The organism is Chryseobacterium angstadtii (assembly GCF_001045465.1).
Taxonomy (GTDB): Bacteria; Bacteroidota; Bacteroidia; order Flavobacteriales; family Weeksellaceae; genus Chryseobacterium; species Chryseobacterium angstadtii.
The window spans coordinates 403701-461371 of sequence record NZ_LFND01000006.1; the positions used below are offsets into that span (position 1 = coordinate 403701).

The window sequence follows — 57671 nt, forward strand, 5'->3', positions numbered from 1 at the left end:
GTAGCAAGTTCCAACTGGTATAATCCGAGAGCGGAATACAAGTACTATATGGTGCCTGGCATTTTGGTACTGTTGCTTACACTGATTGGAGGTTTTATTACCGCGTTGAATATTGTTAAAGAGAAAGAAATAGGCACTATTGAGCAAATTAATGTAACCCCTATTCAAAAATGGCAGTTTATTTTGGGTAAGCTCATCCCTTTTTGGATTGTGGGCATGATTGTGTTCACTATTGGGCTGACAGTCATGTATCTCGTTTACGGCATTTTTCCTGCAGGCAGCCTGTTGGTTCTTTACGTATTTGCAGCAGTTTATCTTGTGGCGCTACTAGGCTTGGGCCTGCTTATTTCCACCTTTGCGGATACCCAATTACAGGCTATGTTCATCGCTTTTTTCTTTATGATGATATTTATGCTGATGAGTGGTTTCTTTACAAGCACCGATAGTATGCCGGACTGGGCAAGAACAATGTCTGAGTTTACGCCGGTAACACATTTTATAAAGGTGGTAAGGCTGATTGTATTGAAAGGAAGCGGTTTTGCCGAAGTAAAAAATGAATTGGGCTATCTCGCCATTTTTGCCCTGGCACTGAACGGATTTGCCATTTGGAATTACAGAAAAACGAGTTAGAGATCATGCAATACAACATGTATGAAACCGAAACAGGAAGACTTTACGGAAACACATTGAAAGCCAGCTTTAAAATAAAAAAAACCGCTTTGAAAGCGGTTTTATATATTAAGTAATTATAACTTACAATTCTAAGAAGCTGTAATCAATAGAAGCTACTAAAGGACCTGCTCCAACCATCTTTTTGGTTCTTACAATTTCTCCGTCTATCCAAAGATTAACCACCAGTTCCGAATCCGGGTTAGGAAGGTCTGCTTTCGCATCAAGATTAAGCTGTGCCTGGCTTGAATTCACGAAAAACTCACCACTTGACCAGGTTGTTCCTACAGGATCGAAAATATCGGTTTTAGTAGTACCTACCTGTGTTACGATAGCTCTGATAACTCCTCCGGTAGTAGTTTTCACTTCAAATTGAACAACGTGATCTGCAAATTCTTCATCATCATCCTTTTTACAAGAATTCACCACAGTAATTACAGAAAATAATAGAACGAATAAAAAAGAAAGTCTTAGTAAACTTTTTGATTTGTAAAATTGCTTCATTTCTCCAAATAGATTTTTAATGTTTCAAATATAAGTTTTTTATTAATATAAAAATAACTTTTATGAAAAATTTCCAACAAAGATTTCCAAATAATATCAAATCAATAAAAGCCTTGTTTCACGGCGAACCTGTCTTTAAGCCTAACTTCCCTCCCCATCCTTTGTAAAAGTAAAGCTTCACTGTTAGGAGACATTACAATATGATTTATTAATTATATTTGCTGTATGAATTTAGATTATATAGTAAGAGAACCGGAACATATTACACCCAACACCACTGTCCTTTTTATGCTTCATGGCTATGGCAGTAATGAACAGGATCTTTTCAGCTTCAGGGAAACGCTTCCTGCCGAGTGGCTTATCGTAAGTTTCAGAGCCCCTAGAGATACCCAGTTTGAGGGGTATTCATGGTTTGATATTGATTTTAACAGTCCTGATAACTTTATTGATGTTCCCCAGGCTAAAGAATCTCTGAACGGAGCGCTGGAAAGCATTCTGAAAATAGTTAATCATTATGGAGTTACCGAAGGAAAGGTTCATTTGTGCGGATTCAGTCAGGGTGGTATATTATGCTATGCGCTGGCTTTAAAACATCCGGATATGTTCAATTATGTAGCCTGTTTGAGCAGTTATCCCGAAGAAAAGCTTCTGGATGGTATTGTAAAAGATAAAAAGAAACTGGAAAGGCTACGTTTTTTCGTATCACACGGGTCAGACGATGCTGTTATCCCTTTGGAATGGGGAAGAAAAGCGGCAGACCTTCTGTATGATCTGAGCTGCTATTTTACATTCAGAGAATATATGAGCGGGCATGGCGTTAACCAGAAGAATTATATGGATCTGATGGATTTCTTTTCGAAATAAATAATCATTCATTTTAAACAAATTCAATCTACATCAACAATCCGTTGTAATTTATACAAACATTCCTGCATTTGGAATGTTTTTTCATTGATAATAGAGATTATTTCACTAAATTCAGTAAATGAAACATAAGCTTTTTTTACTGGTCTTGTTCTTCAGCATTTTTTTCAGTGCCCAGAATTCTTTTGAGCTTCTCAATACTAAAAAAGCAGTGATCCCTTTTAAGCTTATCAACAATCTTATCTTCATTCCCATCAATGTTAACGGAGCTGAACTTACTTTTATGCTGGACACGGGAGTGGCGGAAACCATTCTTTTCAGTCTGGATAATAAAGAAATCAAATTTCTGAATGTAGAAAAAGCAAAATTTTCAGGACTGGGGGGGAATGTAAGCATAGACGGTTTTAAATCTACCAACAATGTGGCGAAGATAGGCGATCATATTATCAATCCGTCCATGCTTCTTTTTATTGTGATAGATGAAGAATTTAATATTTCATCCCACATCGGAATTCCGGTGAATGGTGTGCTTGGCTATCATTTCTTCAAGAACCATCCGATTTCAATAGATTATTCTTCAAAAAAAATAACCATTTATGAGGACAATGAGTCTGAACAGTTTAAAAAGAAAATAAGAAAATTTGATGTATTGCCCATGAGTATTGAAAAAGATAAACCTTATATTTTTGCTGATGTGGAAATGACGAACGAAAAGAAAAGTTCAAAGCTGCTTATTGACCTCGGTAACAGTGATGCCATATGGCTCTTCCCTACCCTCATCAAAGATTTTGTCTATAACAGACCTAATATTGATGATTATCTTGGCCGTGGATTCAACGGGGATATTTATGGTAAAAGAAGCCGGATCCATAATTTTTATCTTAATGATTTTAAATTTGAAAAGCCACTTACGGCGATGCCAGACGAATATTCCATTCAGCACGTTAATCTCGTAAAAGACAGAAAAGGATCTGTAGGAGGAGAAATAATGCGGAGATTCTCTATCATTTTCGATTATACAGGAGGAAAGCTATACCTGAAAAAGAACAGAAACTTCGACGATCCTTTCCATTTTAATATGAGCGGACTGGATTTTAAGCAGGACGGACTGGAATGGCAGGAAGACCGAGTGAAAATCGAGCCTAAAAAAACATCTGAAACCGGTTCTGAAGTTACTGCCAATAATAATTTTCAGTATAAATTCTTTTTAAAACCTATTTTTTCAATTGCAGGAATAAGAAAAGACTCACCCGCATTTAAGGTAGGATTGCTGAAAGACGACCGCATCATCACCATCAACGGAAGTAAAACCTCGGATATGACCATGGAAAAAATTATGGAACTGATGAAATCTGAAGAAGGACGGAGCATTACTATGGTGATCCAGAGAAAAAACAAGGAAATGACCTTTCATTTTGTATTAGAAGACCCTATCCCGTATCAAGAATAAAGTATGAAAACTGAAGAAAGTACCATAGATAAAATAAGAACCCGCCCAAGATTCAAGATGTTTACCCATCTTACCAAAGAAGAATATGCGGAGAACTTAAAAGAATATCTTGCCAACCATAAAGATGAATTTTCCGGAAACATCAATAAAGAAGTAGCCACCATCTGGGTAGCCACTGAATATGACAGCTACTGGAAACCCAGGCTTGCTTTACGAGTGGAAATTGAAGATGACGAAACAGCTATACGGGGCGTGTTTGGTCCCAGTTCTGCCGTTTGGACCTTTTTCATGTTTCTGTACTTTTCGTTCTCTATACTGTGGATGACCTTTTTTACAATGTATTACGTAGAAAAGCAGATAAAAAGCGCCGAGTTCCCGTGGGCCCTGAGCGCTTCATTTGTTATGGTGCTATTCATTCTGCTTACCTATGCAGCTGCCAGATTCGGGCAACACAAAGGGAAAGAAGAAATGCTTAAGCTCAGAAGATTTGCTGAAGAATCTACTTTACAGTTCGAAAAGAAAATTAATTAGCAGGAACTTCTTCAGATTTTTCGTTTTGGACAGGAGGCGCCATCGCTTTAGCCATTCGAATGGAATCTGCCACTTTCTCCCTGTTGTCCTGTTCTCTGATCATTTTTTCAACATTGGGTTCCAGAAGCTTCGTCATTTCCTCCACTGAAATATTATTAGCATTAGGATCATCCAAAAGCTTTCTCCACGGTTTTCTACCACCCCATTTATAATCCCCGAATACCATCACCGGCGTTCCTTTCGCTTTCGTAGTGGCTCCACCCGGATTCAGGATCCAGGTATCTGCATAAGAATAAAGCCATTGGGCATCTTTCATCAGCAGACGCAGACAGGAATGTGAGGCAGGATATCCCGGAAGGTCATACTGATGCCATCCGATCCCTCCGATATTATGGATATTGAAATTATAAGGAAGTTTCCATTCGCTGCTTACCGTAGAAATAGACAGTTTCTTTTTCCAGTTGGCAAAAGTAAGTCCTCGCGTGGTTTGGGCTGCTTTTTTTCCCATACTCGTAGGTCCCCATTTTACAAGGCTTCCATTGGAATATACTCCATAAGCCTGTATAGGATAAGAAAAGATAACGAATTTTTTCACTCCGCTGAGGACATCCAGCTGCATGGGAAAAGGCGAATAAGACATCAGTGTAGTATCTATTTTCGCGGGAACCACCAATGTATCAGAATTCCATTTGTTTTTAGAATCTAGCCTGTTTAAAGCAAGAATGGCATAACGTTCCTTCTCGCTGTATTTTTTACTGAATTCCGCGTATACGGAATCTCTCAGTTTTTTATCTTTCGGAAGAACAAAGGCATTATAAAAACCATTTTCCTGCATGGCAGGCGGAACAGATTCTTTTTTCACTACAGAATCCTTCTTAATGGAATCTTTTTCTACTTCCGGCGTTTCCGATGAGGAAACTGTATCTTTAAAAGTGTCGCTTATTTTTTCAATCTCCTTCTTACATGAAACCAGCATTGCGGCACAGAAACAGGCGTATAAAAATATTTTTTTCACAGGTATGTTTTTCATAGATAAAATCGGTCATTTAGTTTGGTTACCCATTGCAAATATCAGACCTAAATTTGAATCATAAAAGACCTTGTAAAAAATACCGTAAAAAAACGGTAATTAAGATTATTGGTTTACAACAACTTATTGGTTTTAGCGAAAGCCAGAGCTTCTGCAATATTATTGACTCCAATTTTATCGAAGAGTTTTTTACGGTGAAATTTCACGGTATCCGCTGAAATAAAAATTTTATCTGAGATTTCATTGATCGTCAGCCCGCTGGCATACAGACTCAGGATTTCGTATTCTCTTTGGGAAAGCTTGATCTTTTCCTCTTTTTCCCATCGGTTGGCTTCCACATCATATTTCCAGAACGCTTCCGAACCTTCTCTGCTCACTACAACATTCCCGGAAGATGTGTTATTGGAAAGCGAAACAATGCACAGTGCTTTCCAGATCTGGCCTTCTTCGGTGAGGAACATAGGGGTAAGCTTATGATTAACAAGAACCTTATTCTTCTTACTGTTAATAAGAGAAAAATCATAAGAAATGCTGTACAGCTTCCGTTCGTGTACGGGAATATTCTCGTAGAACTCGAATCCGGCTTCATTAATCTTAATTAAAAGCTCTACGTCTTCAGGTTTTACATTCTGAAAATAGAAAGCATAGCCCAGTTCTTTTACTTCTTCCGAAGATTTTCCGCACAGAAACAATGGATTTTCCGACACATAATCGAAAGCCCTGGTCTGATAATCTATTACATATAAACTCTGATAAGTGAGTCTGGAAAAGGCTTTTACCGCCTCAAGATATTCTGAAGCCTGGCTGCGGTCTATATCCGCATCACTGCGAACCTGATTTTTATCGTTAAAAAATTTATTTATTTCTTCCATATATATTCCTTAGTATCTCAAAAAACTACCCTAAAGTGTAGTATTGATCATCCTTAAACAAATCTACACAAAAGTGTAGTGGTTATCAAAGCAACGTGGTATAATTTTGCGAAAAATAACCTTTATTCTGTACGTAGAAACAATTTAATGGCCCGAAAAATGAAAAATATTTCTTTTTACACCGTGTTTATTTTATTTACAGCCTGGGTTATTTATATTTCTTCTTTCCCAATCACGAAAAACAGAACCTCCTATTGTGATCAATGGGAAATTCCTGCGGATAAAAATGTGAAAATTACCAACCCATTAAAAGAAAGTCCTGAAGTCACTCTATCTGTTTCTTCACCGGAAAATAATTTAAATATGCCAACAATAACCATGAAATAAATAAAGTAGCTGCCTGTAAAAGATTCGGTCCACGTTAAAGTAGATTTCAACCATGAAGTTTTTATCGTAAATAACCCAAACTCATTGCATGAGATGCAATTCAGACTGAAAATATTAAATAACAACGGCCGAATTAAAGCAGCCTTTAAAGATCAGCTAAAAATCAGAATTAATTTCTGAAGTAAAAAAAACCACAAACTGATTGAAACATCATATCAGCTGATCTCAAAATATTACTGTCTTCCTGACAGTAATTTTTGTTTTTAAGAAGTAAGGGTTTCCCGCAGATTAATCAGATAGAGCAAATTTTCTTTGTCCTCTGTTTGAAATTTTATACCGAAATCCGGCCGGACTTCTACTTGCGGGCAATCATGATTACATGTGTGGCCACGCTTTCGTCATTGTTGATATATGCTTTACTGAACGTGTCGGTAAGTCTGAAAGATCCATGCCTGATCATTTCTGCCAGTTCTGTCGCCGCATAATAATAAAAATAAACACGGTCTCCACTGCTTCCGGTTAAAAAACCGGATTGTTCATAATCTCCTTCCTCAAAGCTACAATAAAGGATTCCGCCCGGTGCCAGTAATCGATACGCATCGCCGATCAGTTTTTCTACCTCTCCCTGGTCAAGGTAAGGTATGCAGAAACCACAAATAATACCGTTATAGGTTCCAGCAGTAGCAATCATGCTGATATTCCTTACATCCATCACCCGGAAACGGGCCCGGGTATTGAGCTTTTCTGCTAATGCGATCATGTTGGGGGCCATGTCTACCGCCTCGATCTGCCAGCTGGGATTCCTGTTGAGCAGATAACGGGTTATATTGCCGGGACCGCAACCCAATTCCAGGATACGGGCATCTTCTTTAGCAATTGCAGCTGCAAAAGCATCATACGTATCATCGTATAGATCCAGGTCCATAAACTTGCCCGCATAAAGCCCGGCAACGGAATTCCAGGTATTAAATGTTTCGGTGTATTTATCCATGGTATTGAACAGCTAGTTATCAGTATAAATATACGATATAAAAAACAGCTCCGAAAATGGTTACCGGAAGCAAAATGATTTTGTGCTCCTTACCTGATGCTCTTTAGAAGTGATGACATTAAGATCATCATTATAGAGACTTAGTTGTTGTTGAGTCCACAGCTTTTGTACCTAACCCTCCATCCTTAATTTTAGATCAATCGAAAATCCTCATCATAAGTACAAAAAAAATCCCTCCAAATAATTGAAGGGATTTTAAAAATATCTTGCGATCCGGACGGGACTCGAACCCGCGACCTCCGCCGTGACAGGGCGGCATTCTAACCAGCTGAACTACCGGATCAATTTTTTTAAAGTAAATTGACAAAACTTCTGCGATCCGGACGGGACTCGAACCCGCGACCTCCGCCGTGACAGGGCGGCATTCTAACCAGCTGAACTACCGGATCAATTTTTTTAAAAAGAAATTGACAAAACTTCTGCGATCCGGACGGGACTCGAACCCGCGACCTCCGCCGTGACAGGGCGGCATTCTAACCAGCTGAACTACCGGATCTAATTTTTTTTAAAAGTAAATTGAAAAACTTTTGCGATCCGGACGGGACTCGAACCCGCGACCTCCGCCGTGACAGGGCGGCATTCTAACCAGCTGAACTACCGGATCATTTTCTGTTGTTGTAAAGAACGTTGTTTCTTTTTTGTGATTGCAAAACTACAACTTTTTTTATTACCTGCAAATTATTTACAAAGAAAAAGCCTTCCAAAAGCGGAAGGCATTCATTATCAAAGTTATTTTTTACAAGTGTGCGCTTAATTTTTCAGCGATTACCTCTTTTGGAGCCACACCTACTAATTTATCAACCACTTCACCGTTCTTAAAAATCAGAACTGTAGGAATGTTTCTGATGCCATACTGCATAGAAATCTCCTGGTTGTTGTCTACATCCACTTTTCCTACCACTGCTTTTCCTTCAAAATCTGAGGCTACTTCTTCGATGATTGGTCCTAAAGTTCTGCATGGTCCGCACCATACTGCCCAAAAGTCTACCAATACCGGCTTATCTGATTTTAAAACCGTGTCCTGAAATGAGCTGTCCGTAATTTCTAAAGCCATTTTGTTTCTTTTATTTAAATTAATATTATATTCCTATTTCAATCCTTAATTGGATAATCAAAATTACGATTTTTAAGCAATAAGACTATCTATGCTCAACATTTGTTTTTTCTATAGCGAAATCTTTAGAAATTTCAATCAAAGCCTCTGCCAGTGCATCTATCTCTTCTTTTGTGGTCATATGACTGAATGAGATACGCAATGGGGTACAATGATCCATTTCATCCTCAGAAAGAACCATCATCATCACCATTGAAGGCTTAGAAGCTCCCGAAGAACATGCGCTGCCCTGGGAAATAGCAATTCCTTTCATATCCAGCTGAAGACCGATCAGCGGGTTTTTATAAGGCAATAAAGCACTTAAAACCGTGTAAAGACTGTTTTCCTTCTCTGCACTCCTTCCGTTGAATTTAATGCCCGGAATAGCAGCGAAAAGTCTTTCTATAGCATAGTCTTTCACTTCCTGCATGTGGCGGGTATATTCCTCCATATGATTTAGAGAAAGTTCCAGTGCCTTTCCAAGACCTACGATACCGCTTACGTTCTCAGTTCCTGCTCTAAGGCTTCTTTCCTGAGGTCCGCCTGTAATAATCCCTTTCATTCCGGTTGCCTTTCTGATAAAAGCAAAACCTACTCCTTTCGGACCATGGAATTTATGGGCACTGCACGAAGCAAAATCTACTTTGATATCGGAAAGATCCAGATCCATGTGAGCCATAGTCTGTACCGTATCTGAGTGGAAAAGAGCATTGTTTTCTTTACACAGTTCAGCTATTTTTTTGATATCGATAATATTTCCGATCTCGTTGTTGGCATGCATTAAGCTTACCAGTGTTTTTTTATCTGAAGCTTTTAATAATTCTTCCAGTTTATTAAGATCAATATCTCCTTTTTCGTTCGGGCGGATGTAATTTACCTCTACTCCTTTTCTGCTTTTCATATCCAGAATACTTTCCGAAACACATTTATGTTCCAGTGGAGAACTGATGATTCTTTCTATCCCCAGGTGTTCTACACTGGATTTAATGATCATATTGTTCGATTCTGTTCCGCACGAAGTGAAAATAATCTCCGCAGGGGTTACATGAAGATAGTCTGCCACCTGCCTTCTTACATTTTCAATCTGGATCTTTGCTTCCTGACCAAAACTGTGGGTAGAAGAAGGGTTTCCGAAATTCATTTTCAGGGTGCTCACCATTGCATCTATGACTTCTTCTGAAAGAGGGGTCGTTGCAGCGTTATCTAAATATATTTTGTTCATTTTTAATTTGAATATTTTAATTCTACGGATGTAAACTGATAGTCTGAAGGAACGGTAAAGATAAACCAGGGATTTGAAAGTACCTGTATCTCCATACCTCCGGAGGGTTCAGCCGGAATTTCCACATACAGTATATTATTTTTCACAGATACACTTTTAATCGCTGTCACTCTATGACTTCCCGATCTGAAATTCCCCATATTGTACAAAACTACTTTTTTGTTTTTCGGAAACTTCGGGTAGTTCACAGAAGGTTCTTTCTTGAGGTCGATAAGACCGAAACTCCCTTTGATGGAGTTACGGAATTGCTGTTCGTTTTTGATGATCACAAATCCTGCAGTATCCGGGCCTCCCTGTGTTTCAGAAACAAGAAGTTCTCCACTTTTCTGCATATCTGATGATGTCTGAGACGGCGTCCCGGCACAGCTCATTAACACGGCGGTACCTATAATAAGCAGTCTTTTCATTTTTACATTTTTACCACCCAAAATTAGTGAAAAAATTGGTAATGACCTTCATTTGCCCATTTAAGCATCTGGCGGTCTCCGGAAGTATCTCCGAAAGCAATTATTTTATCGTATTTAGAGTCATGGATCTCGGCTTTTATCCTTACCAGTTTTTCTTTTCCATTGCAGTTTTTCCCAATGAAATTTCCTGTAAAAATACCGTTTTTAAACTCTGCCCGTGTAGATATCAGCTGCATTTTCAATTCTTCGGCGAAGGGCTTTACCCAGATATCCAGCGAGGCCGTCACCAATAAACTCTGTGTATTATCTCTATCGATATTTTTTATAAAGTCGAGGGCGTTTTCTCTTACGATCTTAGGATAATGATGCTCGAAAAACTGCTTAGACTTCATTTCAATTTTTTCCTGGCTCTGCCCTTTCAGAATAGATCCGATAAAGCTTTTCTTCACCTTTTCTGTTTCGGCAAGCTTGAGTTTCAGCAGGATAAAAAGAGGGACATGTCTTAAAAATTGTATCCGGAATTTTGTAGAATCGTAGAATTTAAGATACATGAACATGGTATCTTTATACGTTAAGGTCCCGTCAAAATCAAAACAATACAATTTTTTCATAAATCTATGACTTAGGGTAGTTTTACAAGTTATTTATTAAAGCATTTGATAATCCAGCAATCAAAAATAAGCAAATTATTAAGAATAAAGTAACCGGTAAGTTTTGAAAGACAAATTCTGCAGCAGTTAATGTCTTAACATCAAACGTACATTCCTTTCGTTTTATTTTTTCTATTAATTTTCTCACCTCCTTCAATTCAAAATCGTTTAAGGCATAGTTTCTGATTTTTTTGCCGTTTTTCAGAATAATGAATGTTTCAAAAATAGTATAAACCGTTGTCTGTTTTTCAAATCCTTTCGAATACTTTACAGGTCTTGGGATCTGTTTAAATCCCACAATATCCTCAAGCAAAATCTTTCTTGAAAAAGGTAAAAACTGGTAGGAAACCATCAGATAATCCGGGGTTATCTTAATGATCTGAGTCTTTAGAAAATAAAACAATGAGCCTGACGCAAACAGCAAAAAGATAGAATTAATAATATAAACCGCCATTTTCGAATCTGCATCCGGATTTTGTTCCAGCGTGCTGTAAGTAAAACCCATCATTAAGCTGAATAAAATAAATCCTATAAAGAAAATGAAAAGATTAATAGAAAAAGGACTGGATTTATAAATGATTTTATCCTTCAAAATAACACTAAAGCTTTAATTTTTTAAATATAAACTCAGGTATATTTTTTATAATCATCATAATAATGCCCCAAACCGGTAAAACGTAGGCCACGTTCTTTTGTTTTTTAAAGGCCTTATAAATGCAGGCTGCTGCCTGTTTTGGGGTTGCAGTCAGTTTGGGATTCAAAGGCAGTCCTTCCGTCATTTTCGTCGCCATAAAGCCCGGTTTTACGGTAAGAACATGCACTTTTTTATCAAACAGATAATTTCTGAGTCCGCTGAGATAGGCTGTAAAAGCTGCTTTGGCACTTCCATAGATAAAATTACTCTGTCTTCCGCGTTCACCTGCTACCGATGAGAGGCCGATAATGGTTCCGGATCTTCTGCTTTCAAATTTCTGTGCAAAATAGTTCATCACGGGAATCAATTTTGAATAATTGACTGCAATGATTTTTTCCGTATTCCTGTTGTCATAAAGACCTTCTTCTGTCCCTTCACCTAAATATCCTACAGCACAAAACAGTACATTTGAGCTTACATGATCAAATGTGTTATAATCAATCTCTTTCATCAGATCGATTTCAATAACTTCAGACTGCTGCAGAAATTTTACATCAAGGTGCCTTGCAAATCTTTCCGTAGTTTCTTTACTGGAGGTAAAAAGATATATTTTTTCAAACTTTTCTCCTTCCTGGAGAGCCTTTTCCACAAAAGCCTGTGCCACTTCAGACGTACTTCCCAGAATTATCATTATGAATTGTTGTTTATGATTCTTTTGTGCTGTAATGACACAAATTTTGAACTTTGAATATTTTTAAGGTAATTGGTGAGTGAAGACTTACTCATACTGTCTTTGGTAAGATAAATTCTCCCTCCGAACTGCTGAACAATATCATCCAGTTTTTCAACCAGTTTTTTCAATTTGGAATTCACTTTAAAATCGAGTGCCAGCGTATATCCTTCGAATGGAAATGAATTATAAGCTTCGGGATTATTTTTTCCGAAAAGCTTTAAAACAGCCAGAAAAGATCCGTTTCCGCTTGCTGCAATCGTTTCAAGGATCTGTTTCATTCCTTCCTTGCCTGCTTCTTTGGGGATGACCATCTGATACTGGATGAATCCTGATTTTCCGTAAATTTTATTCCAGTCGGTGATTGCATCCAACGGATAGAAAAAGGTTTCATAATCAATAAAAGTTTTCACTTCTTTCTTGGCCTGCTTTTTAAAATACAGAAGATTGAAGATCTTTACCGTCAAGGCATTCAGGACAAATCCCGGAAAATAAAACGGAACAGTCGGCTGGAATTTTTTCTTCAGTCTTAATGGCTGTTTGGCCAGATTCTGAGGCAATTCGTGCTGAAAAGCATGTTCTCCTCTCATTAAAATACTTCTTCCCAGGTTTTTCCCTTTCTGAAGGCAATCGATCCACGCTACGGTATACGTCCAGCTTTCACTTTCTTCAAAAAGTCTGAAAATTTCATCCAGATTCTCTGCTTTGATACTTTCCTGACGGATGTAGGCAGATTCTATATTTTTAAGTTTAAATTTTACCGTAAGGATGATCCCCGTAAGCCCCATTCCACCGATGGTTGCCCAGAATTTATCAGAATTCTCTTCTCTGGAGCATGTAATGATGTCTCCATTTTCTGTCATTAATTTAAATTCCGTTACATATTCTGAAAAGCAGCCTTCCGCATGATGGTTTTTTCCATGAACGTCCGAGGCAATAGCTCCGCCCACCGAAATAAATTTTGTCCCGGGAGTCACATACAGGAAATAGCCCTGCGGAACAGAGATTTCAAGTACATCGGAAAGAAGTACCCCGGATTCACATTCTATAATCCCGTTCAGACGGTCGAAACTGATGAATTTGTTTAATTTTTTGGTGGAAAATATGGTTTCACCCAGAGAGGCATCTCCATAGCATCTTCCGTTTCCTCTGGCGATCACTTCATTATGGCTGAGTACAAATTCTTTTATTCTTTTGAAGCTGTCCTCAGATCTCATTTCTTTTTCTACCACCGGGAAATTACCCCAGTTTGTAACTTTTTGTGTGAAATTCGGCTTCATTTTTTAAAATAAATCTGGATTAAAAATGCGGCTACCCAAAGGATTAAAGTCACCTGAATATATCGGTCTCTGTACACAATTTTTGTGGGAGATTCTGTTCTGTTGTATACCAGTGTCTGCTGAAGGTATCTTAAAAAAGCAAATACAACGAATATAACGGTATAAAAAACCCTCTGATGAAATCTTCCCTGAACCTCAGGCGAAAGTGTAAACATCAGATAGCAGACAATAGCGAGCGTTACTGAAATGGAAAGTGTAATATCTGCAAACTGTACATTATAGCCGTCCAGGGCTCTCCTCGTCTTTCCTGAAACCTGCGCATTGATCAATTCTCCTCTCCTTTTCCCTATTGCCAGTACAAGCGCCAGTACAAAGGTGAGCAGAATGGCCCATTGAGAGATTCCTATTCCTGTAATATAACCTCCTGCCAATACCCTGAGTACGAAACCGCAGGCAATAATGAAGATATCAATAATCGGAACGTGTTTAAGCTTAAAGGTATACGCCAGATTCATCACAATATAAAAAGCGATAATCGTAATGAATTTCCATAGGGATTCGTGGAAATAAAGCTGCGCCAGGACCACAAGAGCTGCATCTGCAACAATAAGTCCTATAAGAATTCCTATTGCTTTCGATTTTGAAACAGCACCGCTTGCCAGTGGTCTTCTTCTTTTTTCGGGGTGTTTTCTGTCTGCTTCAATATCATTATAATCATTGAGTATATACACCACACTTGCTGCAAGGGAAAAAATGATAAAGGCGAAAATACTTTTGGAAAGCAGATCTAAATTTGTAATATTTCCTGAAAAGAACAGAGGGACAAAAACAAACAGGTTTTTCACCCATTGCTCCACACGGAGGAGTTTGAGATATTTCTTCATTTATGCAATTTCGGTTACAAAAATAGTGATTTCAAAATTTACACCCTAAAAATACAAAAAAAACCGCCGAGGCGGTCTTTTACGAAAATATTTATAAAATAAATTGATTACTGTCCTTGCTTGGCTTCGTTAATCATTTTTTCATTAGCAGTAATGGCAAATTCCACTCTTCTGTTTTTAGCTCTTCCTTCGTCTGTATCGTTGGTAGCTACAGGCATAGATTCACCTTCTCCTTTAGTAAACATTCTGTTCGAAGCAATTCCTTTTCCGGAAAGATATGCTTTTACGGCATCTGCTCTTCTCTGAGAAAGAGATAAGTTGTAAGAATCAGAACCTTTGCTATCAGTATGTCCGTAGATATTGATGTTGGTATCAGGATTATCAGCAAGAACTTTTGCTAATTTATCAAGGTTGGTCTGAGCAGCAGAAGTAAGGTTTGAAGAATCGAATGCAAAGTTTACGATGCTTTCATTCATGGTGATCTTAATACCGTCTCCTACTCTTTCTACTTCAGCACCAGGCAGAGTTTCTTTAATCTGCTTCGCCTGCTTGTCCATTTTGTTTCCGATAACGTTACCGGCAACACCACCGATAATACCTCCTAATACTGCACCTAAAGCTGAATTTTTACCACTTCCTACATTATTACCCAAAATACCTCCGATTACAGCTCCCGAAGCCACACCTACTGCGGTACCTCTTTGCTGGTGGTTTGAATTCTGTACAGCTTCACAGCTGGTTAATAATAGTGCTGATGATAAGAATAGTGCTCCTATATATGTTTTAGTAAGTTTCATTTTTTTGATCTTTTATGTTGATAAATTATTTCATTCCTGTTCTCTGGAAGTTGTAAACAACCTGTACTGTGCTTCCATCGAAAGGAACATTCTGTACAAGTGAAAACTGATCTGTAGACTGGTTGGTAATAGTTAAAGAGTATCCTACAGTATTTTGCTTAGCTTTAGTTCCTGCAGCGATTTTTTTAAACAAGAAAGTATTGCCATCTTTCACTTCAAATTTAATGGGCTGAGTAATGCTTGGGCAAGCTCCACCGCCATTTAAAGTATAAGCACCTGTGTAGTTATTAGGAATTAATCTCCAATGGCTACCTACAAAACATTGAGCATCTGCACCTTCGTCAAAAGGCTTGATTTTGAATCCTTTTTCATAATCAACGCTAACGATTTGCCAGTCGCCTTTTAATTTAAGGTATTCAACTCTTTGGTTTTGTGACGTTTCTGCTTTTTTCACTGAGGAACAAGACACTGCAAAAAGTGATGTTCCGATCATCCCTGCAAGTAGTAACTTTTTCATTTTGTTGTTTATTATTTTGTTATATATAAAGTTACAAAAAACCGTGCCAAATTGAAAAATAAAAATAAAAAAAGTCCGAAAATTTCGGACTTTAGATGGTTTCCCCTTATATACAGGAAGATATATTATTTTTTAACAGCCTTTTTTACGGATTTCGCAGGCTTCTTACTTACGGAAGATTTTCCGTTGTAAAAATTGGTGTACGCATACTCCGCAGCTTTCTGAAGATCTATTACCCCTCCCGCCTGAGAATATTCAGGGAATTTGTTTTCGGTATTCGGGTTACTACTCTTCACAAGTGCTTCAATGATCTGATCCGGTTTCAAATCAGGCATATAAGCCAATAATACGGCAGCAGCTCCTGCTACAACAGGTGATGCCATAGAAGTCCCCTGAAGATATTTGTATTCGTTTTTAGGAACGGTAGAATAAATTTCTTCTCCCGGTGCAAAAACGTTTACCATTTTCTTGTTATAGTTAGAGAAATCTGCTCTCAGCTCGTTATTTCTATTGGTGCTTGCTCCTACTACCAATACGTTGTTTACGAATGGTTTTTCATCGGTAACGTTTTTAAAGTTGGTAGGGAAAGCAAGGTGCTCAGCTACGTCTTCATTTTCATTACCTGCTGCTTTTACCAGAAGTACTCCTTTATCCTGTGCATATTTAAAGGCATCCCATACTACATTTTTCCCCGGAGATACAGGTTTTCCGAAACTCATGTTCAGAATCTTAGCTCCGTTGTCTACAGCATATCTGATGGCATTTGCAACGTCTTTATCTCTTTCATCCCCGTTAGGAACAGTTCTTACCGACATGATTTTAGCTACTTTTGAAGCAACTCCGTACTGTATTTCTTTACCCTGAGGAAGTCCTGCAATAATTCCGGCAACGTGTGTACCGTGTTCCGCATCAGGTCCTTCATAATCATTGTTTCCGTAGCTTTTCTCAGAATAATCATCGTAGTTGTCTCCTACGATTTCTTTTCTCGGATCATAGCTCAGGTCATACTGTTTGGATTGCGGAGCAAAATGATCGATAGCTTCTTTCATCTGTTCTTTCATCAGCTTTTCAAAATCAGCGGAAGATTTTCCTTTGAATTCCGGACTTTGAGAAACCTGTCCTAAAACCTGAAGTGCAATAGCATCTTTCTGGTCAGTAGGTGGTTTAATGCCTTCCAGCGTTTCTGCCGTAACCGGTTTTCCTCCCAAAAGTTTTACCATATTCGGGATAATGCTGTTGATCATGGTATAGGTCTGCAGGCTCTGTTTTGCTTCGATGCTTTTTTTGTTGAAAAGCTCTTTAGATTTCATATACATCGCAAACTCTTCCGGCATTTTTGCCTGATTGGCTTTGTTTTTTGCAGAATCATCCCCTTCAAAAAGAGGTTTATATTTAGCAACAACTCTAGTTACCTCCATATTGTCGATATCAATATCGCCGTTTTTTCCGCCGATAAAGTTCCATCCATGTACATCATCAATGTATCCGTTTCCATCATCATCTTTTCCGTTTCCAGGAACTTCATTAGGATTCGACCATACATTTTTAACAAGTCCCGGGTGATCTACCTGAACACCACTGTCTAAAACCCCTACAACAACTGTTTTAGGTTTAAGACCTTTGGACTCTAAATATTTATAGGCATTGGCCGTATTCACGCCATATACTTTTGTAGCCGAAAAATCTTTATGATACCATGTCATAAGATCTTTATCTTCTTTTGGGTCAACGCTCGTAGCCTTAGCTTCCTGAGCATAAGAAAAACTAAAACCTGCCAGAAAAACAGCAGCTAATAATACCTTTTTCATATGTTGATATTTACTTTTTTTAAGTTGTATGCAACCGCCATTTCATTAATTTATTTCCGCAGAACTTCTTAAACGGCGATTTCATGTTAATATGCTTGCTTAATATTTTTTATATAAGTCAGAGATTCAGGTCCTTTGTTACAGATAAGATCTAAAACCGACAAATCTTTCAAGAATCCAAGTTTATCTGAGAAGGTCTGGTAATATTCTTCCATTTCAAATTCGGAAGGGTGTTTTGCAGAAAATTTCTCTCTGAAACTGATGCATTCAGGATTTTTGATATATTCTTCATTCAAAGACTGTGCCTTTTCTGTTTTAAGGATCTGCTGAATAATTTCCAGTCCTTTCAGATTGAAATCAAGAAGAAATTTTTCATTAAGATCAAACATTTTTCTGAATTTATCTTCATAATATTCAAAATAAGGCGAACTCTGGTAAGCCGTTTTGATGGATTTCCAGTGCAGATTTTTCCAGTCTTCACGGTACGAGATCTCAATATCTTTAAATTCTCTTTTACCGTTATGATTGATCGGAATTATTAAGGAAAGCTTTCCGTTTGCCCCATAGATATTGGTTCTGTTTCTGTAGGTCTGTTTCGGAAAATTTTCAAACTGTTCAAATATAATTTCATTTTCAGGATTTAAAAACACTGAAAACCATGAAACCGGAGGCATATAAAATACCGGCAATAATACATTCGTCATATTCATTATACAAAAATGAAGTATTTTTTCAAATACTTCATTCTATTTTAAGTTTTAATTTAATTCTACTTATTCTTCCGTGTTTTTCTTTCTGAATAATTTCACGAAATATTCCCATCCGAAGAAAAGAATAAGGATCATAGCAGCAATCCACCAGTAAGAAGTTTTATTGGCTTCTCCCGTATTGGTTGCTTTGAACATTCTGTCCCAACGGAATCTCCATCCCTCAGCCTGATAAGAAGAGCTTGAATCTTTAAATGCGCCTTCAATACTCATCCAGGTGAACATAGGCTTTCCTACAATATTTTCTTCCGGAACAAAACCAAAGAATCTCGCATCCAATGAAGCATCTCTGTTGTCCCCAATCATCATATAATAATCCTGTTTGATGGTATACTGAGTTGTTTCCTTACCATTAACAAAAATTTTCCCGTTTTTATTTTCCAGGCTGTTGTGCTCATATTCAGAGATAATCCAACGGTATTCCGAAAGGGTTTCCTGATTCAGAGTTACTACATCTCCTTTTTTCGGAATTTTTAAAGGTCCGTACCAATCCTGATTCCAAGGTTTGTTAACAGGGAAAATAGATTGAGTCGTATCGATTTTTGTTTTTGCCTGGTCTTTATAATATACTGCAGCTTCTCCTCTTGGCGTAATATCTTCTTTCATATCAACAACCTGAGGAATCGCTTTAATTTCTTTAGCAATTTTATCCGTCAGTCCCTGGAAAATATAGACATAACCTGATCCCATTGGTGCAGGCTGCTCCACTACCGGTAAAAAGCCATAAATCTTATACAAGGCAGGAATATCCAACTGACTTCCTGTATTCACAACATATCTGTGCTGTACTTCCTGATCTCCTAAAACAGTCTCCGGTTTTCCGTTCACGAAAAGTCTTCCGGCTCTCATTTCGAAAGTATCTCCTGCTACAGCGACACATCTTTTAACGTAAGGATCTTTTCTGTCAATCGCCGTATGTACGGAATCCTGAGGATAGTTGAATACAACCACATCATTTTTCTGAGGCTTATTGAACTGGAAAATTCTTGTGTAAGGCAGCTTGATGCCATCAACATATGATTTTGGATCATCTTTCGGGTTTCCTTTCTGCCCGGTATCCATAATGGTTCCCTGCAGGAATGGTATAGCTACAGGACGCATCGGCAGTCTGTATCCGTAGCTCCATTTGTTTACGAAAAGGAAATCACCTACCAGAAGTGTCCTTTCCATGGAACCTGTTGGAATTCCGAACGGTTGTGTAACGAAAACGTGGATAATGGTTGCAAAAACCACTGCGAAAGTGATAGATCCTATGAAAGTATCTTTCTTTTTAGTCTCTTTTTCTTCTTCCGTAGCAAAAAGATCGTTGGCATTTTCATCTTCTACTTCTGCATCTTTGGAATAGTTCACCGTAGCCATATAAATAAACGGCAGGATCACCGTAAGAAGCTGGTTCTGGAAAAGAGTCTTTCCGAATTTTTTCATCAGATAAATATGAAAAACAGACATCATAATAGGCCCTACTATCGGAAGATAGGAAAGAATGGCCCACCATTTCGGATGCTTTGTTTCCTTTAAAATAATGAAATAATTATAGAAAGGTATAAATGCAAATAAGGGACTGTGCCCCATTTTTTTGAACAGCTTCCAAGTGGAAATCCCCATCAGTACAGACAAAATGAGAACGAATACTGTATAAGTTAAAAAATAATTCATAGTTTTTTGTGCCTATTCTAGATATATAAATGATAAATGATGAGTAATAAATGATTACAGCGTTCTGCTATTTATAATTTACTATTCATCATTCTCCTTTTTATTGGTATGCAATTTAAAGATTTTGTTACAAATTAAAGCCCCAAAACGTCTTTCATTGTGAAGTTTCCTTTTTTGTCTTTAATCCATTCTGCAGCAACCACAGCTCCAAGGGCGAACCCGCTTCTATTGAAAGCTGTATGTTTGATTTCAATTTCGTCTACTTCACTTTTATAATAAACGCTGTGGGTACCGGGAACTTCATCTTCACGAACAGCAAAGATTCCCAGTTCACTGCCCTGAGTTTCTTCCAGTTTCCAGGAATTGAATTTCGGATTATTTTTGATAATGCCTTCCGCAATGGATATAGCCGTTCCACTAGGGGCATCTTTTTTATGGATATGGTGAATTTCTTCCAGCTGGCAGGAATATTCATCCACATTTTTCATAATGTCCGCTACTTTTTCGTTCAGAGCAAAAAACAAATTCACTCCCAGACTGAAATTGGAACCGTACAGAAAAGCGCTCCCTTGTTCTACAGCTATTTTTTCAACTTCTTCTTTTTTCTCCAGCCAGCCTGTTGTTCCGCAAATCACAGGAACTTTGTTTTCAAGACAGGCTTTGATATTATCGTAAGCTACTTCAGGCAGTGAAAATTCAATAGCTACATCCGGATTATTAAGGTTTTCTGCTGTTGGAGTCTCTTTTAAACGGGCCACAATTTCATGCCCTCTTTTCTGAGCAATTTCATCGATGATCTTCCCCATTTTTCCGTATCCAACCAGTGCTATTCTCATGTAATATCTTTATTTTATTTTGATCAGTCAACCTTTCGGCCGGATCATCTTTATTAAAAATTCTGTTTTAAAATCTATAACTTAAACTCAACCCTGTTTTAGGTGTGGTAATCCCATACTGATCCTGGATTACGGCAGGTGTGAAACTAAGATCCGGGTCATGGCGGCTTTCGTAAAGATGAGCATCTACCACGGCATCTACAATATTCAGGATGTAGATAAGCCCCGTAATCGCTATTGCATAATCTCTTTGCCTTTTGTATCGGTCTTGGGCATTTCCAAAAGCTCTCTTATCAAGCCATGGACGGCTGTCCACAAATTCATTCGGGGTCCCGTTCAGTTTTGCGATGTAATATTCCCTGTATTTTCTGTATTGGTTGTTGCTCCAGATGGTGTACCCTATACCGGCACCTACAGCTCCCCAGACAATAGGAATTTTAATGTATTTTTTGTTGTAATACTGCCCTAATCCCGGAAGCACTGCAGAATACAGCCCTGCTCTGGTAGGATTCAGTTTGACCGTTTTTTTAGTAGGCCCGTTTGCTTTTTCCAGATCTTCGATGATCTTGGCTTCTGTTTTCACAGATTTTGCCGGCTTTGCAGGTTGAGTAATCACAGCAACACTGTCCTTCGGAAGAGGTCCTATACGAACTGTATCGCCGGGCGTTACCTGCGAATAGGCGAAAGCAAAAGTGCACAGAAAAAATGTGAAAAATATTTTCTTCATTATTTAATATGGGATAAAATATATTCCAGCTCTTCTTCATTTTTGAAGTCCAGAACAATTTTACCTTTTTTACCGTTTCCGGATGTTTTGATCTCTACTTTTACGTCTAAAATATCAGCAATCGTTTTCTGGGCTCTCTTAAAATTGTTGGAAAGCTCAGCATTCATCTTTTTCGCTGCCGGTGATTTAGGATTTTTCAATGCCGTTGCAGCCTGTTCCGCCTGACGTACATTGAGTTTTTCTTTAATAATCAGATCAAACAAGATCTGCTGGTGTTCTTCACTTTCAAGGCTGATGATGGCTCTTCCGTGTCCTGCAGAAATTTCACCACTTCTGATGGCATTCTGAATATCAGGATTAAGCCTTAACAATCTGATGGAGTTGGTAATGGTACTTCTGTCCTTTCCTACTCTCTGACTCAGATTTTCCTGGGTAAGCCCAATCTCATCTAAAAGTCTCTGGTAAGTAAGAGCGATCTCAATAGCATCAAGATCTTCACGCTGGATGTTTTCAACAAGGGCCATTTCAAGCAGCTCCTGATCATTTACCAAACGGATATAGGCAGGAATTGTCGGAAGTCCGGCAATTTTACTTGCACGGTAACGTCTTTCCCCTGATATGATTTCGAATTTCTCGCCGTCTTTTCTTAAAGTAACCGGTTGGATTACACCTAAGTTTTTGATTGACAGGGCAAGTTCGTTTAATGCTTTTTCATCAAAATAAGTTCTCGGCTGGGTAGGATTCGGATAGATATCTTCGAGAGCTACCTCAACGATATTGCCCACAAACTTATCTGCTCCTTCATCGGTAGCGGAGTTGATACTCGCTTTGGATTCAGCGCTTAGAATAGCACCCAAACCTCGTCCCATAGCTCTTTTTTTGTCCTTCATAGATATAATTGATAAATGATAATGACTCAGTGAAAATCATACGATTCACTGATTGTCCATTTATTATTAAATTAATTTTTTACTAAATTTTCGTTCTTCAGCAAAACTTCTTCTGCCAGCTGAATGTACTGGATGGCTCCTTTACTCTCTGCATCATAATTCAGGATACTTTCCCCAAAACTAGGAGCTTCACTTAATCTTACGTTTCTGCTGATGATGGTTTCGAAAACCATGTCAGGGAAATGGGAATTCACTTCTTCCACTACCTGATTGGATAATCTCAATCGGCTATCGTACATGGTAAGAAGAAGACCTTCGATTCCAAGATCTTTATTATGGATCTTCTGAACATTTTTAACGGTATTCAAAAGCTTACCCAGCCCTTCTAATGCAAAATATTCACACTGGATCGGGATGATCACAGAATCTGCTGCAGTAAGTGCATTGACGGTAATAAGTCCTAAACTCGGCGCACAGTCTATAATAATATAATCGTAATCGTTTCTGACCTCAGCTAGTGCTTTTTTCAACATATACTCGCGGTTTTCTTTGTCCACTAGTTCAATTTCCGCTGCTACCAGGTCAATATGTGAAGGGATAATATCCAGGTTGGGAGTAGCTGTTCTTTTGATACAGGATCTTGTATCTGCGCTATGCTCCAGAAGATTATAGGTAGAATACTGAACGTCTTCCACACCGAGTCCTGAGGTTGCATTCGCCTGAGGATCAGCATCAATGATCAATATTTTTTTTTCCAATACCCCTAATGCTGCCGCCAAATTTACAGCTGTTGTTGTTTTTCCAACTCCTCCTTTTTGATTAGCGATACCTATGATTTTTGCCATTATTAGAACTTTAAGTTTCAAAAATACACTTTTTTCTTTGCTCTCGATGAGTGGAGAAATTCAAAATTGAGTTAAAATATTGTTAATAAGCGATTTAACAATTAAAAAAATTATCCACAAAAAAAATTCTTTGTGGATAACTATCAAGATTTGTTTTTTACATCAACTATTCAAAGTTCATCGAGATCGGAAATTTAAAATAACTTCTTACCGTTTCACCTTGCTTATTTTTAGCAGGTTTCCATACTCCCTTAATATTTTTAATAGTTCTTATGGCTTCACTATTAAACTGAGCATCTTTACCATTGGCTTTAATTCCGGAGATGGTTCCGTCTTTTTCAACAACAAAGGTGATCACAGTTCTCATAATATCCCCGGTACCTTCAAAGCCAGAGCTGTCGAAGTTGTTCATTACTTTGTTTCTGAATGAATCAATTCCTCCTGCAAATGCCGCTTCTGCTCCCAATTCGTCGCCGCTAGCAATACGATTATCATCAACTTTTGGAGCTGGCGGAGTTGGCGGAGTATTAGTTACAGGTCCTGTACCTATTACCGGAGGTGTCGGAATGTAAGTATTATTTTTCACCGGATCTCCTTTAAGGTTATCTACTAGCCCCGGAGCCGCATCTTTAGGCTTATCCTGTTTAATTGGTTCTACTGCATCAATTTTAGGCTCCGGTACCGAAGTATTAACTTGTTTTATATTAGGTGGAGCTACAGGCTGAACTGGTTTTACAATCTCTACAGGTGGTCTTTCATTGGTATCCACCTTTTTTAACTTAATCACTACCGGAGGTCCGTCTGTTGGTACATGTACCGAAGGTCCGCTTCTAAATGCCGAAATCACCAACGGAGTTATTGAAACGGCAGCTAATAAGCTTACGCCCACAAAAAGTGCTTTGGTTAATATTCTATCTGATTCATTTCTTAATGCATAGGCACCGTATTCTTTGTTGCGGTGCTCGAAAAGAACTTCGTTAAAACGAAATTCCTGATTTTGGTTTAGGTGTTTCATCACTATTAAATATTTAAACTGTTAAAATCAGTGATTATTAGTTTTACAAGCTCTTATCGATAAGCAATGTTTCAATATCAAAATATCTGCCAAAATTTTATCAAAACGTCAGTATTTCTAAAAATACAATGACAATATGCAAACTTTAACATAATTATCTTTTTTATATACTCAAAAAACAATCTGCAAGCGTTTCATTTTCCGTAAAAAAATCACTCCTATTTAAATTTTACGCACCATAAAATAAAAAACAGTGAAAAACACATTAAAAAACAGGAAAAACACTGTGGATTTAATCCAGCAACCCAAATACCTTTGTCATGTAGAAAATCGGGGACGCTGAAAACCGAAAAGAGTAAGCAAAGAACATTTTTAAAACTTATAACTATGCCAACTTTAACTCAAGAAGCCAAAACAAATTCATTGATGAGTATGCTTTTAAAGCAAGTCTATGACACTGTAACCAACGGAGGAAATCCGGAATCTTTAGGAACTGATGATTTTATCGCCTTTGATCCGGTAGGGATTACTCTTTCTGAAGATACTTTCGATTATGCCCTGAATGGTCTTTTCGGAGATGCTCCTTCACCAAAGCCTATGCTTGACGGTACAGGGAAACCTATTTTGGATGCCAACGGAAATCCTAAAATAGATATGGAAGCTTACCAAACGGCTTTATCTAACAGTAAATTCAAAAAGTATCTGCAGATGGAGCAGTTTGCCGCAATGGTGGATGCTATCCCTTCACAGCTCCCTCCTCTTACTGAAGACGGAAAAGGAAGAGCCATCACCATTATGAATGATTCTCAGAAAAGGGTATCAAAAGTATATGAGGATCTTTTGCAGTGGTCTGTAGTGGTAGATACGGATTTTGATCAGAAAGTAGAGAAAAAACTGGATTCTCTGAGAGACAAATTATTCAAAATAAAAAAGGTAAAAAATCCTGATTTTGATGAAAACGCTCCGGTAGATGATTTGAACAAACCAGAACTGATTCACACTTTCGTAGCACCTACTTATGCTAAATATGTAGAGTACCAAATGAAGTATTATGATGTAGTAGATGCCAACAATGAAGTAAGAATTGCAGCAGACAATGGAGATACAGACGCTATGGCTAAGCTATCTATTGACGGGAAAAACATGAAAAAGCGTGAAGATGCGGCATTAAAAGCGTGGCAGTCTTTAGGATACAAAGAAGCTGTGGAGAGAATTCAGAATTATTTGAGCGAAATTGAAGAAAAACACATGCTTGTCATCAAAAAGAGAATCCAGGCTGAGTTCAGAAACAGCCAGAGAACAAGAATTTTGGATTATACCAATTACTCTCCATGTATTCCTGTAGCCGCCAATGCTTTGAAGGAATCGAAAGGTTGGCCAGAAATCTCTATTTCGCAGGGAAAAGCCAATTCCGATTATTCTAAAACCATCCACAACTGGGGAGCAGCAGGAGGTTTCAGTATGGGATTATTCTCTATCGGAGCAAAAGCCGGAGGAAAAAATGAAAAAACACAGATCAATTCTGACTATACCAGTATGGATATTTCTTTCAAAATCGGTAAGGTAAGAGTAGAAAGAGGTTGGTTCAATCAGCAATTCATAGAATCTAAATACTGGAAACTTCACGAACAGTCTCCACAAACTTTAAACGGCGACATGATCAGTGACGGAAAAGGCAAAGGACTTATGCCGTCTATCATTACAGAGCTGATTATTGCTAAAGATGTTTCTTTAAACTTTAAAGACAGCAGTTCAGCCTACACAGATGTTAAAAACTCAGTATCCGCAGGTGGTGCAGTTGGAATAGGGCCTTTCATGATTGGAGGAAGCTACAGCTACGACAACCAAAATGTAAAATCCAGTTACGCATGGGAAGGCAAGAAACTGGTATCCAAAGGAATCTACATTATCGGCTACAAATGCCACATTGTACCGAAGTCCCCGAATCCGAATCCGGAAATCAAAAAATGGGCAGACGGAAAATCGTAACCTAACCTGAGTTTAATAAGGTCAGGAAGATGGAAGCTATTGAAAACTGAACATACGAGTATACCGGAGTTTTATATCCCTTTAAGACTACTTTATAAGTTTACGACATCTATTTAATGTAAATGTCCGGCAACAGTTTCCATCATCCTTCTTCCTATCTTATAACCTAATATATCCTTCTCAATAAGAGTAGCCGGCAGGAGTTTTTTCCTGTCGGTTATTCATCTAAACTAAAAACTATAGCCATGAAATATTTTGTAGCCGTCTACCAGAAACTCAAGAATATTTATATGTCTCAGAGTTCGATGGAGAATGATCTTTCTATGATCTGTCCTTCCCTCAGAGTATATGAGAATGAGGAGCTGGAACTGCTGAAACCTCAGAGCCTGCTGAATGATGAGCAGAAAAAAGCACTTTCTATTATTAAAAAGCAGAATGTAGCCTATGAACTGAACTCAGTTCCTATTTCCCCGAATTTCTGGGATCTGAACCCCAATAATTCATTGTTTGATATTTATCGTGATATTCTGGACAAAAACAATCTGAAGAATCTGGAGGAAAATCTGAACCAGGTTCTTGAAAACAAAAGCACGGTTCTCTTCGATGCCAAAAACAGCGACACCAAAGAATTCAAAGCTTATAAAAAATACAGAACACTGTACGAAGATACCATTAATAAAGTGAGTGATCATTTACTACTGTTTGACGGACTTGATACAGATGAAGAGAAAAGCAACTGGAACGACAGACTCATCAGTCTCAACAATCTGAAAGAACTTGCTTTTTCCGAATGGAAAGTAAAAGGCAGCAAAGACCTTATTGAAAAAGAGCTGGCAAGAATCAACAAATCGTCTGATGCTGATCTTTATCTTGCTATGGCACAGAATGCAAAACACATATTCGAAGCGGCAGAGAAAACAGATGTGATCAACAATGCGTCTATTCATGACATTAATTTCATTCCTTATGACTTTATGGAAAATGAGTCAGGGTGGAACAGCATGCGTATTGAAAAATCTGAACTCGAAGGCCTGCATTCCGAAGCTAAAAACAACAATGAAAATATTCCTACAGAAATTCTTTCTATAGATTATGACGAAAGCATGATACAAGCTGTAGAAGTAGAATATTCTTTTGTTCATCTAAAAAGAAACTGGTTTAATAAAAATTTCATGCTGTCTGAGCATTTTGAATGGAAAGAACCTAAGAAAATATCGGACGGGCAAACTATTTCCAATGATTTTAAACTGCCAGCCTTTCCAAAAACCATGATTCTGATTAAAAATCTGAAAGTAATTCTGGATCCATCCATTATCAATGCCAGTGTAAGCAATACGGAACAGTTGGTCTACTTCGGGCCTATGGTGATGAAGCAGCAGGTTTTTGTTAATAAAAGCAATAATCAGAAATTCCTGAAGGCCATCACGAATGTAAAAACCATCAAATCCGACCAACTCAATTATCTGGCTAAAAAAACGATGATCGCAGACGCTCAAAAGGTAGCTGTACTCAACACCAATTTTTCAGCAAAAATGGAATCTGTTGAAACACTGAAAACTGATAACAACGCAGCATTTGCAGGAAAAATAAATACAGGAAATATTCTGGGAAATATTAAAAATCTACGCCCGCTTACTCCTGTTCCTCACGGAGCAAGTCCGGTACAGCCAAGCCCCCAGCCTTCCAACCCCATTAAAGTACCCTGGGGTTCCTGGGGACCTAAATTTCCGACTATTCCGACTCCTACCCCAACGCCGATACCGGTTCCTGTTCCACAACCTCCTCTAGGCGCGATTGTACAGTTTAAAGTATCGGATAAGATCAATAACGACCCGATCTACAAATGTGCTATCTCTATTAAAGGAACCAATAACAACCGGATTTTTGAGATTGAAAGCAACGAAATAGGAATTATAAGTCAGTTAATTCCTATCGGAGAATACAGCATTGAACTGAGGATTGACGATTATGCTGTTTTAAACCAGAATTTCAGTGTTAATAATGCAACACCTATTAATCTTGAATACAAACTTCAGAGGGAAGAAGTAAAATTTAAGTCTTTTTTTCTGATCGGGATGATTTGTGAGAGAATGCCGAGGATACCGGTTGATTAGATATCAGATTTCAGACTGAGGTTGAGGATAAGGTAGGAAAATGGTGAGTTGTATGGGTTTGGGGGAGTAATGGTGGCTTCGAGAGCCTCAGCCACCAGATATGAGTCATCATACATAAGACACCAGATATGAGACGCCATACATAAGCTACCGAATATAAGCTAACAAATTATTTGTTCTACATTTTATATTTCCGGACCTACATAACTCTAAAACACTTAAACTCGAATCCCGCACCTCGTAACCCGAAACCCGAAACCATCATTTATAAAAAACAATAACCATGAAACTTTTAAAATACTATACAAAAGCACCAGAAGTAACCACACTATGTGAAATTCTTTACAAACTGGGATACGACATTAAAATTTCAGATTCATTTACTTTGGAAGTAGATGAAGCTGTAAAGGATTTCCAAAGAAAAAACTCTTTGGTTGTAGACGGAATCGTCGGGGTAAAAACCTGGTCCGTTCTCCTGGAAGGTGATGAAAAACCTCTAAGCTCAACCGACAAATTTCTCAAAGAAAGCGATTTGGTTGACTTTGCCCATGAATACAATCTGGAACTGGCCGCCGTAAAAGCTGTCAATGAAATTGAAAGCAGCGGAAAAGGTTTTTTAATTAACAATAAGCCCAAAATATTGTTTGAAGGACATGTTTTCTGGAATGAACTCAGGAAAAGAGGCATCGATCCTAATACTTATTACAATGCAGAAAGCAAAAATGTTCTTTACCCAAAATGGACAAGAGCCTTTTATCAGGGCGGGGTAAAAGAATACGACCGTTTAAATGAGGCCATCAATCTTAACAGCAACTCCAACTTTGAAGAAGCAGCTTTATCTTCTGCTTCATGGGGAAGTTTTCAGATTATGGGTTATCATGCAAAAAATCTTGATTATAACGATGTGCATCATTTTGTCTCTAAAATGGAGCTAAATGAAGGTGAGCACTTGAAAGCCTTTGGAAAATTTCTGGAGAAAAACGGCTGTCTGGTTCATCTGAGAAATAAAAACTGGGCAGGTTTTGCCAAGCTTTATAACGGAGCAGGATATCGTGAGAATAAATACGATGAAAAGCTGGCTAAGGCTTATGCAAAATATGCACAAAATTAAATATGGAGTTTTTAATTTTAGTTCCTGCAGGTAGTATATGCTGTCTGTGGGAATTTTTCTTTTGCAGAGGTTATAAACCACCCCGTCAAAAATTCTTTGAATTTTCGCCACCCCTCCAGAGGAGGGGAATCTTCCCTCGGCTCAATAATTATTATTCATCAGTATAAAAATCTTTGATTTTTTAAAAACTTATATGAACTTTTCATACATAAAGCATTCAACTTAAAAAACTTTTGTGACTTTTGTGGTTGATATTTTTTGACCACGGATTGCACAGATTTACACAGATGTTTATGTGTATTTTATACTGGAGAAAAGATTTTAATGTATTTTAAACATGATTTTTTAGTCATCGATATGAAGAAATTGAGGCTAAAACTACTTCAAAATCACGCTTTCATGGGTTATCTTTATAGTCAGATGATCATCTTTTACTATTCTTTTTTTGACAAAACAATATTCCAAAGCTACAAACTGATAATCAATGGGTTATATTTGTTATTTTTTAACATTAGTTTAACATTTTTGCTTATCTTTGCTTTTCGTCAAATAACTAAGGATGTCTTTATACCAAAAAATTGCAGAAAAACTACAATATATAAGTCCGAGTTTTTATAAGAAGAGATACTTTAAAAGTTTAAGCCATCTTACCAAAGATAATTTTTCGGCACGGAATGTAGAACCGGAACTGGTATGGATCAAAGAATACCTTCCTAAAAGTGCTGTAATACTTGATATTGGTGCCAACGTGGGAACTTTTCTCTATCAGTTGGAAGATAAACTGAATCATGAGAACATTTATGGTTTTGAACCGAACAAGAAGCTTTACCGCCGATTGAAAAGACTTTTCCCAAGAATGAGGGTATTTCCACTAGCCCTTTCTGATGAAAACACAACGGCTGAGTTCAAGGTTCCTATCATTAATGGTAAACAGATCGCTTCCCGCGGTACTTTGAAGACTTCCTATAAAGAAAAAGGCGAGGAAAAAAGCTATACGGAAAAAGTAAAGGTGATAAAACTGGACGAATGGGCTGCTATAGAACATTTTAACAGACTGGATTTTATCAAAATAGATGTAGAGGGTAATGAAATGAAAACTTTGTACGGAGCTAAGGAAATCATCAGGCAGTTTCTTCCCACACTAATGGTGGAAATGGAACAGAGACATCACGACAACCCCATCTGGAAAGATATTTCTGAAGTAAAAAGCTGGGGATACGAAGCCCAATATCTCAACCGTAACAGCTTTACACTGGAACTTCTGACGGAAGAGATCCTGACACACAACACTAATGACGAAAAAAACAAGACCAGCTATATCAACAATATTATTTTTACACCAAAAAACCATTAAAAAGACAGTATGAGTTTAGTAGCGAGACAGGGCTTCAAATATTCCATCATAGGTTATATTGGTTTTCTGCTGGGTACCATATCCGCCATTTTTATTTTTCCGTATAATTTTGAATTTTACGGCAAGCTCCGTTACATTCTGCCTGCTGCTGAGATGTTGGTTCCCTTTGTTGTACTGGGGATTTCTTATTCAAACGTAAAGTTTTTTCACAGGACGGAAAGGGACGGCAAGAAACAGAATATGCTGTCGCTGTCGCTGCTTGTGGTTTTTATTAATTTTATCATTTTTACGGGTGTATTTTTTGTACTCCCCTATTTTTTTCCCAAATTCAGACATTCTGAGGCCTGGAAATTCAAGGAAATGATTCTTCCGCTGATTCTCATTCTTTCTTTCTGCGCAATTTTTAATAAATATGCATCCAATTACAAAAGGATTGTAGTCTCCAATATTTTTGATAATCTTCTTCCTAAAATAGCCAATCTGGGAGCTTTTGGCCTTTATATTTATTTTGCATCTCAAAAACCTGCTTTCGCTTTTTTCTTTGGAATGTTTGCGCTGATGCTTTTCGGATACGTTTATTACACCAACAAGCTTGAAAAAATACAGCTGGATTTTAATACAGATTACTTTAAAAAAGACCATTTCTGGAAAGAATTCTTTAATTACAGTTTCTTCGGATTTTTGGGAACTTTTGGAAATTATCTAGCTATCAACAGCCTTATGGTGGGTGAATATATGGGAATGGAGGAAGTAGGAATCTATTCTGTTCTGTACGCACTGATCTCTCTGATTTCTATTCCGCAGTTGGGGCTTTTCAATATTTCGGCTCCGATTATTAACAAAACGCTGGCTGACGGCGATATGGAGGAACTTGACCGATTTCATAAAAAAACCTCTTTGTCTTTATATTTTTTAGGTGCCGTTCTGTTTTCATGTATTATGGTAGGATTCCCTTATCTTACGCAATTCATGCCTAAAAACGGGACGATGCTCAGGGAATACGAGCCCGTAGTCTGGATCTGGGGATCTGCTGTTTTGATTGATCTCGCAACCGGTTTTAACGGAAATATCATTTCCCTTTCAAAGTACTACAGATTCAATATTCTGATTATGCTTTTACTGGCGGGACTTACGGTTGGGCTTAATTATTATTTCATTAAAAATACGGATCTTAAACTGATTGGAATTGCTTTATCTACGGCTATTTCTCTGACCACTTACAATGTCATCAAAATTGCTTTCAACTATTTCGTATTCAAAGTTTCTCCGCTATCCATCGAGATGATTTTCGTTTCCATTATCTGTACTTTGGCCATTACGGTAGCTATTGTCCTTCCAAATTTCAACAACAACTTCATCAATCTGATTTATAAACCTGCCGTGGTTCTGATCCTGATTTATATTGGAAATTATTTCACAAAAGTTTTCCCTCTTGAGGATTATCTGAATGCAAAATTTATTAAAAGTATTTTTAAATTTAAGTAGAAATTAAATCTCTCAGAACCTCTTCCAGTTTTTCCAGAACTGTTGCTTTGCTGTAGTTTGTCCGGAAATCGAAGTTTGTATTTTTAAGTGCTTTAAACTGTTCTAAAATATTTTCTGATTCAGGAACTATGAATTCTGATTTCGAAGGATAATCTTTCGAAAAAACAGCCATTTTGCCATACCTGATGGCATCTCCCAGATTTCCGGTCATCTTCGTAGCACCATATATTTCTTCGAGGCTGAAAAATTCAGTTTTCTTCTGAACCGGACACCATAAAACATCTGCTTTTCGCATTCCGTTTTCAAAATCCTGATTTGAAACTCTATCCGAAAAATATTGTATCAATACATTTTCCGGAAGTTTCTGAGAAAGTTTTTTCAGTTCTTTGAGCTCATCACCCTGAGCTTTACCCAGAAATATGAATTCACATTTCTCTTCGGTCTTTATATTCTGAATGATTTTAAAAATATGATCATAATTCCGCCTTTTCTGAGAAACACCTCCGGGAATAACAACGGTAAGCGCTTCGTTTTTATGGCTTTCAAAATTTTCGGTGTAAAAAAGAGGAAGAAACCGATACATCCCTTTTGAAATCTGCTCATCCAGAACCAGTAAGCTTTTGGCATTCCGGTAAGCTTTTGATGCATAAAACAATCCTTCTTTCCACCAGAGTTTCAGCCGGTAGATCAGATCTCCTTTGAAAATACTTTTAATCAATGCACCTTTTGAAGCTACTGAGAAATTGATATTATGAACAATAACAGCGGTGTTGTATTTTTGAACCAGCGCATGAAAAGTATTGAAATACCGATGAACAGTCCCAATGATAATCAAATCGTATGTCTTTGATTTCAACTGTTCCAGAATCATAGAACTATCCGACAAAAAAACCGTTTCTCCATGCTCATCCACCAGATCTTTTATCTTCTTCGAAAAATAATAATCTACGCTAAAATCAGAAGAATCATTCATAATGTTCATGAAAGCCTGCGCGATCTCTGCGTGGGTGTCTATTTCTATGTAGGCGATTTTTTTCAATTGTGGGGTGTGAGTTGCGGGTTATGGGTTGCGGGTTGCGGGTTGCGGGTTGCGAAAGGTAAAAAATTGTGGGTAAATGTTCTGCTTTTTATACTATTTTATGAAGATTTTATTTCCGGCAGATCAGGAATTCTATTCGCTAATCAGCCTATTTACCATTTCGCCATTTTACTTTTTTTACATTTTCAGCCACTTTTTCTTTAGTGTTTTCCAACGTTTATCATTGATGGCTTTCTGTTCGTCTTTTGAGATTTTCAGTTCCAGTTTCTGTGTTTTGCAGGTTTCATAAGCTTTGATGATCTTAAAGAAAAAAGCAGCAGATCCGGACCTGGCAGCCTCTTTTGCCGAGGCAATGTAGGCCAAAAACCTGTTCAGTCCCAAAAAGTAAAAGTATCTGCCATAATAATCTGCGGGTCTGATGGTATAATCTGCGCCTTTCACCTTAATCAGTTTTACATGAAGCTGTGGAAGAACCACTTCTTTCCAGCCCAGATTTTCCAGCAAGATGGAGTCTATATTATCCCAGCCCAATGTTTCCCTTAAACCTCCCATCTGCACAAAACATTCTTTACGGTAAGCTTTCATTGGTCCTCTTACATGCTGTTTATTAGAATTCCCTTCATAAACCCAGTTTCCGTCTTTTTCCACATACAGCAATCCGCCTGCAAGCCCGTATTCCGGATTGTTTTTAAAAGCATTTTCTATTGTTTCCAAATAATTGTCAGGAAGAATAATATCTGCATCGAATTTACAGATGACATCAAATTCATCTATATTCCGGGTTTTCAATCCGTTCTTAAAGGCACTTACCACTTTTGAGCCGGGTTGATGGGCAGATTTCTGAAGGTTGACGGTTTCAAAACGGGAATCATGATCTGTGTAGCGCACAATTACTTCCAATGTTTTATCCGTAGAGCCGTCATTAACGACCACAACGGTAAAATCTTTGAAACTTTGCTGTTGTAAAGAGTCCAGAGTGAATGGAAGATTATCTTCTTCGTTATGGGCAGGAATAATGATTAAAAACCTCAAGCTTTGATTTTATAAATGATGAATGATAAGCGATAATTGATCAGTGATGACGTCATTCTCTATCAATTATCGCTTATATTATTTTATTTGTTATGCGGTTTCAGCATATTTTTAGGATCAAGAATTTCATCCAGTTTCTCCTGGGAAAGAACTCCTTTCTCCAGCACCAGATTGTAAACACTGTTTCCGGTTTCCAAAGCTTCTTTTGCGATCTCTGTAGATTTTTTATATCCTATGTATGGGTTCAGCGCGGTAACAATACCAATGCTGTGTTTCACCATATTCAGGCAGATTTCTTTGTTGGCCGTAATTCCCACCACACACTTATCACGAAGGGTATCCAGCGCATTGCAAAGGAAATTAATATTTTCCATAATGGCATGAGAAAGTACCGGCTCCATTACGTTGAGCTGCAACTGTCCTGCTTCTGCCGCAAAAGTCACTGTAAGATCGTTTCCGAATACTTTAAAACACACCTGATTCACCACTTCCGGAATCACAGGATTTACTTTTCCTGGCATAATGGATGATCCCGGCTGCATCGGAGGAAGATTGATTTCAAATAATCCGGCTCTTGGACCTGATGAAAGCAGTCTTAAATCATTACAGATCTTAGAAAGTTTCACCGCAAGACGCTTCGTGGCCGATGAATAAATTACGTAAGAACCTGTATCCGGAGTGGCCTCCACAAGATCCGGCGCTGAAATAACCGGAAAACCAGTGATCTGGGCAAGGTTTTTCGCACAAAGTGTAGCATAACCTACCGGAGCATTCAATCCTGTTCCGATAGCCGTTGCTCCCATATTCACTTCTACAAAAAGATTGGCATTGTTATTCAGTTTAGAAATATCTTCTTCCAAAGTAGCGGCATAGGCTTCAAATTCCTGCCCCAAAGTCATTGGAACAGCATCCTGAAGCTGAGTACGGCCCATTTTGATGACATCGTGAAATTCTTTCCCTTTTGCACGGAAAGCTTCCACAATTTTTTCAAGTCTGTCAACAAGCCCAATATTCATGTGAAGCAGTCCCATTTTGATGGCTGTAGGATAGGCATCGTTGGTAGATTGTGAAAGGTTGATATGGTCGTTGGGTGAGCAGAATTCATATTCCCCTTTATTTTTCCCCAATTTTTCTAAAACGATATTCGCAATCACTTCATTCGCGTTCATATTGATTGAAGTTCCTGCACCGCCCTGAATCATATCTACAGGAAACTGGTCGTGGTATTTTCCTCCTGCAATTTCATCACAGGCTTCGGCTATTTTGAAGTAAAGGTTTTCTTCAAGTAATCCCAATTCATAATTGGTTTTTGCCGCTGCTTTTTTTACGAAAGCAAGACCTTTGATAAAGTCCGGATACGAAGACAGAAGCTGTCCTGAGATTTTGAAGTTATTGATCGCTCTCTGCGTCTGCACCCCATAATAAGCATCTATAGGTACATTTAATTCGCCTAAAAGATCACTTTCTTTTCTGAAATTTTCCATTACAGATAATTTTAACTGTTTTTATTTTTAAATATAGCAAAAACGCATCTTAGCCGATGCGTTTTACCTGTTATTTCGCTGGATATTTTTGGTTTAAAGCCTGGAGGGTTGCCCATGTTTCGGCATCCATAATCCCATCATAATTCTGAGGGCGGAAGTGATACTGAAAAGCTTCGATGGTCTTTTTCGTAGCATCGTCCCATTTTCCACTCAAATCCAGATAATACCCGAATTTCAATAAGGTAGTCTGAACAAGAAAAACAAATGACGGATCACTGTATTTCACTGCAAAATCAGCCTGCGCAAGAGTCAGGAAATTCTGTTTTGCAGCTTCATCATACCACATTCCAAGCTGATATTCATCGTAAAGCTTTTTCCAGGGAAACATAGGTCCCGGATCCTGCTTTCTGGTAGGTGCAATATCTGAATGAGCCAAAACATTCGTTGCCGGAATCTGATATCTTGTTACAATATCTTTAGCCAGAGCAGCCACTTTCTTCACCTGATCATCACTAAACTCCGCAAATATCTTCTTTCCTGTAGCATCTGAGGTATACCCTGCATTAACGATCTCAATTCCTATGGAGGTATCGTTAAGGTTTTTATCGTTTCTCCAGGCGCTTACTCCTGCGTGGTAGGAACGTTTGTTTTCGTCTACCAGCTGATAGATCTCATTATCTCCTGTATTATTGACAAGGTAATGAGCACTCACCCCCTGCTGAGTAAGAACGGTGATAGATTTATCATCAGGAAGGGCTGTATAGTGTAATATAAGGTAACGCTGTCTGAAATTTTGTGCAATGGCAGGAAAATAGGTCTTTACTACCTTATATCCGGCCGGTTTTGCAGATACTATAGAACCGTAACTTGCCGTGTTGTCATTTTTAGCAGGATCTGCTAAATTGGTTGTAAAAAATTCTACACCGTGTTCGTTGGTAATTTTAGGTTTCGGAGTTTCGGCAACCGGAGTTTTAACTGCCGGTTTCACCTGTGATACCGGGGTTTTCGGCTTGTAGGTATTTTTTTTAATATTTTGTTGAGAAGTACATGAAAAAACAAAAGTACTTAATCCGATGATATATAATGTCTTACGCATCAGTTTATTTTTTTAATCATTTATCACCTCAAAAATACGCAAATTTTTCTTGAATTTTATTTGGTAAATAAAGAAATCTGTTCTATATTTGCACTCGCAATAACGGAACAACGATCATTAAAAAATAAGAAAAAAGGAGGGTTGCCAGAGTGGTTAATGGAGCAGTTTGCTAAACTGTCGACGTGCAAGCGTCGCAAGGGTTCGAATCCCTTACCCTCCGCTATTTTTCTTACTTATCAATATACACTTCGGGGCGTAGCGTAGTCCGGTCATCGCGCCTGGTTTGGGACCAGGAGGTCGCAGGTTCGAATCCTGCCGCCCCGACAGTTTTATTAATTTTCTCAAAATTATTTAATGGGTGCGTAGCTCAGCTGGATAGAGCATCTGCCTTCTAAGCAGACGGTCAAAGGTTCGAATCCTTTCGCGCTCACAAAACTCACAATTTTTATTGTGAGTTTTTTTGTTTTTTATACCTTTTCTTTTTTTCTACAAAATTTGTTTTTTCGAAACGCAGGTACACCATTATAGAGAGCCAGCATTAAAATTTGAAGCTTTGGGCAAAGTACTCTGTTCTTTTTTTTACGCAAAGTCTACTATAATGCTGCAAATCTAGGAGAGCAAAGATGGCGGCAGAGCCACTGACTGAGCTCATTAATATACGCCTGCTTAATCAAATCAATGAAATTGATTCCGTCTTTGCTGGTCTAAAATATACAGTTTTAAGATAATACTTTGTTTCAAATTATCCGGCAGGTATTGACATTGAAAAAATAACGGAGGTAAAAAAAGATCTTACCTCCTTAGCGTTATGTACAGGAGAATATGAACAACTTCAAGCGCTTAATGAGGCGGATCAGAATTCCTTTTTTTTCAAACTCTGGACACTGAAAGAAAGCTATGTAAAAGCTACAGGAACAGGTTTATCCGAGGGATTAAATACCCTGGAAATTTCAATGAACAAAGAAAATATAAGTATGAAAAAAATGGGAAACCTATCCAGGCTTATTTTGAAACCATGGAATTGAATCAAGAGCAACAACTTTCGATGTGCTCACTTTCTAAAAATCTTCACAAGAATATGCAGCTGTTTTTACTTAATGAGTATAGTTCATTGAAGAGGTGAAAAACCTTTTGGGAATGTCAAAAGCTACTGACAATTTATTGAACCCATAATAATGGTCCTTCCAAGTTCACAAGACCGACATTTGAATATTCCATTTATGCAATTTTATTTTTATAAAACTTAAATAATTTAATCAATAAATAAAAAAATATTAAAAATATACTATATCAACATGTAGTGTATTATTTTTTTACTATTTTTGAGCACTATCAAATTAATTTATAAAATATGAAAAAAGTATTTTTTTTGTCTTTTTTATCTTCCCTATTAATGATTTCATGCTCATTAGAAGGTTCTGAAGAAAATAACCTGATGAAAGACTCATCAGAAGGAAGTATTAACAAATCAATTATTTCTAAAAATCAAGCAATTGGTGACTTTAAAAAAGCATTAGCTGATGCGAATAACCCAACACTTATTAAAGAAGAAATTGAAAACAATTCAGGAAGCCAGGGATTTAGTTCATCAAGAAAAAAAATCTTATTAGAACCGGCGAAAACAGTTTTATTGTCTACAGGAATGACTACAGAAAAAATCAATGGTTTAGATGATGATGCGATTATTTCACAAGCCTTCATTGCTATTTCAAATCAATAAAAACAATAATATATCACCTGAAATATGAGAAAAATTCTTCCACTACTTTTAGTTCTTTTAGCTGTAATTATTAAAGCCCAGCAATACCCGCTGGTAGTTTATAATTTTAGTCCTGTTGCTGTTACTAAAATGAAAATTAAAGTCACAGATCCAACAACCTGGACACAGGACTGCCATCCGATTGTTTCCGGAGAGACCGCAGGTCCCATGCTACCGGGCACCACTGTTACTTATGATCTTTTGAATACCAGTGCAACAAAAACTCCACCCATCAATCAATGGGATGCTATGTCCCACTATATAGGTATTCCTGATGCAATATATAACGTAAATGCCGGTGCAACCTTGCCAAGTGCTTTAACCTCTATTATTAACTGGCAAAGTATTATTATAGAATTTGCAAATGGTGAAACCATTGATTTAGGAAGAGGCTGTGTTCAGCCAGGTACTCCGACATTCAATTCGGGACCTACTCCATCTGGCAGAACTGCTGCTACTAATACTTTGCTTTCACCTGCACAGCAAATCGTTACTATATTCTGATCATTGTTTATTCAAAATATAAGTGAGACTGTTTCAAAGGAGACAGTCTCTTTTTTGTTTTATAACCTCATAAAAGCTGGCCCGCATCGAGCCCCCCGAATCTCACCGGGGCGGTCAAAGATATTAATCTGCTTAATCAAATCAATGAAATTAATTCCACCTTTGCTGGTCTAAAATAGGCAGTTTTAAGATAATACTTTGTGTAAAAAAATAAGTAGCCTATTTTTCTCAACTGTTTGAAATACCCAATGACAATTCGTCACTACTTTATCTGATGGCATTATTTTCGTCTTTAACAAAAACAATTCACACAAAATAGTAACATTATTTACTAAAACAACACCTATTAATAAAGACAAGTAAAAATTCCGCAACCTGTAATTTTTAATTAATGAAAAAAATTCTTGCTATTTTTATCATTTCTGTTCTTGCTATTTTCCTTCTTAATAAGATGGTATACCAGAAAGTTCCGGAACAAGATACAAAAGAACAGCTCGCAGAAGTTGAGCGGTACAAGCATCCCCTGAAAAGTATTTCTATGGAATACCGCGACAACAGTGATCTTAAAATATTCGATTCTATACTGAAGGACAATAAAGTTTTAATACTTGGGGAAAATACCCATGTTGACGGATCAACTTTCGAAGCCAAAAGCAGACTTATCAAATACCTTCATGAAAATTTGAATTATAATGTTGTTCTTTATGAAGCAGGACAATATGATACCTGGGTGATGAACGAAGAAATGAAATATCACCAACTTAAAACTTCTGCGGATTCCATCGGAGGTCTTGGACTTTTTGAACACTGGTGGAATGCAAAAGAAAACCAACCGCTGATTCAATATTATCAGAAAACCAAAACATCTGCTAACCCTATTGAAATAGGAGGTTTTGATATTCAGTTTTCGGGGGGAGTATTATCTTTCAAACGGGGAAAGCTCCTAAAAGATTTTTTAAGCCGCAATGCGATTAATATCAACAACTTTCCTATTTTCAACAAGCGTATCAATGAACTCAATAATTTTATTTACCCTAAATACGTCAGCAGAGTCTTAAAAGGAAATCAGAAAAATGAATTCCTCCAGGAGCTTACCGGACTTGAACAAGCAGTTCTGAAACTGGAAAAAACGCCTGAAAACACAATTTATGCCCGGTATTTCAATGACATGAAGAATTATATCACCAAAAACTGGAAATACAAATCGGGCTCTGTGAAGAGTATGCAGTTCAGAGATTCCCTGATGGCGAAAAATCTTATTTATCAGATCGATTCTGTTTACAAAGACAAAAAGGTCATCGTATGGTGCGCGAACATTCATTCTTTTGCAGAAAGGTACAGCAAAGATTATCTCCCGCTGGGCTCTTATATCAGGAGTAAATATGGCCAGGCATCCTATATTATTGATTTTTCATCATACGCTCAGCAATACGAAACCGGAGGCCCCGCTGATAAACCCGGAAAATGGGCTATTGAAAATATATTTCACAAAACAAAGACGCCTTATTTTTTTCTTAACCTCAGAAATATTCCCGAAAGTTCATTTCTGAAGAAAGAATTTGTATCCACCATCAACCAGAGGGTTGACATGAAAAAGAACTGGAGCCGTTCTTTTGACGGAATATTTTACATAGACATCAATACCGTTTTAACCCCTATCAAGAAATAATGGAAAGCATCATTACTAAAGATCTGAGCTACACAACAGGTTCTAAATCTATTTTAAACAACATAAGTCTGAATGTTCCGGAAGGCAGTATATATGGCTATCTGGGAAGAAACGGAGCAGGAAAATCAACGACCATAAAGCTGCTTTTGGGACTTCTGGAAGCGAGCGATGATAAAATATTCATCCAGAACAAGAGTTTAAAACAGAACCGGACAGAAATCCTGGCATCCACGGGAAATCTTATAGAATCGCCTTGTTTTTATACCAAGCTTACGGTTTTGGAAAATTTAAAATACCTGGACATCATCTATGGAAAGGGAAGCAAAAGAATTGATGAAGTTCTGGAGCTGGTAGATCTGCATAACGAAAAGAAGAAAAAGTCCAGCGCCCTTTCAATGGGTATGAAGCAGCGTCTTGGCATTGCTATGGCCATCTTTCACGATCCAAAACTGCTGATCCTGGATGAACCTTTAAATGGTCTGGATCCACAGGGAATCTTTGAAATGAGGAAACTTTTTCAGCATCTGAATGAACTGGGGAAAAGTATTTTTCTTTCAAGTCATATCCTGAGCGAGCTGGAAAAAACAGCAACCCATATCGGGATTATTGAAGGCGGAAAAATGATTTTTCAGGGAACAAAAAATGAACTCCTCAGTCAGGTGGAAAAAGACGTGGTTCTGAAAGTAAATCATGCTGAAAAAGCTGTTTCTGTACTGCAGGAATCCTTTTCCGTTGTACAGCAAAGTCCAGATAAAATTTCAGTCAAGGCCACTGATGACAAAAAGTTCAATATGCTTTTGAAAATATTAATTGAAAGCGGAATTGAAATCTACGACATAGAATCCCAGAGCACGAATCTTGAACAGATTTTTATTAACCTAATCTCTAAAAACCATGACTAATACATTCTCTAAAGCTTTTTCTTCCGAGCAGTATAAACTCTCTAAGAATAAGGAGATATTCGGAATCTTGCTGCTTCCTGCTCTTATTATCTTCGCTATTGATCTTTATGACGTTTACAACATTCTTACCGAAGGCGTGGCTGAAGAAGGAACGGTAAATCCGTGGAAAATGGTATTAGGAAGGACGATATGCATGTTTCTTTATATGCTGTACCCTATTCTTGTTTCGCTTTTTGTTCATGCCTGCTGCGATGTGGAATACAGGAATAATAATTATAAAATTCTTTTTACTATACCGCTTTCAAAGTCGAAAATATTTATGTCAAAAGTATTATTTATGCTGATGACGGTATGGCTTTCGATGATTTTAACTTATCTGGCTTTTCTTCTGAGCGGCTATCTTTTCAGCATTGCTTTCCCTGAGCTAGGTTTTCAGAATTACGATTTCAGAGAGGTGATTTTTTATGTCTTTTTAAAGTTTACCATCACTCTTTCTGCTATTGCCATGATTCAGCTGACATTAAGTCTGATCTTTAAAAACTTCATCTATCCTATTGGTTTCAGTATGTTCATGCTGGTTTTCTCCATAATCGTGAATGAGAAAAAGTTTTCTGATTTCATAGTATACACGGGAGGTTATAAACTTTATGGAAATCTGATGTTTGAAAATATTTCTTTTGAACGGCTGGATTACTGCAATATCGCTGCAATATTTATTTTTGCAGGGGTGAGTTATTATTTGTTTGTGAGTAAAAAAGTAAGTTGAATTCAAAAACAGGTTCAGCGGGGTCTGAGACACCGCTAAACTTTCTTTTTATTTATTTTAAAATTATCTTTTTTCAGTAAACTTCTGCTTACCTTTTATTTCTTTGAAAAGCTCTCTGTAAAGGCTATCCAGTTCTTTCGGAGGAACACCTGAATCAAAAGTTGATGATTCGTATACTTTTCCATCAGCTGTAATTAATATGGTGGAAGCAAAAGCCCGGTCCCCAAACCTTCCTTCTGAAGGAGCTGCCAGTGAACTTATTTTATCCAGATTAACCATTTCGGCCTGTTTTACAATACTTTCCCAGGCTGCAGCAGACAAAACATCAACTGAAACATTGCCGTTTACAGATGTAGTTTTAGAGCCCGGAGTAAATGTAATTAACCTGTTTGTACCTCTGGTCTGTTCCGTGATTTCTACCTTCTGAATCTTAGTTTTTTTCTGTACACCGTTTGATGTAATAGCATCTGAACTTCCTTTTTGTTGTGAAGTACAATTCATATGACACAAAACAAGGGGGATTAATGCAATCAACAATTTATAATTCATTTTCATTGTTTTTTAGATTTTACCAAAAATTATTAGTAAAAATAAATATATTTGTAAAATTAATTAAATTATATACACATGAAAGGTAAAACTACTTTTAAATTACCGTTTTTACTTTTTTTAACACTCTTCTGTTTGGCATTCGGACAGAAAAACGATCCTAAAGATAAGATTGTTTTTGGAAAAGTCTATTCCCTTGAAGAGCTTAGAAAAGCAAATGGATTTGTGAGATGTGCTTCTTCAGAATATGAAGCGATGTTACAGCAAAAAGACCCAAAAAGAATGACTGAGCAGCAGTTTGAGGACTGGATTGGACCCCTAATTGCTAATGCACAGGCCAACAAGTCTCAGAATGGAGGAATCATCACCATCCCTGTTGTAGTACACGTTATCCACAGCGGACAGGCGTTAGGTACGGCACCAAATATTACAGATTCACAGGTTCAGTCTCAGATTACCGTGATGAATAATGACTACAGAAAACTGGCAGGAACTCCGGGAGCTAACAGCAGCCCTGTGGGAGCAGATACTATGATACAGTTTGCGTTGGCTAAAGTAGACCCTAAAGGAAATCCTACCAACGGGGTAGACCGTGTAAATCTTTGCCAGGCTGCATGGGCAACTTCCGCCATTGACAGCTATGTAAAGCCATTGACAATCTGGGATCCTACAAAATATATGAATATGTGGAGTGTACAATTCTCCAATGCTGATCTTCTTGGGTATGCGCAATTCCCTTCCAATTCCAATTTAGCGGGATTGAATGCCAATGGTGGTTATGCTGATACCGACGGTGTAGTGGCTAACTATGCTACTTTCGGAAGCAGTGCTTACAACGACGGAACCTTTTTATTAAATGCTCCTTATGACCGTGGAAGAACAATGACTCACGAAGTGGGACACTTTTTAGGATTAAGACATATCTGGGGAGATTCAACGTGCGGAACCGACTATGTTGCAGATACTCCTACTCACAGAACATCTAACGGAGGATGTCCTACGCACCCAAAAGCGAACAACTGTGGTACAGCAGACGAGATGTTTGAAAACTACATGGATTATACTATTGATACTTGTATGAATATCTTCACAATCAACCAAAAAGACAGAATGGATGCTGTGATGAACAATTCTCCAAGAAGAATGGAATTAAAAACATCAACTGCTGACATGCCTATTCCTTTATTTGCCAACGATGCAGAATTAAAGGGTGAAAAAAGCTGTGAACAAACAGCATGTGCTGATTCTCCAGCCCCTATAACGGCTCAGTTCTCACTTTACAACAGAGGAACAAGCGCTCTTACTTCTGCAGTGATTACTTATACTGTAAATGGCGGAGCCGTACAAACCACTAACTGGACTGGAAACTTAGCACAAGACAAATATGCTATTGTTAGTATTCCTACCGGAGCAACTACAGGTAGTGTTTCAGCACAGATCACATCTGTTAACGCAACTACCGACCAGAGAGCAAGTAATAATGCTTCATCTGTGGTGTTAGGAAATATAGTACCGGTATCAAGCACAAACTTCAAATTCGAACTACAGCTTGATTATTGGGGATCTGAAACTACATGGAACATAAAAAACAGTGCAGGTACTACTCTTTACAGCGGAGGTCCTTATACAGATGTTGTAAACCCTGGTACAAACCCTCCTCCAGCATTAATGACTCAAAACTGGGTGTTACCTATAAATGACTGTTATACTTTCACAATCAATGATGTTGCAGGTGATGGTATCTTTGAATATGACGGTTATTACAGAATTCTAAATTCAGCTGGAACTGTGGTAGCAGCAGGTAATGACTTTACTGATACACAGGAAAGAAAATTCAAAGTAGTAGGTGCCTTATCTACGAACGAGGTTTCAAAAGACAAAAACACAGCAGGTGTTTATCCAAACCCTGTAAGTGATGTTCTGAACGTTACCAATGTAGCTAACAACACGAAGTATGAAATTTACAACGCTGTTGGACAGATTGTAAAAACAGGTTCTCTTGAAGATCAGAAAATCCGAGTGGCTGAACTGGCAAAAGGGACTTATTTCATCTCATTCAAAAATGACAAAAAAGCAGAAGGCGTAAAATTTATAAAAAAATAAATTAGATTTCAGTCTGCAGTTTTTGCAACAATAATAAGCCTCCGGAAAAATTTCCGGAGGTTTTTTTTATTTTTTTCTTTATTTTTTTCAATCTCCAGCAGAATTCAAAAAACAAGAAAGCACTATTTATAAAACATTGATATTTAACATCTCCTATTTTTTCTAATAAAGAAACAGACTTCTTTTTAATCCGGGATGATTTGAATGTGACGAATTATTATTAAATAATTTTTCACAATTGTCTTTTTTATTCAAAATAATTTTCTATCTTTGCACTCGCAAAAACGAAGTAACATTCGTTAAGATGACCACCAATTCGGGGCGTAGCGTAGTCCGGTCATCGCGCCTGGTTTGGGACCAGGAGGTCGCAGGTTCGAATCCTGCCGCCCCGACAGTTTTATTAATTTTCTCAAAATTATTTAATGGGTGCGTAGCTCAGCTGGATAGAGCATCTGCCTTCTAAGCAGACGGTCAAAGGTTCGAATCCTTTCGCGCTCACAAGAAACTCACAATGAAAATTGTGAGTTTTTTTGTTTACAAAGGTTGTGACCGTGTCACTGATCAAGCTACCGTTATAAAAACATCCGCTTACTTGAATCAATGACATTGATTCCGTCTTTGCACACTTATAATTTGTAGTATTAAAATCAGACTTTGCGTCAAAGAAAGTATTCTACTTTTCCACTCTTGTAACACTCTTTTAAAGCCCTAAAACAAGATGATCTCATCTTCACGGACAAATCACCCATTCTCCCATAAATAAAGCATTTTTGACTATTCAGAATAAACTTATCACGGTATTTAAAAATAACTGACATCAATTTTGTACTGATTGTTTACTTATTAACGCTTTTCAGACTACTGAAAACGGATGTATATAGAAGAACATAAGCAGTTGATAGACTGAAAGATTTACAACTTGTACAGGATATAAAACTTTTGCATATTTATAATCTGATGAAATAAAAAATTGAGAAATGGATCATTTTAAAGAAGCTCAGAGTAATATGAGAGACAGTTACGGCAATGGATCAGTTGGCATATTTGTTTCAGGAATAATCTGGCTGCTCTCATGTGCCGTGGTGAACCTGTATACCCCTCAAAAAGCCATTTGGTTTTTAATGATCGGAGGTGTATTTATTTTTCCGCTTTCCTTACTGATAGGAAAACTGGCAGGAATTAAAGGTGAGCATCAAAAGACCAATCCTCTCGGAAAACTTGCTATGGAAGGTACAATATGGATGATTATGTGCATTCCTCTGGCGTACGGTCTGTCTTTACAAAAAGCAGAGTGGTTTTTTCAGGGAATGCTGATGATCATAGCAGGCAGATATCTGACTTTCGCCAGTATCTATGGGATATCAGTTTACTGGATGTTGGGAGCTGTACTCGGACTGTCTGCTTTTGCCCTTTTCAGTACAGGAGCAGGAACATTTTTATCTGCTTTCGCCGGTGGTTTTGTAGAAACAGTATTCGGAGTTATGATTTACCTATTCTACAGACGTGATAAGCAAAAAGAGCTGAAAGGACATCAATAGAATAGCATTAAAAGGTTATTAATAAATCTGATCAATCATTTACAGGTCATAAAAAAGCCGCTATACAGTGTACAACGGCTCAATTTATCATTATATTTTATTTCTGGCTATATGTACTACCATTCCAGAGATACGTCTTAGAAGAGCGTTTTTTCTTTTCCCTGTCTTTATCATCTTTCTCCATCTCCTCCATTTTAAAGACAAAAGTATCAGGAATTCCTCCTTTATCATTAGGAAATACAAATTCTTCGCTGTGATAATACACATCTGCATCTCCTACATTCATCAACTGTGGGAGTGTGATGAGTTTTTTATCTTTAAAGAATACATATTGGTCATAGCTGGCAATCCCACAAGCTTCCCCGGAAACCATCGCTTTAAGGGTTAGCTCTACATTTTTCAGCTTATGTCCGCTTTCAATAGTAAAGGTGGCATAGCTCAGCTCCTCACCTCTTCCTGTATCAAAATAAACCTCATCAATCAGCGTATTTCCTTCCATTACTTTTATACCGGCTATATTCTGTTTTTGAGTTCTGTTATATTCCTTACTTTTCCTGTCCACCGTTTTTGAAAGTCCGAAAAGAAAATCGTAGCCATTTTTATTGCGATAGCCTACACATAAATTTCCGCCCCAGATATAGCCTTCAGAAACAGTTTCTCCTTTTTGATAGGAAACTTTGTACCAGTTAGCTCCTCTTTCTCCCAACCGGAGAATTGCTTCTTCTTTTTTAAGAATCATTACCTGCTGATTGGTCTGCAACGAATCTGTTACCTGTGATTTTACATCCGGTTCTTTTCTCACTCTGGTCCAGTCTGTAAAAACTTTCTGGGCTTTATTTTCCTCAAAACCAAAAACCCCGTCCGGATATATCATATTTTCTTCCTGTGCCGAAAAAAGCTGCAGAAATAATACAAATAAGGCGGTTAATAAAGTTTTCATATTCGTGTTCAGTTTCATTATTTTTCCAACAGCAAGCTTACCCATTCTTCACGCTGAAGTTTCTTTTTCAGTTCAAGTCCGTTTTCTCTGCAGACTTCAAGAATATCATCTACATCAAAGAAACACAGTCCTGAAAGCAACAGCTTTCCTCCTTCATTCATTACAGAAACATATACCGGAATATCAGAGATCAGGATATTTCTGTTGATATTCGCCAGAATAATATCAAAATTTTCTTTTCCTAAATTGTCTGCCGTCCCTTGTTCAATATCTAGTTCAACTCCGTTTCTGGTGGCATTTTCTTTTGAATTTTCTACAGACCATTCATCAATATCAATTGCTTTTACTTCTCCAGATCCCTGCTGCTTTGCATAAATGGCAAGCACAGAAGTTCCACAGCCCATATCAAGAACCTTTTTACCGTTGAAGTCAATATCCATCATTTGCTGGATCATCAGATGCGTAGTAGGGTGATGCCCTGTTCCGAAAGACATTTTAGGCTGAATAATAATTTCATGCATCCCGGGTACCGATTCATGAAACTCTGCCCGGATCATGACTTTATCGTCTATATTGATCGGTGAAAAGTTTTTTTCCCATTCTTCATTCCAGTTGATATTAGGCATTTCTTCGAAAGTATATGTGATCTCCACATTTTCGTTTTCAAAAAGCGGAAGCGCCTTCAATTCTTCTTCATTAAACAGTTCTTTCTGGATATATCCTAAAATTCCATCAATTTCTTCTGTAAAGCTGTCAAAACCTATTTCGATAAGCTCTGCCATTAATATCTCGTTCCATGGCTGTAATGGAGAAATTTTGAAATTGAATTCTAAATAATTTTGCATGTGAGTCAATAATTTAATGCAAAAATAGGAATGTTATTACGGTTAAAAAAATTGAAATGCTATGAGTATGGTTTATTTTGAGAATAATGTTATTCGTTTTAATCACAGAAACGCTGACATCCAACGGGGGCGACTGTTTTATTTTGGCTAAAGCCAGGTGACCGGGATGAATTAGAAAGCGGGCTAAAGCCCGCCTCCATAAATATTTTCATTGTTTAAATTAACACAATCATACCCCGTATCCCGCACCTCGTAACAATTAATTAAACAAATAACACCTCCGTTTACGGATTGGTAGAGAAAATAGAACCATTCGCAATCAATGCCCTTCTGTTCATTTTCAAAATATCTCTTACCCATTCTGCAAAATCTTCAGGCTGAAGCACTTTATCAGGATTTCCATCCGTAAGTCCGCCCTGGATGCTCATATCAGAAGCAATCGTACTTGGTGTCAGTGTGATCACACGGATGTTCTGTTTTCTCCATTCCGCCATCATCGACTGTGACAAAGAAACCACCGCCGCTTTAGATGCCGCATAAGCCGACATATTTGGTCCTCCTTTCAAACCTGCTGTAGAAGCTACATTCACAATATCTCCTTCACCACTTGCTTTAAGGAACGGATAAACTGCTTTCGCCGCATAATAGACTCCGAAAAGATTGGTTTTAATCACCTGTTCCCAGATTTCAGAAGGCATTTCTTCAATACTTCCGAAGTCTCCAATACCCGCATTATTTACCAAAATATCTACACCTCCAAGTTGTTTGGCAAGAGATTCAATCCCTGCTTTCACTTCAGATTCATTATCAACGCTGAAAACAGCATAAGCCGAATTTACTCCAAGCGCTTTGATTTCCTCTGCTGTATTTTTAATATTTTCTTCGTTTCTACCGGTAATGGCAACATGTACCCCTTCATTAGCCAAAGCCAAAGCAACTGCTTTACCAAGCCCTCTTCCACCACCTGTTACGATGGCATTTTTTCCGTTTAGATTCATAATACTATTGTTTCTTACAGCAAATTTACGAAAGAACATCGTGATGAAGCCGGAATAACGGACATTTAATAGAATTTTAATAGTCTAATCCGGAAATTTTTCACCCGCAAAAAACGACAAAAGCTTTAATACTTTAATCTTTTTAAGGCTAAGTATTTTATGCATAAAGATCCGTGGAAATCTGTGCAATCCGTGGTCAAAAAAAATATCAACCACAAAAGTCACAAAAGCTTTGAATACTTTAGTTCTAAGTTGAATACTTTACGATTGAAAAGCTCACATAAGTTCTTAAAAAATCTTTGATTTTTAACTGAATAATATGCACAAACATCTGTGAAAACCTGTGCAATCTGTGGTCAAAAAAATATCAACCACAAAAGACACAAAAGTTTTTTAAGTTGAATGTTTTAAGTGGGAAAAGCTCACATAAGTTCTTAAAAAGTCTTTGATTTTTAACTGAATAATATGCGCAAACATCTGTGGAAATCTGTACAATCCGTGGTCAAAAAAATATCAACCACAAAAGGCACAAAAGTTTTTTAAGTTGAATGCTTTACATGAGAAAAGTTCACATAAGCCTTCTAAAAATCAAAGATTTTTATACTGATAGATAATAATGATTGAACCGCGGAAATTACTCTCCTCTAAAGGGGTGGCGAAAATTCAGAAAATTTTTGACGGGATGGTTTAAAACAAAAAAACCTACCTCTTTTTGGAGGCAGGATTTTGATTCCAGTAATAAAAACTGTTATTTATTTTTTAACTGATCCGGAATATTGGTCGTAACAAAGCCAATTCCCTGATTTTTCAACTGCTCATAAACTGCTGCATCATTCACCGTCCAGGAATTGGTGATAAGCCCCAGCGCCTTCGCTTCCGATATCCAGGTAGGATTTTTCTGAAAAACACTGTAATGATAATCCATTCCGTCCAGACCTTCTTTCTTGATCTGCTCAGGAGAAAGTTCTCCGTTCAGATACTGTACTTTAAATTGAGGTTCCAGCTTTTTGATCTCTTTACAGATATTCAGGCTGAAGGAAATATACTCGCATTGCCCTTCCAGCTTCATATCCTTGATCATTTTAAGTGTCTTTTGAGTGAGTTCTTTTTCCAATTCCGGAGTTTTGGCAGGCTTGATCTCAACAATAAGCTTTAAAGAAGAATCTTTCTTGCCCTGTTTCAGATAATCTTTCAGGGTTGGAAACTTTTCGCCATTGGATAATTTCAACGCTTCCATTTCTTTGAAAGAAGTTTCCGAGATCTCCATTTCTCCGTGGTGCTCATCATGATTGATGACAGGAACACCATCCTTCGTCATTCTCACATCGAATTCCGATCCGTATATCTTTAATTTCTGGGCATTTTCCAGGGATTTAATAGAATTTTCTGTTGTAGGCGGCTGTGCCTGGAAGTAGCCTCTGTGTGCGATAATCTGGGTTTGTGCCTTCATTAGGACTGTACTTAAAACTGCTAACCCTAAGATAAAATTTTTCATAATACAATTTAGATAATTAAATAAAAATCTTAAAAACGTTTGATAAAGGTAGTGTTTAAATGTTAAAAGCTATATTTAGCTCCAATCTGGATCTGGTAAGGATTTCCGGAAAGAGGTGCTAAACCGCTGGTATTTTTAGTATACTCAAACTGCTTCGTGGCCTGATTGAATTTGGTTACTCTGTACAGGGCCATATTTCCGTAAGACTTATTTACGCCCCATTCTTTGTTTAGAAGGTTGGCTACGTTGAAAATATCCACTGAAAGTTCAAAGGCTCCGATCTTTTCAAATTTAATTTTTTTGGCAACACGTACATCCCAAACTCCGTAGAATCCATTTTTACCGCCGTTACGTTCTGCTATCGCGTTGTTGTATTTTTCCACATAATCTTTCAGTGCCTTTCCTACTTCAGGGTCGTTAAGAAGCGGCTGCGTAATAATTTCCGGGAAAATGTAGGCCAGATCGTTAGAATCCACAAAGTCACCGTTGATATTTCCACCTGCTGTTACCGAGAAACGGGTTCCCCCGATTCCTGAATATCTTAATCCCAGTGTAAATCCTGCAATAGTAGGCGAGTTTCCGTAAAGCACTATTTTATTTCGGAACTGGTTGTCGGAATAACTCATTCTTAAATCTCTTGGATCGCCCTGAACCGGAGTGGAAAGTGTTGCAGAATTCGCTACGTTTCCGTTGTATGAGGTATTGTCTTTGATATCAGACCAGGTATAACTTGCCGTGATCTCCCCATCTTTCCAGTAGCGGTAGCTGGTATCTACCACAAATGAATACTGATTTACTTTACCATCACTTACCAGCTCAAGTACTCTTCCGAATTTTTTATTGATTCTTCCTTCTTTCCAGTCAATGCTTACACTTTTATTATCATTATTGATGATGGTAGATGCAGGTACATATACGCCTCTTCCTCCTTCATTGTCTAAAGTGAAAAACGGGTTGGCCACCATATTTCTGTCGTAGTAGAAGTAATTGTTTCTCCCCAGTGCCATATATCCTGCAATTCCGGCTCTGAACCTTTCATTAAAGAAGTGGGTATAGGAGATATTCGCTTTATAAACGATTGGAATTTTTGCGTCTTTTCCTGTATAATTGATGGTTGGAATCTGATATTGTGAAAGTGAAGGAACCGTTCCGTAATCATTTCTGTACGCCGGGAAGTTAGGAACAAGACCAATATTACCGGGATTCACATCTACTGTTGCCAGATGTCTTCCGTCAAAAACAAGATTATTGATCACCATATAGTTGTTGATATCCGAAGAGAAGATTCCTGCTCCAAATTTTAAGAAATCTTTATTTCCTTCGTTGATATTCCAGTCAAACTGAAATCTTGGCTGAATAACGAATGATTTGATCTGGTTATCCGTTCTGATTCCCATCTCGTCAAAAAGTTTCTGATTCAGTTCAGCTTTAGGATATCCTCCATAGTCGAATCTCAATCCGGCCATAAAATCAAGACCTGTTGCTATTTTAGTCTGAATCTGCCCATACAATCCTGCATTCCAGATATTGGATTTTACGGAAGGATCATCCATCAAAGGCACTTCTCTGTAGAATCTGTATGGAGTAAGATTGGCAAAATTCGTCATTCCCTGGAACTGGAATCTTCCATTCACTTCACTTCCGTAGATGGATTTTGATCTGGTGTACATGAGATCTACCCCAAAAGTATACTTAATTTTATCCGTGTTGTAGTATAAGTTATCTACAATCTGGAATACATTATTTCTGAAACCTTCCTGAGCAAAACGATGGCCTCCAATCTGGATATTGGTAGCTCCAACACTTGAAGTAACCCCTTCTACCACTGCTCTTGGAACCGGTTTTCCTAATTCATTGTTCTGATAACTGTCCTGAAAAGTGTATAAATACTGTGCTTTTAATTCATTCGTGATATTCGGCTTAACGTTTGTTCTCAAAGTCAAAAGTAAGCTGTTATCCAGGTTTTTATCATTTCCGTAAGATTCAAAGAAGTTGATCGCGGTATTATCTACCAATCCGTTTTTATTCAAATCATACGTGAAATTATTTCTTAGCGTCAATAAGTTCTTCTCATTGATCTGCCAGTCCAAACGAAGGAATCCTGCATCTGAATTTCTTACTTTATCGAAACTTCCGAATTGCGGGCTATTTCCTACTCCATATTTTGATCTTGCAATATCCAGGAACTGGTTCAGCGTCTGCGTAGTGGTATTCAATCTTTTCTCATCGTCCGTAGATTTGATATCTGCAATCTGCAAAGGTCTTGAATCCAGCTGGTGATCCCATGCAACGAAGAAATGTAATTTATTTTTAATGATAGGACCTCCCAATGAAAACCCGAACTGGGACGTAGAGAAATCGTTCTCTCTTTTGTTCCCTCTGATGTCATATGGACTGGAAAGCCAGTTGGTTCTCAGGTATTCCCATGCACTTCCTGAGAATTTATTTGTCCCTGATTTGGTAACGGCACTTACCGTTCCTCCTCCACTTCTTCCCAACGTTACATCATATTGATTGGTCGTGATCTTGAATTCGCGCACCGCTTCAATTGAAATAGAGAATGGTGCACCGCTACGGCTGGTTGTAGATCCTGCAGAAGTCGGGTTTTTAGCTGTCATCCCGTCGATGGTAAAGTTGGTGGAAGATCCCAGCTGTCCGGAAAGGTTTCCTCCTTTTCCACTTAACGGAGACAGTTCCGTAAGATTGGTAAAGTTTCTTCCGTTCACCGGCAGCATACTGATATTCTTGGCTGAAATAGCTGTAGCCGCTCCCAGGTTTCCGATTTTATTTTTCAGGTTTCCGGTAACCACTACTTCTTCTATCTGCTTCTCTCCATCACCCAAGCTCATATTGACCGTAACCTGATCTCCGAAGTTCACATTATATCCTTCTTTTTTCTCTTCGTTCACCATCACAGTGTAAGGCCCGCCAAGAGGAATTTCTTTGAAAATATATTCTCCTTTCGAATTGGTCTCCGTTTCCGTCCTGAACCCTGTAGACTCGTTCACGATCGTTACTTTCACTTTTTCCTGAGCGGTGCTGCCCAGACCGGTTACTTTTCCCACAATAGAAGCCTGCGTAGTCTGCGCATAGGCAAGTGTTCCAAATCCCAAAAACAATAATCCTAGTACAATCTTTACTTTTCTCATCTCTTCCGAAAATCTATTTATTAATTTTTTATGGCCGTCAGGAACCTGAATAATTTTTATTTTTTTAATAGAAACTGTACAATCATTCAGGTTTCTTCAAATTAGATGTGCAAAGGTATTTTGAGTTTCGGAACTGGCTGTTTAAGGGAGTTTTAACAATTTTTCAATTAAATCATAACATTGTGTTAAATTAATTTAAACACTTGTTTTAAATGAAAGATATTCAGCACTTTACCTTGTATTGCGTTTTTTTAATATTCTGATAATATTTTATTGTAGTATTTTTTAATGAAATTAGTTTAGCTATTTTTGCTCAAAAGATAGAAAGGAATGTCTGAAAATATACAGCAAAAAATAGAGCAGCTCCGAAAAGAGCTCCATCAGCATAATGAAAATTATTACCTTCTGGATGCAGCCACCATCTCTGATTATGAGTTCGATATGCTCCTTGAGCAGCTTCAGGATCTGGAAGCCAAACATCCTGAGTTTTATGATGAAAATTCACCTACGGTACGTGTAGGAGGTGGAATTACAAAAGTATTCCCTACCATTCAGCATAAGTTCAGAATGTATTCTCTGGATAATTCTTATGATTTTGATGATCTTGAGGACTGGGAGAAAAGGATTATTAAAACCATCAGCGATCCTGTAGAGTTTGTGGCAGAGCTGAAATATGACGGAGCCTCTATCTCTATTCTTTATGAAAACGGAAAACTGGCTCAGGCCGTAACCCGTGGTGATGGTTTTCAGGGTGATGAAATCACTCCGAATGTCCGCACCATTTCTGATATTCCTCTGACACTGAAGGGAGATTTCCCTGAACATTTCTTTATGAGAGGAGAAATTTATCTGACGAGAAAGAATTTCGACAAGCTTAATAAACTGCGTGAAGAGGAAGGTCTGGATCCTTTTATGAATCCCCGTAATACCGCCAGCGGAAGTTTAAAGATGCAGGACAGCGGAGAGGTAAGAAAACGAAGTCTGTCTTCTGTACTTTATCAGTTTATTGCTGAGGATGTTCCTGCTGAAAGTCATTGGGATTTGCTTCAGAAAGCACAAGGCTGGGGTTTCAAAACTTCACAGCAGGCGAAACTCTGTAAAACCTTAGATGAAGTAAAGGAATTCATCAGCTTCTGGGATACCGAGCGACACAATCTTCCTTTTGAAATAGACGGAATTGTATTAAAAGTAAATTCTCTACAACAGCAGAGACAGCTGGGCTACACAGCAAAATCTCCGCGCTGGGCCATGGCTTATAAATTTAAAGCTGAAAAGGTAGAAACTGAACTTCAGAGTGTATCTTATCAGGTGGGAAGAACAGGAGCCATCACTCCGGTTGCCAATTTAAAGCCTGTTTTACTGGCCGGAACCATCGTTAAAAGAGCTTCTCTTCACAATGAGGATATTATAAAAAAACTGGATCTGCATGAGCATGACTTTGTGTATGTAGAAAAAGGCGGTGAAATTATTCCAAAAATCGTTGGAGTGAATACCGAAAAAAGGACTGAGGAAAGCCGGGAAATAGAATACATCAAAAACTGCCCTGAATGCGGAACGGAGTTGGTGAAAATTGTAGATCAGGCGATCCATTTCTGTCCGAATGAGCTTCACTGCCCGCCTCAGGTGGTAGGAAGAATGATTCATTATGTTTCAAGAAAGGCTTTAAATATAGATAATCTGGGAAGTGAGACCATAGAACAGCTTTACAGGGAAAAGTTAATTGAAAATCCTGCTGATTTTTATGCATTAACGAAGGAACAGATTCTTCCTCTGGAAAGAATGGCGGAAAAATCTGCCCAGAATATTATTTCAGGGATTGAAAAATCTAAAGAAATTCCTTTTGAGAAGGTTCTTTACGGAATCGGAATCAAGCATGTGGGGGAAACGGTTGCCAAGAAACTGGTGAAAAACTTCGCCACAATTGATGAACTGAAAGCCGCCACTGTGGAAGAACTTTGTCAGGTGGAAGATATTGGAGCAAAAATCGCGGTAAGCATTGTAGAATTTTTCGGCAATTCTGAAAATATACTGATGATTGAGCGTCTTAAATCTTATGGAGTTCAGCTTGAAAAAGGAGAAAGTTCAAATGAGGTCTTATCTAATGTTCTGGAAGGAAAAACATTCCTTTTCACTGGAAAACTATCCTTATTCACCAGAGAATCCGCCGAAGAAATGGTGGAGAAACATGGCGGAAAAAATATTTCTGCAGTGTCTAAGAACCTCAACTTCCTTGTGGTTGGCGAGAAAGCCGGAAGTAAACTGAAAAAAGCTCAGGACATCGGAACGATTACCATTCTGGACGAACAGGAATTTCTGAATCTGATAGAGAAACAGTAATTTCTTTAACAAATTATAATTAAACCATTGAGATTAGATTTCAATGGTTTATTTTTGCCATTTATCACCAATAAAAGAATAATAAACTAAACAAGACTAATCCATGAAAAAAATCTACTTCATCGTTTGTATGATGATATGTTGTGCATTTCAGGCACAAATTGTGAATATTCCTGATCCTTATCTAAAATCAAAATTATTTACTTACGGAGCCACCAGTAATGCCGGCGGAACATTTATAACGCTTGACGCCAATGGCGATGGAGAAGTACAGGTATCGGAAGCAGCCATGGTTTATAAAATTGATATCAATAATCTTACAGATGCTGTAACAAGTTTATCCGGTCTGAATCAGTTTCCCAATCTAAACGAACTTGTCCTCACCAATCCTAATCTGCAGACCTATAATCTGGTGTTCAGCAATTATCCCAGTCTTCAGAAATTAAGATTTCTGGGAGGTGAAGTGGCCAATGTAACGGTTGAAAACTGTAATGCTTTAAATTTAGCGAGCCTCGGAGCCCATGGAAAAAACATCACCATCCAGAATACTTCGGTTCAGGAGGTTAAACTTCAAAATATAAACGCTGTTAGTATTTCTTCGGCACCCAATCTTAAAAAATTCTCTTTATTCGGGTCTACTCTGACTTCTTTAAATTTAAGTAATCTGCCTTTGCTTGAAGAAGTAAGTGTGACTGAAAACCCGTCGCTGGCAAGCATTAATTTTGCGGGAGATGTGGCATTGAAAAAATTAGAATTATTTCGTAATCAACTAAGCGGTCTTAGCGTACCAAATCCTTCTCTCGTTAATTATTTAGCGATATCCACCAATCTTATCCAGACTTTTGATCCTACTCCTTATACCGGATTGACGTATTTTGACATCCATCAAAACCAGCTTACAAGTTTGAATTTAAGTGCGAATCCTTTACTTTATGAAGTTTCAGTTTACGACAATGCATTAACAGCCTTAACGTTTAACAACAATAATAATTTACAGTATGTGTATGCCGGGAATAATCAGTTACAAAATATAGCGTTTAACCAAATTCCTAATATGAGAGGAATCCAGATTCAAAACAATCAGTTTGTCAATATTGATTTTTCACAGAATCTTCAAATGCTTTCTTTTGACTGCACAAGTAATCTAAATCTTAAAACGCTTAACATAAAGAATGGAAAAGATAGTTTTAGTGGCTCAGGGTCTGCCTGTGCATTCAGCATTACCCCACAGTTACAG

At 37.8% G+C, this 57671-nt stretch carries 51 protein-coding genes, 9 tRNA genes and 1 pseudogene (2 of these 61 cut by a window edge); 25 read left to right on the forward strand and 36 right to left on the reverse strand.

The features are described from left to right. Positions 1-630, forward strand: the 3' portion of a protein-coding gene (locus ACM46_RS18460) for an ABC transporter permease (RefSeq protein ID WP_048508156.1). Its footprint begins 495 nt before the window's first position; the window shows 630 of its 1125 coding nt (coding positions 496-1125); the start codon falls outside the window, past its left edge; it ends in the stop codon at positions 628-630. A gap of 123 nt (positions 631-753) precedes the next feature. On the opposite strand, the gene ACM46_RS18465 is transcribed toward ACM46_RS18460, so the two are convergent. Next, positions 754-1173, reverse strand: a complete 420-nt coding sequence (locus ACM46_RS18465; RefSeq protein WP_048508157.1) for a hypothetical protein — start codon at positions 1171-1173, stop codon at positions 754-756. Between the two features lie 225 nt (positions 1174-1398). Between ACM46_RS18465 and ACM46_RS18470 the strand changes: the two genes are divergently transcribed. From ACM46_RS18470 to ACM46_RS18480, 3 genes are all read left to right on the forward strand, one after another. Then, positions 1399-2037: an alpha/beta hydrolase gene (locus ACM46_RS18470; RefSeq protein WP_048508158.1), complete on the forward strand. Its 639-nt coding sequence runs from the start codon at positions 1399-1401 to the stop codon at positions 2035-2037. Positions 2038-2158: 121 nt separating this feature from the next. Beyond that, a complete protein-coding gene (locus tag ACM46_RS18475) occupies positions 2159-3487 on the forward strand; it encodes a retropepsin-like aspartic protease (protein ID WP_048508159.1) in 1329 nt (442 codons plus the stop codon). Positions 3488-3490: 3 nt separating this feature from the next. Further along, a complete protein-coding gene (locus tag ACM46_RS18480; protein WP_048508160.1) occupies positions 3491-4018 on the forward strand; it encodes a hypothetical protein in 528 nt (175 codons plus the stop codon). On the opposite strand, the gene ACM46_RS18485 is transcribed toward ACM46_RS18480, so the two are convergent. Beyond that, a complete protein-coding gene (locus ACM46_RS18485) occupies positions 4011-5033 on the reverse strand; it encodes a L,D-transpeptidase (protein ID WP_241486054.1) in 1023 nt (340 codons plus the stop codon). The genes ACM46_RS18480 and ACM46_RS18485 overlap by 8 nt on opposite strands. Positions 5034-5161: 128 nt before the next feature. After that, complete coding sequence (locus tag ACM46_RS18490; protein ID WP_048508162.1) at positions 5162-5920, reverse strand: response regulator transcription factor; 759 nt, start codon at positions 5918-5920, stop codon at positions 5162-5164. A gap of 159 nt (positions 5921-6079) precedes the next feature. Between ACM46_RS18490 and ACM46_RS18495 the strand changes: the two genes are divergently transcribed. Beyond that, positions 6080-6307: a hypothetical protein gene (locus tag ACM46_RS18495; RefSeq protein ID WP_131707622.1), complete on the forward strand. Its 228-nt coding sequence runs from the start codon at positions 6080-6082 to the stop codon at positions 6305-6307. Between the two features lie 355 nt (positions 6308-6662). Here the strand turns inward: ACM46_RS18495 and ACM46_RS18500 are convergent, their stop codons facing one another. The 23 genes from ACM46_RS18500 to ACM46_RS18610 form a co-directional block, all read right to left on the reverse strand. Further along, positions 6663-7298: a class I SAM-dependent methyltransferase gene (locus ACM46_RS18500; protein ID WP_048508164.1), complete on the reverse strand. Its 636-nt coding sequence runs from the start codon at positions 7296-7298 to the stop codon at positions 6663-6665. A gap of 269 nt (positions 7299-7567) precedes the next feature. Next, positions 7568-7641, reverse strand: a tRNA-Asp gene (locus ACM46_RS18505). 32 nt (positions 7642-7673) lie between these two features. After that, positions 7674-7747: transfer RNA gene (locus tag ACM46_RS18510), tRNA-Asp, on the reverse strand. A gap of 33 nt (positions 7748-7780) precedes the next feature. Further along, positions 7781-7854, reverse strand: a tRNA-Asp gene (locus ACM46_RS18515). Between the two features lie 34 nt (positions 7855-7888). Beyond that, positions 7889-7962 (reverse strand) — tRNA-Asp (locus ACM46_RS18520). A gap of 132 nt (positions 7963-8094) precedes the next feature. Then, entirely contained in the window at positions 8095-8412 is a 318-nt protein-coding gene (gene trxA, locus ACM46_RS18525; RefSeq protein WP_027374941.1) for a thioredoxin, read from the reverse strand. An 85-nt stretch (positions 8413-8497) separates the two neighbouring features. Then, positions 8498-9673, reverse strand: coding sequence for a cysteine desulfurase family protein (locus ACM46_RS18530; RefSeq protein WP_048508165.1), 1176 nt, complete (start codon positions 9671-9673; stop codon positions 8498-8500). Between the two features lie 2 nt (positions 9674-9675). Then, positions 9676-10140 carry a hypothetical protein gene (locus ACM46_RS18535; protein WP_048508280.1) on the reverse strand — a complete coding sequence of 155 codons (465 nt, stop codon included), beginning with the start codon at positions 10138-10140 and terminating at the stop codon, positions 9676-9678. Positions 10141-10163: 23 nt separating this feature from the next. Next, complete coding sequence (locus ACM46_RS18540; protein WP_048508166.1) at positions 10164-10751, reverse strand: HAD-IB family hydrolase; 588 nt, start codon at positions 10749-10751, stop codon at positions 10164-10166. A gap of 22 nt (positions 10752-10773) precedes the next feature. Beyond that, positions 10774-11142: a hypothetical protein gene (locus ACM46_RS23215; RefSeq protein WP_131707623.1), complete on the reverse strand. Its 369-nt coding sequence runs from the start codon at positions 11140-11142 to the stop codon at positions 10774-10776. Positions 11143-11389: 247 nt separating this feature from the next. Continuing rightward, entirely contained in the window at positions 11390-12115 is a 726-nt protein-coding gene (locus ACM46_RS18550; protein ID WP_048508168.1) for an SDR family NAD(P)-dependent oxidoreductase, read from the reverse strand. Beyond that, positions 12115-13434 (reverse strand): FAD-binding oxidoreductase, encoded by a 1320-nt coding sequence (locus tag ACM46_RS18555; RefSeq protein WP_048508169.1) that lies wholly within the window; start codon positions 13432-13434, stop codon positions 12115-12117. The genes ACM46_RS18550 and ACM46_RS18555 overlap by 1 nt, the downstream gene beginning before the upstream one ends. Then, positions 13431-14318, reverse strand: coding sequence for a decaprenyl-phosphate phosphoribosyltransferase (locus tag ACM46_RS18560; protein WP_048508170.1), 888 nt, complete (start codon positions 14316-14318; stop codon positions 13431-13433). Before ACM46_RS18560 ends, ACM46_RS18555 begins: the two co-directional genes overlap by 4 nt. 107 nt (positions 14319-14425) lie before the next feature. Next, on the reverse strand, positions 14426-15115 hold the full coding sequence (locus ACM46_RS18565) for a YiaD family glycine zipper/OmpA-like lipoprotein (RefSeq protein ID WP_048508171.1): 690 nt from the start codon (positions 15113-15115) through the stop codon (positions 14426-14428). 25 nt (positions 15116-15140) lie between these two features. After that, positions 15141-15632 carry a lipocalin family protein gene (locus ACM46_RS18570; protein ID WP_048508172.1) on the reverse strand — a complete coding sequence of 164 codons (492 nt, stop codon included), beginning with the start codon at positions 15630-15632 and terminating at the stop codon, positions 15141-15143. A 125-nt stretch (positions 15633-15757) separates the two neighbouring features. Then, a complete protein-coding gene (locus ACM46_RS18575; RefSeq protein WP_048508173.1) occupies positions 15758-17440 on the reverse strand; it encodes a S8 family serine peptidase in 1683 nt (560 codons plus the stop codon). Between the two features lie 86 nt (positions 17441-17526). Beyond that, positions 17527-18150 (reverse strand): WbqC family protein, encoded by a 624-nt coding sequence (locus ACM46_RS18580; RefSeq protein WP_173426500.1) that lies wholly within the window; start codon positions 18148-18150, stop codon positions 17527-17529. Between the two features lie 63 nt (positions 18151-18213). Then, on the reverse strand, positions 18214-19863 hold the full coding sequence (gene lepB / locus ACM46_RS18585; RefSeq protein ID WP_048508174.1) for a signal peptidase I: 1650 nt from the start codon (positions 19861-19863) through the stop codon (positions 18214-18216). Between the two features lie 134 nt (positions 19864-19997). Then, entirely contained in the window at positions 19998-20699 is a 702-nt protein-coding gene (gene dapB, locus ACM46_RS18590) for a 4-hydroxy-tetrahydrodipicolinate reductase (RefSeq protein ID WP_048508175.1), read from the reverse strand. A 67-nt stretch (positions 20700-20766) separates the two neighbouring features. Continuing rightward, complete coding sequence (locus ACM46_RS18595) at positions 20767-21426, reverse strand: DUF5683 domain-containing protein (RefSeq protein ID WP_053082725.1); 660 nt, start codon at positions 21424-21426, stop codon at positions 20767-20769. Continuing rightward, positions 21426-22316 carry a ParB/RepB/Spo0J family partition protein gene (locus tag ACM46_RS18600; RefSeq protein ID WP_048508176.1) on the reverse strand — a complete coding sequence of 297 codons (891 nt, stop codon included), beginning with the start codon at positions 22314-22316 and terminating at the stop codon, positions 21426-21428. Before ACM46_RS18600 ends, ACM46_RS18595 begins: the two co-directional genes overlap by 1 nt. Positions 22317-22387: 71 nt before the next feature. Further along, positions 22388-23161 (reverse strand): ParA family protein, encoded by a 774-nt coding sequence (locus ACM46_RS18605; protein ID WP_048508177.1) that lies wholly within the window; start codon positions 23159-23161, stop codon positions 22388-22390. A 166-nt stretch (positions 23162-23327) separates the two neighbouring features. After that, positions 23328-24176 carry an energy transducer TonB gene (locus ACM46_RS18610; RefSeq protein WP_048508178.1) on the reverse strand — a complete coding sequence of 283 codons (849 nt, stop codon included), beginning with the start codon at positions 24174-24176 and terminating at the stop codon, positions 23328-23330. A 387-nt stretch (positions 24177-24563) separates the two neighbouring features. Between ACM46_RS18610 and ACM46_RS18615 the strand changes: the two genes are divergently transcribed. The 5 genes from ACM46_RS18615 (at position 24564) to ACM46_RS18635 (ending at position 32229) form a co-directional block, all read left to right on the forward strand. Continuing rightward, complete coding sequence (locus ACM46_RS18615; RefSeq protein ID WP_048508179.1) at positions 24564-26165, forward strand: hypothetical protein; 1602 nt, start codon at positions 24564-24566, stop codon at positions 26163-26165. Positions 26166-26410: 245 nt separating this feature from the next. Then, positions 26411-28279 carry a hypothetical protein gene (locus tag ACM46_RS18620; protein ID WP_131707624.1) on the forward strand — a complete coding sequence of 623 codons (1869 nt, stop codon included), beginning with the start codon at positions 26411-26413 and terminating at the stop codon, positions 28277-28279. Positions 28280-28562: 283 nt separating this feature from the next. Then, the gene (locus ACM46_RS18625) at positions 28563-29390 is read left to right on the forward strand and encodes an N-acetylmuramidase domain-containing protein (RefSeq protein ID WP_048508181.1); all 828 of its coding nucleotides are present in this window, start codon (positions 28563-28565) and stop codon (positions 29388-29390) included. A 559-nt stretch (positions 29391-29949) separates the two neighbouring features. Beyond that, positions 29950-30744 carry an FkbM family methyltransferase gene (locus tag ACM46_RS18630; RefSeq protein ID WP_048508182.1) on the forward strand — a complete coding sequence of 265 codons (795 nt, stop codon included), beginning with the start codon at positions 29950-29952 and terminating at the stop codon, positions 30742-30744. A 9-nt stretch (positions 30745-30753) separates the two neighbouring features. Further along, entirely contained in the window at positions 30754-32229 is a 1476-nt protein-coding gene (locus ACM46_RS18635; RefSeq protein ID WP_048508183.1) for a lipopolysaccharide biosynthesis protein, read from the forward strand. On the opposite strand, the gene ACM46_RS18640 is transcribed toward ACM46_RS18635, so the two are convergent. The 4 genes from ACM46_RS18640 to ACM46_RS18660 form a co-directional block, all read right to left on the reverse strand. Beyond that, the gene (locus ACM46_RS18640; RefSeq protein ID WP_048508184.1) at positions 32222-33268 is read right to left on the reverse strand and encodes a glycosyltransferase family protein; all 1047 of its coding nucleotides are present in this window, start codon (positions 33266-33268) and stop codon (positions 32222-32224) included. The two genes, ACM46_RS18635 and ACM46_RS18640, sit on opposite strands and share 8 nt — an antisense overlap. Positions 33269-33445: 177 nt before the next feature. Beyond that, positions 33446-34300, reverse strand: a complete 855-nt coding sequence (locus tag ACM46_RS18650) for a glycosyltransferase family 2 protein (RefSeq protein ID WP_048508186.1) — start codon at positions 34298-34300, stop codon at positions 33446-33448. Positions 34301-34383: 83 nt separating this feature from the next. Beyond that, positions 34384-35784 (reverse strand): aspartate ammonia-lyase, encoded by a 1401-nt coding sequence (aspA, locus tag ACM46_RS18655; RefSeq protein ID WP_048508187.1) that lies wholly within the window; start codon positions 35782-35784, stop codon positions 34384-34386. Between the two features lie 70 nt (positions 35785-35854). Continuing rightward, positions 35855-36880, reverse strand: a complete 1026-nt coding sequence (locus ACM46_RS18660) for an N-acetylmuramoyl-L-alanine amidase (RefSeq protein ID WP_048508188.1) — start codon at positions 36878-36880, stop codon at positions 35855-35857. A 135-nt stretch (positions 36881-37015) separates the two neighbouring features. Here ACM46_RS18660 and ACM46_RS18665 point away from each other — a divergent pair. The 9 genes and pseudogenes from ACM46_RS18665 (at position 37016) to ACM46_RS18700 (ending at position 42480) form a co-directional block, all read left to right on the forward strand. Continuing rightward, a tRNA-Ser gene (locus ACM46_RS18665) sits at positions 37016-37100 on the forward strand. Between the two features lie 29 nt (positions 37101-37129). Then, a tRNA-Pro gene (locus ACM46_RS18670) sits at positions 37130-37204 on the forward strand. A gap of 32 nt (positions 37205-37236) precedes the next feature. Then, positions 37237-37310 (forward strand) — tRNA-Arg (locus tag ACM46_RS18675). A 322-nt stretch (positions 37311-37632) separates the two neighbouring features. Further along, positions 37633-37905: pseudogene (locus tag ACM46_RS23900) on the forward strand (4'-phosphopantetheinyl transferase family protein); the annotation flags it as partial. Positions 37906-38231: 326 nt separating this feature from the next. Beyond that, positions 38232-38600, forward strand: a complete 369-nt coding sequence (locus tag ACM46_RS18680; protein WP_048508189.1) for a hypothetical protein — start codon at positions 38232-38234, stop codon at positions 38598-38600. 129 nt (positions 38601-38729) lie between these two features. Further along, entirely contained in the window at positions 38730-39143 is a 414-nt protein-coding gene (locus tag ACM46_RS18685; RefSeq protein WP_131707625.1) for a hypothetical protein, read from the forward strand. Positions 39144-39534: 391 nt separating this feature from the next. After that, positions 39535-40812, forward strand: coding sequence for an erythromycin esterase family protein (locus ACM46_RS18690; protein WP_048508191.1), 1278 nt, complete (start codon positions 39535-39537; stop codon positions 40810-40812). Next, a complete protein-coding gene (locus ACM46_RS18695; protein ID WP_048508192.1) occupies positions 40812-41714 on the forward strand; it encodes an ABC transporter ATP-binding protein in 903 nt (300 codons plus the stop codon). The genes ACM46_RS18690 and ACM46_RS18695 overlap by 1 nt, the downstream gene beginning before the upstream one ends. Then, the gene (locus ACM46_RS18700; protein WP_048508193.1) at positions 41707-42480 is read left to right on the forward strand and encodes an ABC transporter permease; all 774 of its coding nucleotides are present in this window, start codon (positions 41707-41709) and stop codon (positions 42478-42480) included. The genes ACM46_RS18695 and ACM46_RS18700 overlap by 8 nt, the downstream gene beginning before the upstream one ends. Positions 42481-42543: 63 nt before the next feature. Here the strand turns inward: ACM46_RS18700 and ACM46_RS22855 are convergent, their stop codons facing one another. Continuing rightward, on the reverse strand, positions 42544-43029 hold the full coding sequence (locus tag ACM46_RS22855; RefSeq protein WP_131707626.1) for a hypothetical protein: 486 nt from the start codon (positions 43027-43029) through the stop codon (positions 42544-42546). A gap of 78 nt (positions 43030-43107) precedes the next feature. Here ACM46_RS22855 and ACM46_RS22860 point away from each other — a divergent pair, with 78 nt between their 5' ends. The 4 genes from ACM46_RS22860 to ACM46_RS18725 all read left to right on the forward strand — a co-directional run bounded on the left by ACM46_RS22860 (position 43108) and on the right by ACM46_RS18725 (position 46670). Continuing rightward, on the forward strand, positions 43108-45132 hold the full coding sequence (locus ACM46_RS22860) for a M43 family zinc metalloprotease (RefSeq protein WP_053082727.1): 2025 nt from the start codon (positions 43108-43110) through the stop codon (positions 45130-45132). A gap of 317 nt (positions 45133-45449) precedes the next feature. After that, a tRNA-Pro gene (locus ACM46_RS18715) sits at positions 45450-45524 on the forward strand. A 32-nt stretch (positions 45525-45556) separates the two neighbouring features. Then, positions 45557-45630: transfer RNA gene (locus tag ACM46_RS18720), tRNA-Arg, on the forward strand. 479 nt (positions 45631-46109) lie between these two features. Further along, positions 46110-46670, forward strand: a complete 561-nt coding sequence (locus ACM46_RS18725; protein WP_048508194.1) for a DUF7010 family protein — start codon at positions 46110-46112, stop codon at positions 46668-46670. A gap of 97 nt (positions 46671-46767) precedes the next feature. Here the strand turns inward: ACM46_RS18725 and ACM46_RS18730 are convergent, their stop codons facing one another. The 5 genes from ACM46_RS18730 to ACM46_RS18750 all read right to left on the reverse strand — a co-directional run bounded on the left by ACM46_RS18730 (position 46768) and on the right by ACM46_RS18750 (position 54097). Further along, positions 46768-47610: an SH3 domain-containing protein gene (locus tag ACM46_RS18730; protein ID WP_048508285.1), complete on the reverse strand. Its 843-nt coding sequence runs from the start codon at positions 47608-47610 to the stop codon at positions 46768-46770. Between the two features lie 17 nt (positions 47611-47627). Further along, the gene (gene prmA, locus ACM46_RS18735) at positions 47628-48455 is read right to left on the reverse strand and encodes a 50S ribosomal protein L11 methyltransferase (protein WP_048508195.1); all 828 of its coding nucleotides are present in this window, start codon (positions 48453-48455) and stop codon (positions 47628-47630) included. A 284-nt stretch (positions 48456-48739) separates the two neighbouring features. Beyond that, positions 48740-49453, reverse strand: a complete 714-nt coding sequence (locus tag ACM46_RS18740) for a 3-ketoacyl-ACP reductase (protein ID WP_048508196.1) — start codon at positions 49451-49453, stop codon at positions 48740-48742. A gap of 748 nt (positions 49454-50201) precedes the next feature. Next, positions 50202-50948: a glycerophosphodiester phosphodiesterase family protein gene (locus ACM46_RS18745; protein WP_048508197.1), complete on the reverse strand. Its 747-nt coding sequence runs from the start codon at positions 50946-50948 to the stop codon at positions 50202-50204. Between the two features lie 62 nt (positions 50949-51010). Beyond that, positions 51011-54097 carry a TonB-dependent receptor gene (locus tag ACM46_RS18750; RefSeq protein ID WP_048508198.1) on the reverse strand — a complete coding sequence of 1029 codons (3087 nt, stop codon included), beginning with the start codon at positions 54095-54097 and terminating at the stop codon, positions 51011-51013. 330 nt (positions 54098-54427) lie between these two features. On the opposite strand from ACM46_RS18750, the gene ligA reads away from it, so the two are divergent. Then, the gene (ligA, locus tag ACM46_RS18755; RefSeq protein ID WP_048508199.1) at positions 54428-56434 is read left to right on the forward strand and encodes an NAD-dependent DNA ligase LigA; all 2007 of its coding nucleotides are present in this window, start codon (positions 54428-54430) and stop codon (positions 56432-56434) included. Between the two features lie 103 nt (positions 56435-56537). Next, positions 56538-57671, forward strand: partial view of a T9SS type A sorting domain-containing protein gene (locus ACM46_RS18760; protein ID WP_083997458.1) — the 5' portion only. It continues 1452 nt past the right edge of the window; the window shows 1134 of its 2586 coding nt (coding positions 1-1134); the start codon lies at positions 56538-56540; the stop codon falls past the right edge of the window.

Coding starts and splice junctions, on each gene's coding strand:
- ACM46_RS18625 (WP_048508181.1), top strand. CDS start 28,563: ATGAAACTTTTAAAATACTATACAAAAGCACCAGAAGTAACCACACTA.
- ACM46_RS18480 (WP_048508160.1), top strand. CDS start 3,491: ATGAAAACTGAAGAAAGTACCATAGATAAAATAAGAACCCGCCCAAGA.
- ACM46_RS18570 (WP_048508172.1), bottom strand. CDS start 15,632: ATGAAAAAGTTACTACTTGCAGGGATGATCGGAACATCACTTTTTGCA.
- ACM46_RS18550 (WP_048508168.1), bottom strand. CDS start 12,115: ATGATAATTCTGGGAAGTACGTCTGAAGTGGCACAGGCTTTTGTGGAA.
- ACM46_RS22860 (WP_053082727.1), top strand. CDS start 43,108: ATGAAAGGTAAAACTACTTTTAAATTACCGTTTTTACTTTTTTTAACA.
- ACM46_RS18660 (WP_048508188.1), bottom strand. CDS start 36,880: ATGCGTAAGACATTATATATCATCGGATTAAGTACTTTTGTTTTTTCA.
- ACM46_RS18680 (WP_048508189.1), top strand. CDS start 38,232: ATGAAAAAAGTATTTTTTTTGTCTTTTTTATCTTCCCTATTAATGATT.
- ACM46_RS18495 (WP_131707622.1), top strand. CDS start 6,080: ATGAAAAATATTTCTTTTTACACCGTGTTTATTTTATTTACAGCCTGG.
- ACM46_RS18600 (WP_048508176.1), bottom strand. CDS start 22,316: ATGAAGGACAAAAAAAGAGCTATGGGACGAGGTTTGGGTGCTATTCTA.
- ACM46_RS18560 (WP_048508170.1), bottom strand. CDS start 14,318: ATGAAGAAATATCTCAAACTCCTCCGTGTGGAGCAATGGGTGAAAAAC.
- ACM46_RS18535 (WP_048508280.1), bottom strand. CDS start 10,140: ATGAAAAGACTGCTTATTATAGGTACCGCCGTGTTAATGAGCTGTGCC.
- lepB (WP_048508174.1), bottom strand. CDS start 19,863: ATGAATTATTTTTTAACTTATACAGTATTCGTTCTCATTTTGTCTGTA.
- ACM46_RS18555 (WP_048508169.1), bottom strand. CDS start 13,434: ATGAAGCCGAATTTCACACAAAAAGTTACAAACTGGGGTAATTTCCCG.
- ACM46_RS18580 (WP_173426500.1), bottom strand. CDS start 18,150: ATGAATATGACGAATGTATTATTGCCGGTATTTTATATGCCTCCGGTT.
- ACM46_RS18700 (WP_048508193.1), top strand. CDS start 41,707: ATGACTAATACATTCTCTAAAGCTTTTTCTTCCGAGCAGTATAAACTC.
- ligA (WP_048508199.1), top strand. CDS start 54,428: ATGTCTGAAAATATACAGCAAAAAATAGAGCAGCTCCGAAAAGAGCTC.
- ACM46_RS23215 (WP_131707623.1), bottom strand. CDS start 11,142: ATGGTTTCCTACCAGTTTTTACCTTTTTCAAGAAAGATTTTGCTTGAG.
- ACM46_RS18740 (WP_048508196.1), bottom strand. CDS start 49,453: ATGAATCTAAACGGAAAAAATGCCATCGTAACAGGTGGTGGAAGAGGG.
- ACM46_RS18615 (WP_048508179.1), top strand. CDS start 24,564: ATGCCAACTTTAACTCAAGAAGCCAAAACAAATTCATTGATGAGTATG.
- ACM46_RS18695 (WP_048508192.1), top strand. CDS start 40,812: ATGGAAAGCATCATTACTAAAGATCTGAGCTACACAACAGGTTCTAAA.
- ACM46_RS18575 (WP_048508173.1), bottom strand. CDS start 17,440: ATGAAAAAGGTATTATTAGCTGCTGTTTTTCTGGCAGGTTTTAGTTTT.
- ACM46_RS22855 (WP_131707626.1), bottom strand. CDS start 43,029: ATGAATTATAAATTGTTGATTGCATTAATCCCCCTTGTTTTGTGTCAT.
- ACM46_RS18475 (WP_048508159.1), top strand. CDS start 2,159: ATGAAACATAAGCTTTTTTTACTGGTCTTGTTCTTCAGCATTTTTTTC.
- ACM46_RS18730 (WP_048508285.1), bottom strand. CDS start 47,610: ATGAAAACTTTATTAACCGCCTTATTTGTATTATTTCTGCAGCTTTTT.
- ACM46_RS18690 (WP_048508191.1), top strand. CDS start 39,535: ATGAAAAAAATTCTTGCTATTTTTATCATTTCTGTTCTTGCTATTTTC.
- ACM46_RS18465 (WP_048508157.1), bottom strand. CDS start 1,173: ATGAAGCAATTTTACAAATCAAAAAGTTTACTAAGACTTTCTTTTTTA.
- ACM46_RS18470 (WP_048508158.1), top strand. CDS start 1,399: ATGAATTTAGATTATATAGTAAGAGAACCGGAACATATTACACCCAAC.
- ACM46_RS18595 (WP_053082725.1), bottom strand. CDS start 21,426: ATGAAGAAAATATTTTTCACATTTTTTCTGTGCACTTTTGCTTTCGCC.
- ACM46_RS18565 (WP_048508171.1), bottom strand. CDS start 15,115: ATGAAACTTACTAAAACATATATAGGAGCACTATTCTTATCATCAGCA.
- ACM46_RS18725 (WP_048508194.1), top strand. CDS start 46,110: ATGGATCATTTTAAAGAAGCTCAGAGTAATATGAGAGACAGTTACGGC.
- ACM46_RS18750 (WP_048508198.1), bottom strand. CDS start 54,097: ATGAGAAAAGTAAAGATTGTACTAGGATTATTGTTTTTGGGATTTGGA.
- ACM46_RS18745 (WP_048508197.1), bottom strand. CDS start 50,948: ATGAAAAATTTTATCTTAGGGTTAGCAGTTTTAAGTACAGTCCTAATG.
- dapB (WP_048508175.1), bottom strand. CDS start 20,699: ATGAGAATAGCACTGGTTGGATACGGAAAAATGGGGAAGATCATCGAT.
- prmA (WP_048508195.1), bottom strand. CDS start 48,455: ATGCAAAATTATTTAGAATTCAATTTCAAAATTTCTCCATTACAGCCA.
- ACM46_RS18685 (WP_131707625.1), top strand. CDS start 38,730: ATGAAAATTAAAGTCACAGATCCAACAACCTGGACACAGGACTGCCAT.
- ACM46_RS18620 (WP_131707624.1), top strand. CDS start 26,411: ATGAAATATTTTGTAGCCGTCTACCAGAAACTCAAGAATATTTATATG.
- ACM46_RS18605 (WP_048508177.1), bottom strand. CDS start 23,161: ATGGCAAAAATCATAGGTATCGCTAATCAAAAAGGAGGAGTTGGAAAA.
- ACM46_RS18500 (WP_048508164.1), bottom strand. CDS start 7,298: ATGGATAAATACACCGAAACATTTAATACCTGGAATTCCGTTGCCGGG.
- ACM46_RS18490 (WP_048508162.1), bottom strand. CDS start 5,920: ATGGAAGAAATAAATAAATTTTTTAACGATAAAAATCAGGTTCGCAGT.
- trxA (WP_027374941.1), bottom strand. CDS start 8,412: ATGGCTTTAGAAATTACGGACAGCTCATTTCAGGACACGGTTTTAAAA.
- ACM46_RS18530 (WP_048508165.1), bottom strand. CDS start 9,673: ATGAACAAAATATATTTAGATAACGCTGCAACGACCCCTCTTTCAGAA.
- ACM46_RS18635 (WP_048508183.1), top strand. CDS start 30,754: ATGAGTTTAGTAGCGAGACAGGGCTTCAAATATTCCATCATAGGTTAT.
- ACM46_RS18610 (WP_048508178.1), bottom strand. CDS start 24,176: ATGAAACACCTAAACCAAAATCAGGAATTTCGTTTTAACGAAGTTCTT.
- ACM46_RS18630 (WP_048508182.1), top strand. CDS start 29,950: ATGTCTTTATACCAAAAAATTGCAGAAAAACTACAATATATAAGTCCG.
- ACM46_RS18540 (WP_048508166.1), bottom strand. CDS start 10,751: ATGAAAAAATTGTATTGTTTTGATTTTGACGGGACCTTAACGTATAAA.
- aspA (WP_048508187.1), bottom strand. CDS start 35,784: ATGGAAAATTTCAGAAAAGAAAGTGATCTTTTAGGCGAATTAAATGTA.